The following is a 55,075-nucleotide window of genomic DNA, read 5'->3' on the forward strand; positions in this document are numbered from 1 at the left end:
CCGGAACCGCACGCCTTCAAAGCTCGTGTCGTGCTGGGCGGGGACGCAGCCGAGATCGTGTTCGAGGAGAACAACTACGGTCACATGGACCTCGGCGACGAGGAGGACGCGCATGCGCGCGCCCACGCCGCCGATATCCGCAGGCGTTTCGCGGGACAGACGGTAAATACGCCCCAGATCATCCTCTTCGGCTTGACCGGCGGGCTGATCCCGTGTCCGGCGGCAATCACCGTGCTGTTGCTCTGCATCCAGTTGAAGCAGTTCAGCCTCGGCTTTGTGCTGGTGCTATGCTTCGGCATCGGTCTCGCGATCACCATGGTGTCGGCCGGCGTCGCCGCCGCCCTCAGCATTCGGCACGTCGAGCGGCACTGGAGCGGCTTCAGTCGCTTCGCTCATCGCGCACCCTATCTCTCGGCCGCGCTGATCGTTCTGGTCGGGCTCTATACCGGCTGGTCAGGCTGGCATGAACTGATGATCTGACAGGCCCGGAGCAGGCCGGCGACCGCGTCGACTTGTCGTACCGGCCGGCCTGTCCTGAGCATAGCCGGAAATGATGGCAAGCTTTATCCCCTCCAGGGGGATAGGATTTTAAAACATGAGCAAGACGCACGTCCACGAAAGTCCCCCGACATCGTCAAGCGCCTGAAGCGCGCCGACGGTCACCTGCAGAAGGTCATCGCGATGTTCGCCGAGGGGCGCCCATGCCTCGACCTCGCGCAGCAGCTTCACGCCGTCGAGAAGGCGGTCTCGGAGGCGAAGAAGGCTCTCATCCACGACCACGTCGACAACTGCCTGGACGCCGCCGCCAACGGCGGATCCGGCAAGTCGGCCAAGAACGTGCTCGCCGAGTTCAAGGCGATCTCGCGCTACCTGTGATGACGAAGTTCGCGATGATACCGAACCGCCTCGCGGTCCTGAGCGTCGTGCTCGCAGCGTCGACCATCGTGGCCGCGGCCGGGCCCGCACGGGTCCAATCCGACGCCAAGAAGCCGGCGGTCATCGCGATGGACGATGCGCAGATCAAGCGCGCCGGCATCGAACTGCGGCAGGCCGGCCCGTCTCCGATCGCGCGACCGGTGACCGTCCCGAGCACGATCGTGCCCGACGCGGGGCGGGTCGCGTACGTGTCCATCAAGGTCTTCCGTTCCTTGAGATCAAGATCGACAAGGGCGAGATCGCACGACGCGGCCTGAGCTTAGCGTCGGTGCAGGATCTGATCGCGACTGCGATCGGCGGGACCGACGCAGGCCTCGTCTTCGAAGGCGACCGCCGTTTCAAGATCGTCGTGCGGCTCCCGGACGCGCTGCGCGACGACATCCCCTCGCTTGAGGAACTGCCGGTCCCACTCCCGCAGGCGAATCCGAACGTACCCGCGTCGTCCATCCCGCTACGGGTCATTGCTTTCCCGAGCAGACGGTAGGCTACAACCAGATCAGTCGTGAGAACGGTAAGCGCCGCGTAGTGTTGACGGCCGAGGTTCGGGGCCGAGACATCGGTTCGCTGGTCACCGAGGCGCAGGCGAAGGTCGCCGAACAGGTGAAGCTGCCTCCGGGCAGCTATCTCGCCTGGGGCGGTCAGTTCGAAAACTTCGCCGTTGCGCGCCAGCGTCTCGCGTTCGTCGTGCCCGGCGTTTTCGCGCTGATTTCCATGCTGCTGTTCGGGGCGCTCGGTTCGGCTCGGGACGCGGCTCTCGTCTTTAGCGCGGTTCCGCTCGCCCTAACCGGCGGCATCGCCGCTCTCTAGCTGCGCGGAATGCCGTTCTCTATCTCGGCGGCCGTCGGATTCATCGCGCTATCGGGCGTCGCCGTGCAGAATGGCCTGGTCATGCTGACGCAGATCCGGAGGCTGATAGCCGATGGGGTGCATTTCAGGGCCGCGATCCGGGAGGGGCGCTCTGACCCGCTTTCGGCCAGTCGCTATGACCGCACTCGGCACGCGCTTCGGCCCGTGATGGCTCCATCGGCACCGGTTTCACTTAGACGTGAATATGTAACCGATCTCAATCGGTCTTCGAAGTCATGAATACCGGGACATTCGTATTTCTCCCGACATGGAAGGAAGAATCAATGCGCGAGAGCGCTCTTTTATGGCCTCGTGCCGGTCCAGCCGTTCGAATATCGCGTGTCGCTTGGCGAACCATGATGACGGGTACAAACCCGATCGGCTCGTCTGTACCCATCAGCGCGGATCAAAAGCAGGTACTTGGGCGGGCTCCGACAACTCGGCCGGACAGGCCTGGCACGTTATTTGAGCGGCTTGAGCTTGGTTGACTTCTCGCACTTGCACCTCCGCTGGGCTGCCACCACTTGGCGCGACCGTGCATCACGCTGCACCTCCGAGACAATTTCGTCCCAATCGGCCCCCGCTCGCAAACCGCAAGAAGAAAATCGCGATGAAGCCCGCTGAAGTGCAGAGCACACCACTCGATTGCCTGATAATCGGAGGTGGGCCAGCAGGTCTTGCCGCCGCAATTTATTTGGCTCGTTTCCGTCGGAATTGCCGGCTCGTCGACGATGGCGCAAGTCGCGCGGCACTGATTCCAACCTCACATAATCTAGCTGGTTTCCCGGATGGTATTGGCGGTATCGCGCTTTTGGAACGCATGAGAGCTCACGCGCTCAAATATGACGCCTTTTTCCTTTCGAGCACGGTTTCCAGCCTGGAGCGCCAAGAAGGAGGCGTGTTCGTCGCCACGCTCGTCACCGAACGCCTGGCGGCCCGAACGATACTGCTGGCGACCGGCGTGGTCGACAGGGAGCCACGTCTGCCCGACCTGGAAGGGGCAATCCGACGAAGACTGATCCGCCACTGTGGAATTTGCGATGGCTACGAAGCGATTGGCCAGAAGGTCGGGGTGCTTGGTCAGGGGTCGAGCGGCCTGAACGAGGCCTTCTTCTTGAAGACTTACACGTCCGATATCACTCTCCTCTCGCTAGGGGCGAAGCTCGGGCTTTCAGAGGAGGAGCAACGCAACGCTGCGGCTTCGGGAATCAAGGTCGTCGAAGAGCCGATCGGCGCCGTTGCCATCGAAGAAGGTCGTGTCCGTGCCTTGGTTCTACAAGGCGGCGCGCGTCACTCTTTCGATACGCTATACTCCGCTCTCGGGAGCGATGCGCGCTCCGGGCTCGCCCGCAACGCCGGGGCAAAGATCGATCACGACGGTTGTGTCGTTACGGATGAACACCAACACACGTCCGTCGAGGGACTGTTCGCTGCTGGCGATGTTGTTTGCGGCCTGGATCAAATCAGCGTCGCCGTCGGACAGGGGGCAATTGCCGCCACCGCCATCCACAATTACCTACGCGGAGCGCAGCCGCGATCCACAATGTGGCGGAGATCGATAGAAGTGCCGTCCTAGTCTTTGACAGGCACTTCTCTCGCTGGCAGCGGCGCCATCGTCCGGATGCCCTTGCGCATCCTGACGACTTCAAGCTGTATATTCCTGGGCCGGAGATGCGCCGGACCCAGCGACGACCGTTTGAAATCGACGGCGACAGCACCGCAAGCCAGCATGCAGCGACCCAGCACGTGCTGAAAACAAGTGAGCGAGGGATTTCCGGATGGTTGCTCTTGCTGACCTCAAGGCCGACCTTCCGGATTGGCCAGATGACGTCTTGGATCAGTGGCTGCTGAATCTGGCGAAGCAAGAGGGCATGGGGTGGCCTCCACCCGTGCCCTTCAACGGCCATCGATGGCAGTACATCATCGTCAAGCCGATCCTCTGGTGGCAGAAGGTTACTTGGTCACTGGAACAGCGTGACTGCAGCTTCGACGAACTCTCGGTGAATTCCCGAAAGATCATGAACTCAATGTTCATGGCCCTCGTTCTCGGCGTCGAGAATGGATACGGCGGCGACAACAGCAAGGAGCGATTTGAGTCGTGCCTAAATTATCTGGCTCTCAACGGCCGATTTCCTCGGTCTCCGGTCACGATGCCCATCGCGACGGGCCTCAGTATTCTCGATGGGAACCACCGCGTGTATTCGCTCACGTTTATGCAGAACGTGCCTGAGGCCGAATTGAAAAAGCAGGGGGTCGACCGGCCCACAGTCATCCAAGACGTCTGGCTCGCAAAGCACCAAGACGGCGAGGTTCTCGATAGCTGAGAACATCTAGATCCGCCCGGCCGCCGACAGGCCGTCCGTCTTCCCAGCGCCGAAAAAACGTCGGCGTCTCTCGCCGCCCACCGCAAGCGAGGTTCTCGTCAAGAAAACGCTCGTGGACTAGCGCGGTTTCGGACCGTTTTGGTAGCGCGACCGGGCCGCCGGATTGGTGGGCAAGAGGTGCTCTCCCGTCCGATCGTGCGCGAATGCAGAATATGGGCCTAACTGCAACATCGCCATCCCGTCGTGCGCGAACTGCTTGACTTCGTTCGGCCATAGCGCTTGTCCGATATGGTCGTTTCGGCCTGGCTTGATCGTAGAGAGCATCGCCAGGAATGAGATCGCGATAACGGCTCTGGAAAACATGTCGATTCCATCGTTGTTCGAATGAAACGCTCCTTGCGCTCCAACAACGAATTTGAAACGCCCGCCCCGGCTGCAACTGACTTCACCTCAAGGTGAATTGCCGGACTCGTCCTCTCACCAGCGCAGCAATCGCGGCCCCAGGATCGCGCCTGTCAGCGTGCACAGCACGATCGTGCCGCCATACCAGATCGCGACGAACGGCAGGGAATCGTCGGTACAGTGAAGCGCATATGCGATCGAGCTCACCCCACCCGCAACAAGGCCGCTCAAGGCGCCGGCACGGACCAGATTGGTCGGTGCCGCTCTTCGCACCGCCCAAATGGCAAGCGCGAAGGGCACAATCGCGATAATCGGGATGGATAGGACGCATTCGAGCCATTCGCTTCCCAAGACCATCCTATCCCAGTGTGAGCTGGGCGCTTGACCGAGGCTGACGGCAGCGAGCAGCATCATCGTCACAAAGGGGATTGCCGCCAGACCAAACGAGACTTTCCTCTCGCCACCGGGTCGTACCGCTCGCGCCAGATAAACGGAAGCCACACCTGCGGTGGAAAGAGCAAATGCCAATTTCATTGCAAGGAAGACGGCAGCGCGCGGCGTCGTGACATCGTCGCGAACACCGAGCCCGACAAGCACTCCGACAACCGCCACAAGCGTCCCGACCACAAGGGCGACACCGACGGCACGGTCGACCCGCCGGCGATCGACCGGCTCGACGACCAGGCTGAGCGCAGCGATCAGTTCGTCGGTATTCATGTTTTCGTCCCTTGAGCGATCAATTTCGCCAACGCCTTGAGGCCACGATGCACGCCGACCTTCACCCCCGATTCCGAAATCCCACACTTCAGTGCCGCTTCGGCTACGCTCAATCCATCAATCTTAACAGCTTGGATGGCGCATTGCATTTTTTCGGGCAACCGGCTCAGCAACTTTCCGACATCGAAACTGCTTTCGACGCCAAGGTGGTCGTCGTGCGCCGTGACCTCGTTGGCCTCGTCGATCGGCACATCGGCCACGGATGCCCGCGTCCGCCGCAGGAAGTCGATCAGTTTGTAGCGTGCGATCGCATGCACCCAGGGAGTCAACGGCTCCTCAGGATCATAGGTGTGTCGTTGGATATGGATCGCCAATACCGCTTCCTGAACCAGATCTTCGGCCTCCTGCGCGCCCCGCCCCACCCTACCCAGCTTGCCCTTGTAGTAGGCGCGTAAATGACGGCTCAGCCGCTTGAGCAATCTTTGGTGAGCGGCGGCATTTCCGTCCTGACTGGAAAGCATCAGAGCCTTGAGTTCCGCTTCAATGGCGGAGGGGCCTATCTTATGCTGATATTCATTCACGCGGTCGATCCGGTTACGGCCGGTGCTGCGATACGATCTGAAGCGCACGTTCGGCCGCAGTGTAGCTCGTCGTGTCGTACGCGACCGCCATTTGCGGCGCACGCAAACGATCGCGCTAGGTCGAAGTATTCCATCTCTGACATTCCTCGCATGTTTCCGATCTGCCGCTCAAACGGCAGGTGTCGACCCGCGCGCGCATCGGCCGACGCGACATCCGAGCCGCGCTCGGGGAACGCCGACCAAGTCAAGTGCGAGGAGGATGCTCCGGCGGTCGTTCGGGCAGACCGTCGACCCCTGAGATGTTGGACCCGCTTCGACCAGGATCCGCAATTCGGATCCTTGTGAACGAGTAGCGCGGGCACCTCGTTTGCGAACGCTGTCGATGAAATGAGAGCCGCGTACAGCATGCCCACCACGTTCCGTCCGGTGGATGCGCTCAAGATCGTTTGCCTATGTTGTTGCGACCTGCGCCGCGCAGGCCATCGAAATCTCCCGTGGTGCAGAATCGGATGTCGAGGCATCGTAGCTCCGCACCCATTTTGCCGACTCCGGAAATATGCGCGACGACGCGCAGGAATTGCCGGTGCGACGCGTCCGCCATGAACGGGAGCGCGAAGAGAAAGACGACGAACGTCGCGATGATCTTCGGGACATATGTCAAGGTCATTTCCTGGATCTGCGTGAGGGCCTGGAACAACGAGACCGCGACTCCCACGATCGTGCCCGCGATCAGTAGGGGCGCGGAAATCAGGACCACCGTGAGAATGGCGTCCCTGGCGGCTTCGATGACCTCGGTACCCGTCATTAGCCGCGCTCCGGACTGACTAGCTGTCTCGCCGATGGGCTTCGAGGCTCGGCAGCGGAGGAAGGAGCCGCGCTGCCAGGTACGAACGGTCGGGTGATGGCCGAGCGGCCTTGAGCCTCTCGGCGAAGCGCGCGATGGATTGCCGCTGTCCGCCAAGCTCGACGCCAGCCCCGGCGGAGCGTTGGAACCTCGACGATCGCCGTATCGAAAAGCGGCACCCGCGAGGCGTGGAGGAAGCGCAAAAGGTCGGTCGCAGCGGGGCCGACCCCCTCGACCCCGACGCGATCGAGAGCGCGAACGGCGCCGAGCATGAGCGCCTTGCCATCGCAGCTCGGACAGGTATCGAGAAAGCGGGCGAAAGGGGTCTGGTTCGTTCGGTTGTCGTAGATGTCCGCCATCCGGAGTCTCGGCTTTCACATGAACGCATGGTCCGCGCCTGCGAGGACCTGCCGCTGCTCGGCGATGGAATCCAAGACGGTTTCCGGGACGATCCTCGTACGCAGGCGTTGCCGAACGTGTCCGTCCCGATTTCGGCGATGACATGCTGCAAGCGGCGCCAAATGGTCATTTGTTCAGCCTGTCCGCCCAAAGGAGCCACGCCGGATACGTCCCGCCCGGATCGGCCTTCCAGTGTCGTGCGAGATCGCCTATCCAAGCTTCCCCGGACATCGCCACCCCGCCGTTGTTCGCTGCGCTTCCGCCCTCGGGCGCCGGGCCCCGTCATTCGTTGCGGTCCTGAAAGCGCACGCCAATCCGCTTTTCCCTTCGCCAGATGACGCGGCATGGCCGCCTAGAGTTGTCCATGACGAGGTCGAACGCCTCCGGAATTCCGATCGGGGAATCGACCTCCAACGATGCCCCTGTCCGCGAAACGTTCCGCAGGGCGCAGCTTATGGCGCCGCCGCCAAAGGAGATCGTGGCCGGTTTTAGGACCCGCTGGCGCGAGAAGGTTCTCCGCTCATCGATCATGCCGGCCTCCGCATCGAGGTGAAGTGCTCATGTTCATCCGGTCGCGGCCTGGCGGGTACGTCGAGCGGAAGTCCAAATGGCCCCATGGAGAGCGGGATGAGTGTGGCACCCACATCATCACGGTCGGTCCTGGACTTCCGGCGAACTGATCTAACTCGACGTAGCCGGACGATGCCGCCGCGAGCACGAGCCAGACGGTCAGGAAGGAGTCGTACGGAAAAGCGATCATTTGCTTCCCGCATTGGACATCATTTTGTGATTGCGTTCGACCGCGATCCGCAGGTCCTCGAGCTCGATGAAATCGTCGGCTTGGCGGCGCAGCTCGTCCGCGATCATTCCCGGATTGCTGCGGATGGTCGACAGGACGGTGACGCGGACGCCACGACGCTGGACCGCTTCTACCAGCGAACGGAAGTCGGCATCCCCGGAGAACAGGATCATCTCGTCGAGATGCTCGGCGAGCTCCATCGCACCGACCGCAAGTTCGACATCCATGTCGCCCTTGATCCTGCGGCGCCCGTAGGAATCGGTGAATTCCTTGGCGGGCTTTGTCATCACGGTGTAGCCATTGTAGTCCAGCCAATCGACGAGCGGTCGGATCGAGTGATCCGGATCTTCGACGATAGCGGTGTAGTAAAAAGCCTTCAGTACGGTGCCGCGCCGTCCGAATTCCGCCAGCAGGCGCCTGTAATCGACCTCGAGACCAAGAGTCCTGGATGTCGCATGGAAATTCGGGCCATCGATGAAAAGTGCAATTCGCCTTGAAGCTGGCGTCATATTGTCGACCTCTGGATATCGCATCTGCAGTCACGACTCTTTTGATGGTGCTTGCGACAACGCCGGTAACCGTCGTCATCCCGGCATCGGCGAAGACGGAGCGCAGCCGGACGGCAGAGCAAACTTGCTTCCCCTCAAACGGACGATGGTTCGCGCGCGCTCATAGCGGGCGCCGCACTGCGTCGCTACGCGCAGCTCAAACGTTCGGAGGGCGGTAGAGCGCGGGGGGAGCGTCGTCCGCGATGCGCGGATGCCTCGCGGGTTCACAACGGGACGTCAACGCGGACGGACCGGTCAGTTCAGCGAATGTCGCCGGTAGCGCTGTCACGCAAACCATTCCACAGCACCGCCCGCCAGACGATTTAGGATGGTCGCCCGGCGCAACCGGATCGCCGCCGGACTCGGTCGACCAAACGCCGCTCTCGTCGACCTGCGCGAACGCCGAACGATCGTGAGCGTGTCCGTCGGCATGAACATGCACAGCGGAATGGCCGGCGTGGTCGTGGACGATTCCCATCGCATGCTCGTCCTCGATCAGACACGGTGCGGCACGAGATCCATCCGAGAAGGCAAATGCGAGCGACGGCGCAAGCACGCAAAGCATATAGATCAAGGCAAGGAGCCTGCCTGCCCTCGATCTCTTGGCCTTGGTCAGGCGCGTCAGCAAGCTTCAACGTCTCCCGGCGGCGGCTTTCGCGAATCAGAAGCTTAGGCCCAAACTCTCCTCAAACCAAGCCACCCGAGCAACTTCGCATTTGCTCGCAATCGCCGATGAATACGGGCACGCCGATAAATTGATTGCAGCGGGTAGGCTGACGTTAGTTCGAGCGCACAGTCGAATAGGTTACACGTCGGCGAAAAAACATTCGGCGTGACGCCTTCGGCGCCTTTGATAAAAAACTGATGGCGAAAGGGGAATCGTCACCTCGGATCGCGAACCGGCTCATCGTCGGTATCGCACAGAGCGGCAGACCGCCCGAGCACTCGCAGGACAACGATATGGGCGAGACCACATTAATTCACCTGTCGCGCCTGATCGGACTTCAACGAAAACTGGACGTGACCGCCCAGAACGTTGCAAACGTCGACACGAACGGCTTCAGAGCGCGCGAGCTTTCTTTTCGGGAGTACCTCAAGCCGGGACACGGTGTCGACGAATCCGGCAAGCAGGAGCGCCCACTGTCGCTTCCAGATCCCCGTTTCGTGTTCACGCATGGCGCGCAAGGTCCAGTTCAGGCGACCGGCAATCCGCTCGACCTCGCGATCGATGGCGACGCCTATTTTGTCGTTATGACGGAGCAAGGTGAACGCTACACGCGCAACGGCGCCTTCGTAACAGATGCCCGCGGCAGACTTGTCACCGAGGACGGGCACCCGGTGCTCGGCAGGGATGGCGCCCTGCAACCATCCGACAAGAACGATCCGATCAGCATCGGTCCGGACGGCGTGGTCGGCACCAAACAACGGGTTCTAGGCCGCCTGCGGCTGGTACGCTTCGAGCGCCCGCAGTTCTTGCAGCCTGTAGGCGCGAGCCTGCTGCGATCCGAGGAAAAGCCCGCGCCTGCTTCGACTAGCAAGATCGTCAGCGGAGCGATCGAAAAATCCAACGTGCAGAGCGCGCGCGAAATGATGCGCCTGACCGAGATCACGCGCGCCTACGAAATGGTGGGGAGCCTTCTCAAGAATTCGCAGGACGCCGACGATATCAACAAATTGGCCAACGTACCCGACTGAATGGGAGCGACGTTCGCCAGCCTTTCGCGGCGGAGCGTTTCGCAAGATCCTCGGAGGAAGTTGCCATTGAGATCGTCTAGTCCCGCGAGGACGCTGCCTCCCCGAGGCCGACGGAGGTTAACGCATGTTCCGTCGCTCGCCGCCGGGGGCGATGGTGAGAGTCAAGATGCAGACCGTCACGATCGTCCTCGCTCGAACTCGTGGTGCGGCTCAGCGACCAAATCCGGAGTTCTATTGCTCCGCAAGGGTCCGCTTTTCGGCGTACTTTGCAGCGACCTCCGGCGCCACCTCCCAAGCGGGGGCGTCACCTCGTTCAGTGCCTTGAGAGCGCCATCGATGCTTTCCGCAAGACTTGCTTTGTCCTCAGCCGAGACGTGCGGAAAACGGCGAGACACTTCCTCGTCGACGCTGTTCGACCCGTTCGATCGCTGCCTCAACAGCGACCGAGTCGCCCTCTCGATGCCCTGGCGCTCGCCCAACTCCGCCGAACGCGGCTGCCTGCCCACAGCAACAGCCGCAGCGTAGGACGGAGCAGCGGCGACATAGCCATCCGCAACGACCTCGGCGAGCAGGCTGAGGTCACCTGTGTCATAGAACAGGATCAGGCTGGCCAAGTCGTCCGCCTTGTCCAGCGAAGCACGCTCTGCGCGCAATCCTTCAAACCCGGCGCTCTCCGATCGTGGAGCGGGAGGGCCGGGTCGAGCGGCCCCGACCCCATCGCACCGTTCGATCCGAACCAAACTTGGCGCGCTGTCCGCGCGTTTGGCTGCGAAACAAACTTCCCACCGCACCATTTCTTGTCCGAACACGGTCAATGATGGCAACTCGCTCCGCTCAAGGTCGTGCAACGAATGAGAAATTTCGGTTTCCACATTTAGTCATTTTGACGAAATTGGTTTCTCTTCCATTGGCGCCGAACGTCGACGCATATTGATCGTCGAACAGATCGAGCTTCGGAGTAGCAGCGTGCAAAGCGGCCAGACGAACAAGCAAGGACAGCCCTTCAGGCTGTTCGTCGGATTTCGTGAGACTTCTTGGGAGGTCGAATATCGCAGGTCCGTCGTCCAGATCGCAACCCAGACCGCCGCCGAAAATGACAGCGCGCTCGATCGGGAGACACTGCTCCATGTCGTGAGCCGCTCCATCGATCACGCAAGGGCGCAGCTCGCGATCGCCACCGATTACGCCCAGGAAATTCGCGCTTTCTTGAACGAAACCTTCGGCCTCGATCTCACGATCACCGTGGGGGGCTACCGCCAGAGCGGCCTCTACGGTCGCTTGAACCATCCCCGAACCGACGAAGAGCTGGTCGCCTTCGTGGAACGGCAGATGGCGGAACGCTGCGGATTCATCCCGGACTACGCCACGCCGTTGGAAGGCATCGATCCGCTCGAATGGCTGCTCTGGTGTGCCGAAACCCTGCGGCATCCCGACCCGGATTACGTTCCTGGCGACGAAGTCTACGACTGCCTGGCGCGGCGCTACCGACAGACGGGGGCCGTCCTTCGGCACGTTCGCGCGGCTCTCGACCCAGACAAGCTCAAGGCCCTGCTGTCGCGACCGGTCGACGCCATTCTGGAGCGCGTGCTGCGCGGATGATGGCACCTCGACCCGAATCGGTTCGCAGCGAGGAAGGCTGCATTGCAGCCCGTACGATGGAGATTTTGGACATGAAGACCAAGCACCCGTGCGATGGCATGACGAGGGCCGAAGTGAACGCCTTCGAAGCAATCGCCGTCAACCAAAAGACCAGGTGCTCCAAAAGGACCCTGGACCGCCTGCTCGCGCGGGGCCTGATAGAGAAGCTGGAAGAGAATATCTCCTTCCGCGACGGGTTGCCGCCGGCGATCACGACCGATTTCTACGTTCCGTTCCCGATCCATTACCAGTGGTGCGAGTGGGCGGCCGGACGGTACGGCTGAAGCCGATAGCGCTCGATAGAGCTCGCCCGGTGGCGTCCCATTTTGGCGTGGACCAGGTCGCGGCGCTTCGAGTCGGCCGGCAATGAGTTCAGACAAATGAACCTGTCCGATGAAAAGGCCGGATGCTGCGATGGCTGCGATCTCGGCTGTCGCTGACGCTGTCCGGTGGAATCACGGCCATGATCCGGACCTCGCCCAATGGACGCGACCGCGTCTCGATACTCCGCACCTGCGCCGGCGTCGGCGAGAATCCACCGATGCACCGGAAATCCTGCCATCGGTCTTCAGCCCGACGCTTCAAGCAGAGGTTGTCTAGCCGACGGGCACGGCGGCGTCCTGAACGCCCCCGCGGGTGGACGACGCACCAGCGTCCCAGCGTCGTTTTTCCCGCGCAGGCATGTGACTTTCACGACTTCATCCGGCTCGAGCCACGGGACGCCGGCACGGTCCGAAATCCGCGTCCTGCGTCTGAGAATGCCGGCTTGTAACCGTTCGATCGTCGAATGCGCGGCAAATCGGCCGGCCCGGAAGTCCCTAAAGCTCATTGCGGATCTCGTTTATGGAGCCAAGAAGGGATGAAACACCTCACCAAATGTGGAAAAAGAGCTCTGTTAACCATATTTTGGCATTTTTGGTGCCAATTCCATCAAAGCGTGAGAATGTCGTTCCAAGGCGTGCTGCCGCGGCAGATGCGCGAAGAGATGCGGCAATTCAATCATTCGATGCACACCGCCGACAACATGAAGCGATGGTCAGGACAACGAAGATGAAAGCACTGTCCGCCACGGACGTCCTCCCGGATCACGAAGCCATGGCGGACGCGCTGCAGGCGACCGGCCGATACCGGATCCTGCGGCGCCTTGCGCCGCGTTGCGAGCTCTCGATGGACGACGGATCGCCGAAGCGGAACGGGCTTCTGGTCGACGTCGAGACCACCGGGCTCGACCCTTCGCACGACGAGATCATCGAACTGGCCATGGTGCCTTTCACGTACGGGCTCGACGGTCGGATATTCCGTATCGGGGAGGCATTCGACCGGCTCCGTCAACCCGCCGGCCCGATCCCGGCCGCGGTCACGGCGTTGACCGGGATCAACGACGAAGCCGTCGCCGGCAAGCACATCGAACCGGCCGAGGTCGCGGCCTTCGCCGACGGCGCGACGGCCGCAGACCTGGTCATCGCCCACAACGCCGCCTTCGATCGCCGCTTTCTCGAGCGCTTCAGCGACGTGTTCGCGCACAAGGCCTGGGCCTGCTCGATGAGCCAGGTCGATTGGGCGGGCGAGGGCTTCGAAGGGACCAAGCTCGGCTACCTCGCGATGGGTGCGGGATTCTTCTACGACCGACACCGCGCGGTGTCCGACTGCCTGGCGGCGATCGAGCTTCTCGCCGCGCCCCTGCCGAAGTCGGGCCGGACCGGATTGAATATTCTGCTGCAGGAAGCGCGGCGGCCGACGTGCCGCATCTGGGCGGAAAATTCTCCGTTCGCGGTCAAGGACCATCTCAAGCGGCGCGGCTACCGTTGGAACGGCGACGGCGGAGCAGGTCCGAAGGCATGGTACATCGACGTCGACGACGGCGCGGTGGAGCAGGAGCTCGCGCATCTGCGGAACGAGATCTATCGGCGCGACGTCGATCTGCCGATGCGGCGGATCACGGCCTACGACCGCTTCTCCGACCGCATCTAGGAGGGCGCCGAAAAAATCGGGACGGACTTACCGAACCGCCTTCGAACGGGGGCGCCGACCGAGCACGCGGGCCTGCTGCAGGACGCTCAGCAGCCAGACGAACGGCACGGTGCAGTGATGTTCGTCCGTCAGCCGAACGTGGAATTGCGCCGGGGTCTGGCCGCGCGGCCGCGCCAGGTACATCGCGGGCGCTTCCTCGCGCCAGCGGGCCTCTTCGGCGAGCCGCTGCGGCGTCTTCTCCGCGGCCGCCTTCGCCCAGATCCAGCCGTTCACGGTGCGCGGCGCGCAACTGAACAGGTAGGCCATCTCGCCGAGGCGGATCCGCCCGGCGCGACGCAGGCCGTCGACGTGATCGAAATGGTGGCGCTTGAGCTCCATCCGCAGCGTCTTCTTGCCCCGTCGCGGCCAGGAGACGGCGGCGAGCGCGATGCAGACCGGATCGGTCGTCATCGCCGGGGACTTCTTGAGCGGGACCCGGTCCTGCGACACGAAGATCGTCCGCGTCCCGGCCGCGTACTCGATGCCACGGGCGCCGAGAAAGCGCCCTGCGGGGCCGGCCAGTTCGTGGTTGTCCTCCAGCACCGCGCGCAGGCGGTCGGCATCGCGGGCCGCCTCGTCGACGTCGGCGCGCGCGACCTCGGAGTCGATCGTTCGGTCGCGCCAGCCCGACAGGGCGACCACGGCGGCGCGGTCCTCGTCCTCTCCGTCGAAGGACCGATCGAAGAACTGAAGACACCTGGTCGGCAGCCGCGTGCCGGGTATGCCGCACTTGCGCCCCAACGCGGCGAACGTCCGGTCGATGTCGTTGTGATGAAGTTGATTGCCCTCACCGTTGACGAACAACCAAGGTCCCGCGTTCTCGGGTCGCTGCTCGAGGTAGCGGGCGACGACCTCGCGGGCGAGCGGCAACAGGATCGGGACTCGCCGCCCGGTCCGCGTCGGCACCGTCAAGGTCCCGGCGATCCAGTCCTCCAGCAGGATGTCCCTGGCGGCCTTCGGACCGATCCGCGCGGTCGCCGCCAGGACCGCGATCGCCGCCGCCATGGCGCCGTTCCGCGCGCCGATGCCGACCGCCGCCCAGGTTTCGCACAGGAGCAGAACAACGATGTCGCCGACGGTCAGTCGGGGATCGATGCGCCGGCGCGCCGGACGCGGCTCCGAATGGGCGCGGCGGAGACGATTTCGCTTTCTTGGCATGACTACTCCTTGGTGGCTGGTGATGGCGGTAAGGAAATTACCGGCGCGCCCGGCAGGCGCGGCGGGCGCCGGCCTTCACCGCCAGCAGGTCGATGACGGCCTCCGGCTGCGGCGCGCTGCGCGGAACCGGGCCGAGCCGGCGGTGGGGATCGAGCAACTGCGACAGCGTGATCCTGGCGGGATCCGGCGGCGCCGGCCGGATCCCGAAAGTCGCCTCGGCCTGCTTGAGCTTCCGGTATCGCGTGTCGAGCACCCGCTCGGTCGTGCCGAACCAGAAGGAGATCTGGGCGAGACTGAATCCGGCGTCGTGGTAGGTGGTGACGCCGCCGCCCTTCAGCTTGTGACCGGTCGCGTCGATGCCGACTTTCGCGAACACCTCGGTGATGAGCTCCTGCATCCGCTTCAGCGGCACCGGGTTGCCGGAGCCGTCGTGCACGACGAAGAATCCCTTCTCCTCGACGTCCTCGGTCCCGCGCGCCCGCTTGCGGCGCCGGGACGGGCGGATCGCCCACTTGTCGGCAATCCGCGATCTCTCGTCGTGCGCGAACCAATTCGCGAACAGCATCCTCACCACGGGCAGCAGCTGCGACTGCTCCTTCGGCTTGGCGGCGTGCCGCTTGCTCTTGCGGCCGTTCCGGTAGATCCAGCCGCGGTCGAGATCGATCCAGCCGCGGAAGTTGAGCGGCACCCAGCCGAGCTTGAGGATGGCCTTGAACCTGGTGCCGGTCAGAAAATAGATCAGCAGGAACCGGACCACCGGCAGATACATCTCGTATTCGGCGAGCGGCCGCCGCACCAGCACCACCTGCCACTTGCCGTCGCGGAACACGCTTTCGGTGGCGTATCCGGCGCCGTCCCAGACGTAGCCGAGGCAGAACATGATCGCCCGCCGCACCTCCTCCCAGGTCAGGCAGATCGGATCGCCGCGTTCGACGACCGGCTTGTCGAACTCGACCCGCACGGCCGCGCGGTACTCGCGCACGAACCAGCCGAGCGCCACGTTGAGGAGCGAGAGGTGGGCGTCGACCGTCGAGTCCTTGGGCAACTCGATGGTCCGGCCCTCCTCGTCCGTGCCGCCCCGCATCCGGGGCTTGCCCTGCAGGTGGTCCTTGTAGTTCTGACCCAGGGTGGCGGTGATCTGACCCACCGTCATGTTCTTGAGAAAACCGATCAGCTGGGTCCCGAAGTTCGTGGCGTTGACGAAGCCGGTCCAGGGGCTGGTCTCGCCGTGGCGGCGGGCTTCGTACTCGCGCAGCTCCTTGGCGCCGGGACTCATATTCGCCGGATCGCGCAGCTTCAGGTACTTGAGGACGACCGTGGAGATGCGGATGTCGCGCGGCGCGTCCATCACCTGACGCCGGAAGCGCCGGTCCTCGGCATACTCCTCCAGCTCCAGGTTCGCGGCGGGCGGCCGCTTTTCCGGGTCCTTGAGGTCCTCGGTGGTGAGGTCGCCGGCGTCGAGCTCGGTGCTCTCCTCGACGCGGGCGTGCGCGAGGTTGTGCCGCACGACGATGACGCGCCGACAGGAACCGTCCTCGGCCGCGTCTTCGCGCACCGCCAGATAGGGCAGCGGCTCGTCCGCCAACTTGAACCGGTTCAGCCTGTCCAGCACCTGCATCGCGGACCGGCCCTCGTCCTCGGCGACCGCGAAGATGGCGCGCGCGAGCTCGATCTTGCCGGCCTCGATCTCGCGATAGCCGATCAGCGGAAGGTGGGCGTCCTTCGGCGCAGTTCGCGTCCGGGTCATGACCGCTCCTTCCGGGCCTGCGCGGCCGCCAGCGACGGCGCCGCGCCGAAGATGCCGCCGAGGCCGGCGATCGACGACGACGAGAACAGCGACCCGCCGACGTTCGGCAGGCGGACGAAATCCCAGTCGCCGTCGGGCGGCGCCGGCAGCCGGACATCCGAGTAGAGCCGCTTGCCGCCGCCGGCGCCCGACAGGTCGATCGTTGCGAACAGCGCCGCGCCGCCTTCGCTCCACATCACCGCGACCAGAGGCGCGGCGTCCGGCAGGAGAGGCTTGGTGCCGGCATGCGCCCGGCGCAGCAGATCGGCGAGCGCGAGGCCGAAGGTCGCGGACGGCGCCGACTGCCCGGCGGCGGGCCGAGGGCCGACGTCGAACTGCAGCTTCAGCGCGCAGATACGCGTCGTCGTCCGTACGACCGATGCCGGGCGGCGCTGCCGTCCGGCGATCGCGGCGAGAAGGCTCGCCGCGTCGGCCCAGACGGCCGCCTCCTCCGGCATGGCCGGGTCCGGCGTCGGAATGCGACCGGCGGCGAGGAGCGCATCGGTGCAGATGGCGACGTCGCTCGGATCCTGGCCGACATGCTCGAAGACGCGCCGCCGGAAATCCGCGGACCTGTAGACGTCCGATTGCCGCGCGATCGCGGTGTCGATGATGCTGCTCATGGGCTTATTCTCCGCAGGCAGTGGCGACGGCTTCGGCGCCGAGCACGCACTCGGCCGTGACGTCGCCGAACCGGACGAGGGAGGAGGACGCGAACCGCAGCTTCATTGCGGCCGGCGGGGCGTGCGACGAGAGGTCGGCGACCGGCGGCCACCTGTCGCAGTAGCGTCGCTTCGGGCCGCCGAACTCCGCGAAGTCGATCCTGCCCCCGAGCGCCTCCGCGCCACGGCTCCACGCCACCGAAACCACGGGGAAGCCGCCCTCGGCGACGACCGCGCGGCGGTGCCGCAGCAGGCTCGCGAGGTCGGCGCCGAACGTGCGCAGGGGCTCGGCGGGGCCGCGCGGAGCGAACGACCGGTGCGGCATGGCGCAGATGCGCTCGGCGATCGGCACGACCGATGCCGGCGCCGCCTGTGCCGCCGCGAGCGCGGCGACGATGCGCGCGGCGTCGGCCCAGACGGCGACGTCCGGGGCGATGCCGCCGCCGAACGGAATGCGGCGGGCCTGCACCAGGCCCTCGACGGCGAGCGCGACCTGCTCGGCGTCGTGGCCGAGCGCGTCTGCAACGCGCCGCCTGAAGTCGGCCGAACGATAGATCGCGGCGGCATCGGGCATGATCGTCTCCTTGCTCATCGCGCGTCTCCGGTGCGGAAGTGGCGCATCAGCGCCGCAACCTCGTCCGGCGTGAGGGAGCTGACGGGGCGGTTCGCCCGGACCGCACGGCGAAGGCGGTGCGGCACGATCGGCTTCGCCGGCCCGTTCGCATCGGGCGAGGCGTCGCCGGGCCCGCCGGTGGCGACATCGCCCCGGCTCGCGCCCGCCACCGCGTCGCGGGGGCGCCGGCCGAAGAGCTTCAGCGGGTGCGACGTGCGGGACACGCGGGGGAAAGAGAGCGCCAGCGTCGGGCGCGACGGAAACGACGCCAGGATGGCGGACTGCACGGCCACGAGCCGGGCGATCCGGGACGCTTCGAGGGCCTCGCCCGCCGGCAATTCTGCGGGTTCGCCGCCGGCGGCCGGGGATGCGAGGCCGCGTCCGGCCCCCAAAGCGTCGGTGGGCGCGGTCGCGGCGTTTGACGTTTGCGGGTTATGCTGATTCACTTGGTCACCTTCTGATTTAGAGGTATCATGACGTTAACTTCTGAATTAGCAGATTACATTTTTGAACTTCTACGAGTCAACAGGAGCGGGGCGTGACCGAGCCAGCAGCGTTAACGTCCGGTAAAGACTTCCAAGATCTGCGCCGCGAGATGTCGTCGGCGCGGGACGGCGGCCAACCGTGGTTCGTGCTGGGCGACATCTTCTCGCGGGCGCTCGCGACGGCGTCCGACGCCGACCTGCCCGCGCTCCGGACGGCGGCCGCCGAGGCCACCCGGCTGTCCCCCGGCGTGCTGCGGCGCTACGTCGTGCTGCTCGACCGGCTCCGCGCCATCGCCGCCTCGGAGGGCCTGGCCCGCGACGCGCTGATCTCCCGGGTCTTCAACGCGGCCGAGGTCGCGGCAAGGATCCACGATCTCGATCCGCAGCGGGGCATGACGGCGCTTCTGGAGCTGAAGGCCGGCGCGGTCACCCTCGACCAGCTCCGCAAGCGGCTGACCGAGCTTCCGGCGCCCGAGCTCGAGCCGTTCGAGGAGCCGCCGAAGGAGGAGCGGCCTTCGAAAAGAAGCGTCGCGCGCGGCCTCGCCGCGATCCGCAGCCGCGAGCTCAAGGCCGCCTTCATGCTGAAGGCGCTGGAGCCGTGGGCCGGCGAGCGCTGGGGAGAGGGGGCGTCGCTGCGCCGGCGTCCCGCGACGCGCTTCTACACCGCCCACCAAGGATTCGAGATCCTTGGCAAGGCAGGACCCGACCGACGGCTCGCCGGCGTCGAGCTGTTCATCCTGGACGGACGCGAGGAGTCCGAACTGCGGTACTTCGAGGGGGTGTTTCCGGCCTATCTGGTGCTGGCGACGTTCTATCCGCGCTTCTTCTTCGCGTTCTCGCCCTCGACGCCGGACGCCTCCGTCGCGCGTGCCGCGGCGCTGCTCGGCGCGTTCGGCGCGGCCTCCGTCGGGGTGGCGCGGGTGACGGCGCAGGGCGCCGTCGAGACGGTGGTCGAGCCGTCCGGGCCGCCGGCCCCCGACCGCACCGGCCGCTTCGACGCCCTCACGCAATAATCATCCCCGTCTGCCGGGAGCCGGAGGCGGCGCGGTGGCGGCCGCCCGCGGCCGCGCGACCGCAGCCGACGAGCCTTGCCACATTCCTGCCTCATTTAAACGCGGTTTCGGCAAAAAGCCAAAAATCGGGGTATCTGCGTGAAGAAATCGGAAGCGAAATAATGCGTTTTGGCGGGTTCAGACGGGTTCAAACAGGCCCGGAACGGCCGAAAAAGGTATCATGGTGTAGAAAAAACGCCAAAACCATTGCTGAGACCGGAACTCCGGTTTCGTTAATTTTAGTAGCAAAATCAGTAGCTTATTAGGAACGCCGGCTCCTGGAGTGAAGCGAGCTCGCCGGAGCTGGCCGGGCCTCGATGCAACAGGACGCGTCCAGCCGACATCGGCTCGAGAGATCGGCGCGCCGACGGTGGTGTCGGCCTCGGTGGAGATCCCGCGACGAAGCGCTGCCGAACTACCGCTACCGCGGAAGCATCAGGTCCGACATCGGCTTCGACGAAGAGCACGGCACGGCGTTCGGCGGTGGGGCAGCGGCGCCGACGACCGTCGGATCGGGGCCGACGCCGACGGCAGCGCGGTCGTCAAAGTGTGAGGCAAGGAGTTCGCCGCCGGGCGGTCCGGAGCGCGATCGCGGCGATCCCGCCGGCCGACGCCAAGGCCAAGGCGGCCGCCGTCCCTCGCCGGCTTCGACAGCGCGTCCGCCTCTCCGGCAACGCGCAGTCCGGTCTCGGCCGCCGCGTGGACGGCCACGGTGCCGGAAGGCCTTCCCTTCTCCCGCCATGGCGGGCCCCGCACCGCTCCCGGCCGGCTGCTTCGTCATCGGCGACGGCTCGCGGTGAGCCCCCTCCCGGCGCGGATCCACGTCCTTCCCGCGCAACGCCACTCCGAGGCACCCTAACGCCGGCTACGCCCGCCACCACGCGTCGCTGTTCGGGGCGCGTCCTTTCGGGCGCTTCGCGAAATAGCGAACCGCCAGATATTGCGGTCAACGCACCGAGGCGCCCTCTTTCGAACGGCGCCGCATCTCGCTCACTTGCGCAAGATCCGCCAAGTATCCCTGGTCACCCGTTGCGGCTACCGGCGCCGGCGAACGATGCGCCTCGCCAAGAGGTTTACAGACGGTCAGACATCGCAGCGCCGCCTTGGTCACAAAGAACTTTCCGGCGATCTGCGAAATGGGCAGCCGACCGTCGCGTGCCGCAGTCCGCAGCGTCGTCTCGGTCAAGGGGCCGTCCGGCCAATAAAGCGCGGCCGCCTCGCCCAGCGTCAGCAGCTCGTCCTCATGCCATTGCGCGGGATCGGGCCTCGTCCGGACGCGGTCGGGTCGTGTGTGCTTGGTCATGAAAACATACTCCGTTCTGAAACCGCCACGCCGGGCCGCGCCTCCACTTCGCGCGCGGTGATCGGCAACGTGGTGAGGACGATGGCCATGATCACATCGTCAATTCGCGCGCCGCGGGTCGTCGCGGGCGTCCAGGACCGCCTCGACGACGCGCGCCAGCCGGCGGATCGACCCGCCCGGCCAGAGATCGGCGATGAGCTCGAGCTCGACCGCATCGAACGGCGCGAGCCACTGGGGCGACAGACCGCGACGTTCGCCGACGGCCGACGTCACGCCGGGCAGCACGGCAAGCAGGTCCTCGGCCCGCGGATCGGGCATCTCAAGGATCCGAAAGCGGTCCAGCAGGGCCGGATGCAACGCCGCCGCGTCGTTCGCGGTCGCCAGCCACAACACCCGATGCAGGTCGACCTCGCCTTCCAAGTAGATGTCGAAGACGTTCGACGAATTAAGCGGCTCGAGCATCGTCAGCAGGCCGTCGACCAAGTTGCCGTTCTGCCGGCCGACGCCGACCTTTTCGATCTCGTCGAGGATGATCGCCGGATTCGCGACGCGGTGCTGCCGGACCAGCTGCAGCGGAACGCTGGCGCGGCCGGTCGACCACTGGCGCGAGGTGCCGTTGAACGAGGAGTCGCTGACGCCGCCGCACCCGAAGACCCTGTGGGGGATGTTCAGCTCCTGGCAGATGCGCAAGCACAGCCGGGTCTTGCCCGAGCCCGGCTTGCCGACGAGCACCGTCGGTCGCCAGGCGGTGGTCCGCGAACCGGCGGTGTCGCGCAGGATGACGTCGATGATCGCGCGCGCGTGCGGGGCCTCCGCGACCAGCCTGCGGTAGGCTTGCTGGACGTTCCTGGTGAACACCAGGGGCACCGGCGCGCCTACCATTCCCTTGAACTCCGCCTGCATCTCCCGCGCGGCATTGTTCTTGCCGTCAGCGATCGAGCGCACCACCACGATCGCGTCGCTGCCAGCGGCGTTCCGGGCCCCGGCCACGGCGTCGGCGCGCGCCACCATGACGCGCCGCGTTTCCGGCGGCGTCGCGACCGACCGGCGCCAAAGACCGGCGAAGCCGTGCGCGTCGCCCTCGGGGCCGTCCTCGCGCACCACCGCAACCGTTCCGAGGGCGTGGGCGAGGCCGGCGGCGACGTCGTCCAGGCGGGACGCCACGGTTTCGGCCAGCACGTCGTCGACGTCGGGGAGCCGCAGCGCCGGTCCGGGGGACAGCGCGATCGGATGCACGATGGAGGAACGCTCGGCCCAGGCCAGCGAAGCCACCATCATCGACCAGAACGCGATGCGGCCGATCCGGGCAACCGCGAAGCCGGCGGCCCAGGAGGCGATCCTGGCGGCGGCCGTCGCATCACCCAGATGGGCCGCATAAAGATTCAGCCGCAGCCTGACGGCGCGAACGACGTCCGACACGCCCGGCGTCATCGGGTCGTCGGGGTCGTCCGGCGGCGACAGCGCCTCCAACTCATCGATGGTCTCGGTCAGGCCCGGCGCGGAGAAGCGCCGTCCGGCCGCCATGTCTTCGATCAAGGGCATCAACCCGTCGACGAGCGGGAGCGCCTCGGCGTGCGTCACGAGGACGTCGGCAGCCCAGGCCGCGTAGTCCCGGCGCTGCTCCTCCCGTCGCGCCGCCTCGGACGAATAACCGGCGGCACGGCCCGGACACATCAGGGATGCGAACGTCGCGAAGCCCGCGGTGCCGGTGTCGACGAAGGGCAGCCGGCCGGGTACCGCCCGCAGCGGGTCGCCAGCATCGCGCGCCAGGACCGCGGCGTGGCCGGAAGGGTTCGTCGCCGAGCCCGCCGTCGCCGAAGCGTCGCCGATCACGTGGCGGCCGGCGAACACGCGCAGAACCGCCCGGGTCGTCGCGACGAGGCCGGCGACGACGTCGTCCTTGATCAGGCCGGAGGTCGTCCCCCAGCGTCCGTACGCGGGAAATCCGTGGAGGTTGGCGCCGGCCGCTGCGTACGCGAGCGCGGCCGCGGCCGCCAGCAGCCGCTCGTCGGAACCGGGACTGCGCCGCGAATGGCAGGCTGAAAGTCCGGCGAGCCCCACGCCGCCGGCCCCGCCGACGGTCCACGCCAACGCCGTGTCGAGCTCCACGACGGCATTGCCGATCGGTGCCCGAGCCTCCCGCGGCGCCAGCGCGAAATCGCGCTTCAGCACGTCGCGAAGCCCGACCAAATCCGGCTCGTCGGCGGAGACGTCGTCGAGGGCTCCGCGCGCGTCGTAGGAGTGCACCAGGGGCTGCGTCGGCCAGCGTCGCGACAGCCGCCCGACGGCACCGACACCGTCGCCGAACGGCGGGCCCAGCATGCACAGCGCATCGGCGACCGACGGCAACGCGCCTTCGAGCAGCACGGCGCGGCCGCGCGCCAGAAGCGCATCGGACAAAGCCACCGTATGGGCCGGCGCGTGCCCGGAGCCGGAGGCGGCGACGAAGCTCGCCGCGCCGCGCAAGCCGTGCGGGGTCGCGATCCTACTCACCATGGCCTCCATGGCATCCGGTGGGTTCGTCGAGCGGACGGCGGTCGGCGGAAATCCCGAGCCGGTAGTAGCGCGTGAGGGTCCGCACCCAGCGCCCGCCGGCGTCGGCGGCCCAGAGCTGCGAGGTCCGCGCCGAGCGTGTGCCGAGCAGGGGGTGGCCGGCGACGAAACCCGCCAGACCGAGGCCGGTGGGCGTCAGGGCGCAGCGCCAATCGACGATCAGCGGCGCGCCCGCGAGTTCGCGGGCGGTGGGGGCGGTGCCGGCGTGGACACGGTCCAGGTCGTCGGCCAGGCGGCGCAGCGTCGCCGGAAGGTTTCCGACGTTGCCGGGAAGCAGGAAGGGGAAGTTTTCGGTCAGCATGGAGAGTTCTCGGTTGCGGTCGCGACGACGATGAAGGTGCCGAGGGGGATCGGCGCCGACGCTGGTGGCGGCTGCGCCCGTTCGTGCAACGGCGGCTTGCGCGCGCAGCCGGGGGGAATGCCCTGAAAAGCCGTCATGCGCCGACCTCGACGATCAGCATCGGATCGAACGCCGGGGCGTTTTTCGCACCTTCCGCAATGTCGCCAGCGGCCACCACCACCTCGACGTCGTTCCCGATAACGATCGGTTTCGTCGGTGCGACGTCGCAGTGCAGGTCGGAGAAGATCTGGATCTTCACGACGCACACTCCGATCGGCCGAGGGATGCCGCAGCGGCGGGCCGGCTTGCGGCGGCGCGGCGGCGCGGCCGCGCGATGCTGGGGCACGCCAGTCCGAGGTTGCGGACCAGCCACGAGGTCGCGAGGCGGTGCTTGAGCGGCGCGTCGATCGGCATCCGGCGCAGCAGGTGGGCAAGCACGAGCCCGGCTGCCGCACTGCCGTCGAGCGCGCTGTACATCAGCAGCGTCATCGTAGCATCGACCGGAAACGTGATCTCGTCCGGCACCTCCATGCGGAGCGCGATGCGGATCGCGCACGTCGCATCTCCCGCGATCGCCCGCCGCCACTCGACGTCGCCGGTCGCGCACTCGGCGACATAGGCAGCCACGGCCAACCTGCGGAACAGGTCGTAATCCGCCGCCGGGATCGTCCGCCACAGGCGAAACGGGTAAACGGTGGGCGCGGCGGCGATGATGGCGGCGGTCTCGTCGAGGATCTGCCGCCCGGTCGTTGTGATCTTAACCATGGACATGCCTTCTCCGTTCGCGCTCGAGGGCGCGTTGGCGCCCCTTCCGGACGCCGGTTCGGTTGGATCGAATGGAGGTCGACGCGCTCGCTAGGTCATGCGCGCCCGCCACGGTCCGGGACCGGTGGGGCGAGCGTTCAGCACGCGGCCGAGGGTGTTTTCGCGGAGCTCAGCGTGCAAGGTCTCCGCCGCAGGGCCGGGAACGACGATGTCCGAAATGACCTGTTCCGCTTCGTGGGGCAAGTTGACCATCGCCGGCACCAGCAGATTCCTCATTTCGGAGTGCAGCGCACGCTGCAGCTCGACCGTCATCGAGTCGACGGTGGCCACCACCGGCACCCCGAAGTGACCGTCGAGTTCGTCCCTCGTCAGCTTCAGCTCCTTGCTGAAACCGGAAGCGCCATAATAGTCGATCACGGCGGTCGTCACCGAGCGGATGCCTTCGTACCCGCATTTCGCAAGGAACGACGCCAGAACGAGACGCGCGGCGAGCAAGCCGTGCTCGATGGGATGTCTTTTGCCGGACCGGGTCGCCGCGTTCCCGCGCTTGACGTCGTAGGCGCCGGCCCAACCGCTTTCCGTATCGACAACGATCAGATCGATCTTCACCATGCGGCTGATTTTCGAATCGGCCTGCAAACGGATTTTGGCCAAATCGCGGGCGGAGTTCTTCGAGGTCAGCAGGTCGTTCGCCGCTTCCGTAACCGGCAGCGGCACCTCGGTCAGAACCTCGAACCGGCCGCTCGCCGCGAGCGAGTCTGCGAGGGTACGTTGGAGCAACAGACCATGACGCGTTACGACGCTGTTGATGATCGAGAAGGTCTTGGACCAATCCGGCCCGATTACCGGATCTACGGGGAAGTCGCCGGCCATGGCGTTGGCGACGACCGCGCGCGAGGCGCGGGCGATCGCCACCCGCGAGACGAGAGGCGTAGCGTCGAGAGAGGTCGGTGTCATCAGGTGCTCCTTCGGTTGAACGTGGAAGTACCTTCTCACATCCCATTCACATTGTCACCAAAAGTGCCAAAACATGGTTAATATCTTCCAAATTCGAGCGGCCCGCGCTTGGGTTGGCCTATCCCAAGAGCAGCTGGCCAAGGAGGCCGGGGTCGCAAAGCGGACGGTGATCCGTCTGGAGAATTCGGAAGAACCGCGCACGGATCGCATCGTCGAGAAGCTGCGCAGCGCGCTCGAAAGGCACGGCATCGAATTTCTGTTCGAAGGCCATCAGGGCGTCGGCCTGCGCTACCGCGAGCCCAAGCAATAACCCGAAACTGTTGCGGCGCGGATGTCGGGCGACAGCCGGGTCGCGGACATCATGCGCACCGCGGCAGAGCAGCGCGCGCGAAAGGCTCGCGGTGAGAAGACGTTCGAAGCGCACAGCGCCTGTCCACCGCCGACGCGGTCGTTCCTCCGACCTACCGCGACGTTCTCGGAGTTCTCAGTGGAGCGAAGCGACGGCCGTTCCATACAAAGGCTCTGACACCAGCGGCGTCGACCACGTCGATGCCAGCGATCCCGCCCTCGTTCGTCAACGTCACGTCGCGTGCGTAGATGGCGAATACGAGCCGCTGGTGTCTTCCATCCTCCACGAACACCTCGTGGAGGCAGCCGTGCGGGCGACACACCAAAGAGCGCCGTGCGCAGGAAAAGTCCTCAAAATGCTGCGCCCGAAAGCGCAGTCCGGAGGCCTCGATCGATACGGAGAAATAGTGGGTCGCGGCGGCCGGATTGCCGCATGCCTTGGCATGTCCTAGGACGTGGCGGCGAATGTCGCCGGGCAGCCCTTCGATGTGCTCGGATGCCCATGGTCTTTCCGAGGCCATGGTGCCGCGGGCCGACGCCAGTCCACATGCCGATAGCGACCCGAACAGCAGAAGCACACCTGTCATCGAAATGCATCGAGGCCATTTCATCAGGCGCACCCTCCTATTTGCCCCGGTGCGGCCTCGCCCGTTCGATCGAAGCGGACCCCGATACGTCGTTCGGAGGCCCAGATCAACCGACACGATCGCGAGACGCCTTCCGACGAAATGACCAGGACGAAACGATGTGGAATGCCGACCGGACTCTCCACTTCAAGCAGCGCGCCAGAGGCCGTCAGATTGCGGACGATGCAATCGATGGCGGCTCCGCCGAAGGCGATTGTTCCGGCCTTTAGCACCCTCACCCGGCGGTCCGACCTTTTCTCCGACACGACGACCGCCTCCAATATCTCAACGCGTTTTCGCCGAAACTTGCCCTACTGCATCGATGGTTTCGTGACGTTCACGTTCGCCTGCGCTCGATCGAATGCCGGAAGTCGCCGACGCGACAGACGGTCGGACGGTGAATCGGATTATTTCCAGCAATCGGCGGCCGTTTCGTATGAAGAGGACAGAAGCAAGCGCCAGATAGATCCATGCCAGGCCGGTCAGAGTGGCGATCGTGCGCGGTTCATCGTCCTTGAAGTGGTAGGCCAAGCCCACCTGGACCAAGAAAAGCAACGCCAGTGCGGCCGCTGACAGCAAAGTTAAGCGCAATCGCATCAGCAGCGCGACGCCGAACAGCGACTGCGAAGCGGTCAGAAAAAACTCCTCAAGCTGTCGGGCATCCAACGGCAGCGACGTCACGCCGCCGGCGCCGACGCTGACTGCCAGCGGCAGCATGCCGACAAGGAGCGTCCACTGATTGACCTTGTCGCTGATCATGGTGACCAGTCCGCCTGACGCCCGACCGTTCAGAACGAACAAGATGGCTACAGACACGGCCGGTGCTTCGCTCGCGAGCGGCGCCAACCATTGGATCAGGAGGAATTCGTTGATACCAAGGGCGCGACCCGCATTGATCATTGCTTCCGCGAAAGGCTCGGCGCTCAAGAGAATAATTCCGCACGCGGCGAGGCCAAGCCCTGCCATAATCATCCACTGAATCCGAGGCAGCAGTTCGCCGAGGGCGGCGGCTGGTCCTGGCTCTTCCTCTTCGTCTGCCGTTTCGCTCTTCACCACGTTGCGGACACGCCAGACATATCCTCCATAGATTGCCACCAACATGATGGAATCGATAAGGGTGATGCTGCCCTTCAACAAAATGACGAACGCGTAAAGGCTGGCGAGCAAAAGGAAAGAGACCTCGATCGCATTGTCCTTTGTCAGTTCGATGGAGCGATGCCGGTCCTTCATCCAGTGCAGCAGCGCCAAAAGCGGCCATGCGACACCGACAAGCAGCCGGTTCGCTCCGGTCATGTTGGCAGCGGCGTAATGGACGTACGGCGACCCCGGGCCGGCCTGGCCCGCCTGAAAAGCGTAGTACATGTCCACCGCATATTCCGGAAGGACCGTGATCAAGGCGACGGCGGCGAGGATCAGACCCTGAGCAATGTGCCTTTCAGCCGCTTCCGCTCCCCACGACAAGAGAAATCCGGCCGCGAGGATCGCGACGCCGAAGGTCGCGGTTTCAACGACCGGGTCAGGTTGCCATTGAAGCATCCTCAAGGTCAGGGCCGGAAGCGCGGCAGACGCTGCTATCGCAATGAGGATCGAGAAGCGCTTCAAGGACGTTCGCTCCGCTCAGGCAGGGAGTACCGGCTCCGCTCAGAATTCATGACCGTTGACTTTCTGATCGGCTTCCTTCGGCCGCCAGCGCCGCGCGTCGAGGCGCCCGATCACGGGCAGGAACTGCAATTCAAGGATCAGGACGACCAAGAGCGTCACCAGCGCGGCTATAAGGAGTTCGCCGATACCAGCGAGCATCCCGACCGCCGACGCTGCCCAAATGGCCGCCGCCGTGGTCAATCCTCGCACGTTGCCGCCGTCCTTGAGGATCATTCCGCCGCCGAGAAAGCCGACGCCGGTGACGACACCGGCCATGATCTTCTCCGCGGTCGCCGGAAAGTTCTCGACACCAACGGCGGTAAACGCGGCTGCTCCCAAGCTGACCAGCATGAACGTGCGGTCGCCGGCCTCGGAGCCGCGAAATTCGCGTTCCCATCCGATCGGGAAAGCCAGCGCGACGGCGACCACGATTCGGACCAATAATGTGAGGTCGAAACGCGTAGCCCCGCCGGCGTCCCCGGTAGCTGCCAACGCAACCGTTGCCGGCCCCAAGGCAACTGAGACGATCGCCACGTGCAACAACGCTCGACGCAAGCGGCTCCTGATGACCCTTCGGCTCGAGGAAGAAAGCATGGGTGTCCTTTTCGTCTGCTAGACAAGCGAGGAAAGAGCGGCTCGACTTGCCCCTGATCCGGATGGCGCGGTCGTAGACGGGCGGAGCAATCGCAACGCGTTCATCGTCACCAGAACAGTCGCACCGGTGTCGGCGAGAATCGCAGGCCATAAGCCGGTCAGACCGACGACCGTGCTGACCAGAAAAACGGCCTTCAGCCCGAGCGCGACCGCGATGTTTTGCCGTATGTTGGACATGGTTCTTCTCGACAGATCGACCATGGCGGCGACATCGGCGACCCGACCGTGCAGTACGGCAGCGTCGGCCGTCTCCAGCGCGACGTCGGTGCCCCCTCCCATCGCTATGCCGACGTCCGCCGCTGCCAATGCGGGTGCGTCGTTGATGCCGTCACCGACTTTGGCTACAGACCAGCCAGCCTGCTGGAAACGCCCGACGATCCGCTGCTTGTCCTCGGGCAGCAGCTCGGCTTCGACATCGATACCCAATTCCTGACCGATCGCGTTCGCGGTGCGCCGATTGTCCCCCGTCAGCATCACGGTCCGGATGCCCGCATCGGTTAGAAGCTTGAGCCCGCTCCTCGCATCCGGACGCGGCTCGTCACGCATCGCGATTGCGCCGGCAATCCTGTCGCCCACGACGACGATTGAAACCGTCTTGCCTTCGTCGTTGAGGCTCGCGATCAGCGCGTTCTGTTCGGGCGTCAAGGGTGCCAATTGCGCAGCGGCTTGCGGCGATCCGAGAAAGACCGCAGTTTCCTCAACCGTAGCCGACACGCCCTTCCCCCCGACCGCTTTCGAGACCGATACCGGAGGTAGAGAAATGCGGTGCTCGGTCGCCTTCGCCAAGATGGCCGTCGCCAAGGGATGGTTCGATCCGGCTTCCAGCGCGGCGGCGAACCGCAGGACTTCCGCCTCGCTGCAGCCGAAGCCGAAGATGTCCGTCACCTGCGGCTTGCCGGCGGTCAGGGTGCCGGTCTTGTCGAAACATGCCACCGTGATCCGGCCGATCTGCTCAAGAACCGCGCCGCCTTTCAGCAGCAGACCTCGTCGAGCGCCTGCGGAAAGGCTCGCTGCGACCGCGGCCGGCGTCGAGATGACGAGAGCGCACGGACAGCCGATGAGCAAAATAGCGAGCCCCTTGTATATCCAGCCGATCCATTCCCCGCCGAGCATGAGCGGAGGAACGATCGCGACCAAAGCGGCCATCGCGACCACGCCTGGAGTGTAGTAGCGCGAGAACCGGTCGATGAGGCGCTCCGTCGGCGCCTTCGATTCCTGCGCCTCTTCCACCAGGCGCACCACGCGCGCAATCGTGTTGTCGGCGGCTGCGGCGGTCACCCGCACCCTCAGCAGGCCGTCGCCATTGACCGAGCCGGCGAACAAGCTTGCTTCCGGACCCTTCCGGACCGGCGTGCTCTCGCCGGTGACCGGCGCTTCGTCGACCGCGCTTTCTCCCGACAGGATGGTGCCGTCGGCGGGAACGCGGTCGCCAGGCCTGACCTGGATCGTCGCTCCGATTTGGAGGCTGTCGGCAGGCACGTCTTTTGTTTGCCCGTCCAATTCCAGGCGGGCCGTCTTCGGAACGAGTTGCGCCAAGCTCCGGATGCTGGCACGGGCGCGTCCGGAGGCAACGCCTTCCAAGAGCTCCCCGATCAGGAACAGAAATACCACGGTCGCCGCCTCCTCGGTCGCCCCGATGATCACCGCGCCCACCGCTGCGATCGACATCAGCATTTCGATCGAAAAAGGAGTTCCGGCCTGCGCGGCGGCTATGGCGCGGCGCGCGATCGGAACAAGGCCGACCAGCATCGCGACCAGGAAAGCCCAGTGCTCGGTGACGGGTAAGGCCTTGCCCAACGCGAATGCCGCGGCCAGAGCGGTGCCCGATCCGATGGCGAGCATTCCCTTTCCAGTGCGCCACCAGGCGGCGGCATCCTCGTCGCCCGAACGGGCAGCCGTCCCTTCCTCGCCTTGAAGGCCGTCGCCCTCGGCGCGGGCCACGCGGTAACCCAAGCCAGAGATCCGATTCCGGACCTCGTCGCGGTCGATGCCGTCTGCGTCGTGTCCCACCGTCACGGTGCCGCCGGCAACCGAAACGGATACGTCGGTGACGCCCGGCATCCGCCGCACGGCGTTCTCGATCTTGGTCGCGCAGGAGGAACAGTCCATCCCCTCCACTTGGAATCGCATTGTTGCGCCCGATCCGACTTCTTTCATCACCAATTCCTTCGCTGTGGCGATAGGGTCTTGAACTCCGACCGTTTCATGTCTTTCCCTCCTGGCGAAGCCGCTTGTAGAGGGCCGCCACGCCGTCCGAGAAATCGAGCGAGGCGTTCCGCGCGCAGTAGTCGCCGAGGAAGTCCAGTTGCCGCAGGACGGGGAACGTCGGCGGGGCGAGATCGAGTCCCTCGTCCACGCCCGGCGGTCTGCTCGACAGGATGCCGCTCATGAACCCTTGTGCCCAAGCCATGTAGTCTCTCCGGATCAGCGGGTTCGATCTGACGTCGTCGTTGAACTGCCGGCATGTCGCCGCGCCCAGGCCGACTATCGTCGCCTTCAGTGGCTCCGCCCGGACGTCGCGCGACATATCGGCCGCGAGGACCACCGCGGTCAGCAGCGCCACGACCGCCGGCGGACCGCCGGCGCGCCAGATCCTTCGATGTCCGTCCGACATCGGCCCTCGGTCCTCACTTCTTATATTTCGCCTGACCCGACTTTCCTTCGGCGGTCTTGATGGTGAGCGTGATCGTGGCGCCCGCCGCTATCGGGTTCTTCGCATCGCCCTTGAGCGAATTCTCGCCCTGGGGCGTCAGCGTCACGGTCTCCCGGCCCCCGCCGCCCGCGATGAGGACGGCGCCGGAGTAGCCCTTGGTGGAGACCGGCTTGGGCGTGTTCGGCACGTAGACGTTGAATGTGACCGTATTTCCGGAGGTCATCATTTCGGCGTCGACGCCGGCCACATCGAGCATCAGACCTCCGTTGGGGCCTTTTTCGTAATCTTCGGCCATAGCCGGGACAGCGAATGACAAGGCAGCGATCAACAGCAAAGCGCGTTTCATGATTGTGCTCCATTTTGATTCGGCGATTTGGTTTCACCATTCTCCGGGTCCTCCCGCCTGAACAGGACATAGAGAGCCGGCAACACCAGCAACGTGAGGATGGTCGATGAAATGATGCCCCCAATGACGACGGTCGCCAGCGGCCGCTGCACTTCCGCACCCGCGCCGGTGGCGATCGCCATCGGAATGAAGCCAAGAGAAGCGACCAGTGCAGTCATCAGGACCGGACGCAACCGTGTGAGAGCGCCGTCCCGGACGGCGTCGACGAGGGCATGTCCTTCCCTACGGAGCCGCTCTATGAAAGTGATGATGACCAGGCCGTTGAGCACGGCCACGCCCGAAAGCGCGATGAAGCCGATGCCCGCGCTGATCGACAAGGGGATCCCACGAAGCAGAAGCGCGGCGATTCCGCCGGTCAAGGCAAGCGGAACACCGCTGAATACCAACAACGCATCGGGCATCGAACCCAAGCTGATGAACAGCAGCAAAAAGATCAGAAGCAACGCGATCGGCACGACAATCGTAAGGCGTTGCGTGGCGGACACCAACTGCTCGAACTGGCCGCCCCATCCGATCCAATAACCTGCCGGCAGCTTCACCTTCTGCTCGACCTGTCTTTGGGCGTCGGCGACAAAAGATCCCAGATCGCGACCCCTCACGTTCGCCGTCACGACGATGCGCCGTTTGCCGTCTTCGCGGCTGATTTGATTGGGTCCGGGCGCCAGATCGATCTTGGCGAGTTCCGACAACGGCACGTAGCGGATTTGCGCGAGGGGCGAATTGCCCCACAGAGCGTGCGTTGCCTTTACCTGACTTTCGAGTGGCGGCAGCGGGATCGGCAACGATCTGATCGCCTCGATGTCCGACCGCAAATGCTCCGGAAGCCTGACGACGATGTTGAAGCGCCGGTCACCCTCGAACACCATCCCGGAACTCTTTCCTCCGACGGCTATCTCGACGAGGTTCTGGACGTCGCCAACATTGATCCCGTAGCGCGACAGCGCCTGGCGATTCAGATTTATCGTAAGGACGGGCAGCCCCGCAGCTTGTTCGGTCTTGACGTCGGCCGACCCCTGGACGTTTTGCAGCACCGCCTGCACACGCGCCGCGGACTGGACCAATATGTCGAGATCGTCTCCGAATATCTTGACGCCGACGTCGCTGCGGACGCCGGATATCAGTTCGTTCATGCGCTGCTGGATCGGCTGCGAAATTCCGTAGATGCTTCCCGGGACATCTGCGGACGCCTGCTGGATGTCGGAGACGACCGTCGCCTTCGGTTTCTCGGGATCTGGCCATTCCTTCCGCGGCTTCAACATCACATAGCAGTCCGACGTAGAAGGGGGCATCAGATCGGTCGCGACTTCCGCAGTGCCGGTGCGCGCGAATACTTCCTTGACTTCGGGCAGCTTCAGTAGTCGCCTCTCCAGCATGGCCTGCATCTCAACCGACTGCGTCAGGCTCGTTCCCGGGATGCGCACGACCTCCATGGAAGCATCGCCCTCGTCGAGGCTCGGAATAAATTCACCCCCCATTCTGGAAGCAGCGATCCCGCAGACAACGATCAGCAGAGCCGCGATCAAGGCGACGCCGAACCTGTTGCGGATGGAGGCGGCGAGCAGCGGCGTGTAAACGTGACGGGCGCCCCGCATGAAGAAATTCTCGTGCTCGGAAACCTTGCCGGTGACCAGGATGGCAACGGCCGCCGGCACAAACGTCAAGGACAGAATGCTGGCGCCCGTCAGCGCCATCAGCACGGTCAAGGCCATCGGCGTGAACATCTTCCCCTCGACGCCGGTAAGGGTCAGGATGGGAATGTAGACCACCCCGATAATCAGCGTTCCAAACAGACTTGGACCGATGACTTCCCGGGATGCCGTCAGGATCGTCTCAAATCGCTCCTGGCGGTCCAGGACCCGGCCCAATCGATGCTGCTCTACAGCCAAGAGGCGTAAGCAGTTCTCGACGATGATGACGGCACCGTCGATGATGATGCCGAAATCGATCGCACCCAAACTCATGAGATTGGCGCTGACCTTGTTTTCCACCATGCCCGTGACGGTGAACAGCATCGAAAGCGGAATGACGAACGCCGTTGCTATCGCCGCCCTGAAGTTGCCGAGGATCATGAACAGAATCACGATCACGAGAAGGGCGCCTTCGATCAGATTCTTCTCGACGGTCGCCACCGTTGCTTCGACGAGGCGGGTCCGGTCGTAGATGGCCCGGGCGACCACACCATCCGGCAACGAACGGCCGATCTGCTTGAGTTTGGCTGCGACGCGCTGGGCGACCGTCCGGCTATTCTCGCCGATCAACAGCATGGCAGTGCCAAGCACGACCTCCTTGCCGTTCACGGTGGCTGCGCCTGTGCGCAGATCCTTGCCTTCCTTGACGTCGGCAACGTCGGAAACCCGGACGGGAAACCCGTTCCTGGATCCGATCACGATCTCCCGGATCTCGTCGATGTTCGCAACCTGCCCCGGCGTACGGACGAGATATTGCTCGCCATTGCGCTCGATATAGCCGGCGCCGACATTTGCATTGTTCGACGAAAGCGCCGTCATGACGTCGCGGAAACTGAGCTTGTACGCCATCAACTGAGCCGGATCCGGCAGCACATGAAACTGCTTCTCGAAGCCTCCGACGGTGTTCACTTCGATGACGCCGGGCACGTTCCGCAATTGCGGCTTGATGATCCAGTCCTGGATCGTACGCAGATCGCTCGGAGTGTAAGGATCGCCGTTTGCATTGCGCGCCTCCGGCTTCGCTTCGACCGTGAACAGATAGATTTCACCCAGCCCCGTGGATACCGGCCCCATCGCCGTCTCTATGCCGGGAGGAAGCTGGTCCTTGACCTGCTGGATCCGTTCGTTGACCAGTTGTCTGGCGAAATAGATGTCGGTGCCATCCTTGAAGATGACGGTGACTTGGCTCAGACCGTAGCGGGACTGGGAGCGGGTGCTCTCCAGACGGGGTAGTCCTCCCATCGCGGTCTCGACCGGGAACGTGATGCGCTGTTCGACCTCGAGGGGCGAGTAGCCGGGTGCCCGGCTGTTTATCTGGATCTGGACGTTGGTAATGTCCGGAACAGCGTCTATCGGGAGTCGCGTGAAATTCCAGGCGCCGAAAGCGGCCATGATCAGAACGCCGATCATAACCAGCCAGCGCTGGCGGATTGCGAAGGAAAGAATCGCGTCAAGCATCGCGCTTCTCCGTACGTCGACCGACTTCCCTGATGCGACCAAATGCACGGACTGGCGTGGTGAATACGACACCGTCCCCCTTGCGGCCGGTCCAGGCGGCAGAAGCGATGCGGTCGCAAATCTCATCGGCCAATTCAGCCCGACAAACCAGCCGCAGCTCGAGGAACTGGTGGTACGTCAGATCCGTATCGGTCGAGACGTAAGCGCCTCCTTGTCCACGACCTCTTCCTTGTCCCCGCACCTCATCGAATGTGAAGCCCGGGAAATCCGGCAAGTCGTGTAGCGCTCGCACCACGTGGCCTTCCATGTGCGGCCTGATGAGAGCGGTGACCAACGTCATCGTAGCGTTATCAGTCATTGTCGCCCGATCCTTTCCCCAGCTCCGCCTTGATGATGAAACTGTTCCGAGCCGCATAAACGTCGCCTTCCAGCACGCCAAAGGTGATCTCGACGAGTTCCGGATCGCGGGCGCCGATTTCGACGTCCCGGGCGTCGAACTTCTCGCCATTGCGGACGAAGACGACGGTACGATTTTCCCAGATCTGCAGCGCCGACGATTTCACTGCTACGTTCACTGTCTTGGCAGATAAGGTCAGCCTGCCCGTGATGAACAACCCGGGACGCAGCCGCTGCTCCGAATTCGCTACCACCGCTCGAGCAATCGCACTCTGCGTATCGCTGCTGCCGACAGGCGAAAGGTATGAAACCTTGGCCTCGATAGGGGCTCCGCCGTCCGCAGGATCGATGAACACCTCGTCGCCGACGCTGACGCGCTTCAGATCCCGTCTATAGACGGAGAAGTCGACCCACACCGTCGACAGGTCGGCGATGACGAACGCCGGCTTCTGTTCGGAGGCATATTCTCCCAAAGTAGTCTGACGATCGATCACCGTACCCGCGAGCGAAGCTTTCAGTTCGTATTGCGTCAGGCTCTGATTGCTTTCGATCAGCGCAAGGACGTCGCCCTTCTGAACGCGATCGCCGATCCGCTTTCGCACGTCGCGCACGATGCCGGGAAAGCGTGGAGTGACCTGAACCAAAGATTCCTGATTCGGCTGCACGATGCCGTTCAGCAACAGACTGTCTCGCAGCACACCCGCCGAAGCTTTCGCGAGCTCGATTCCTGCGGTCTCGATCTTGGCGTCGCTCAACGTAACGCTGTCGGCGTGCTCCTCCTTTTCGACCTTTTCGGCCGTAGTCGGTTTCGTGGCCGCAGGAGTGAGCATCCGGTAGCCGGCGTAGGCCAGCGACAGAGCGACCAGAATGAACACTGAATAGCGAACGAATTTCTTCATTGTCTTGAACTCTCGCGTGTGAGCGAAAACGGGTTGCCGACCAGGCCTTCGATCGTCGCCACGGCGATATGGAAGTTCTGCAGGGCTTCCTGCTCGCGCAGCAGCGCCTGCAACAACGACCCCCGGACATCGAGCAGTTCGAGCAGCGTGAACCGACCCTGGGAATAGCCGCTGAGGATCGTCTCGCCGGCGCTGCGCGCGTTGGGAATAACGGAGGATCGCAGAAGCTTGAGCTCGGCCAGAGCGCCGGTAAGGGTGTCGTAGGCACGTCCGGCTATGCTGAGGAGCACCAGCTTGTTGATCGTCCGCTCGGCGTCGGTCTTCGCCAGACTCTCCTGGGCGGCGATGATGTTGCCGGTGTTCTGATCGAAGACCGGCAATGGGACGGAGACGCCGAGCCGCACGGCGTTGTCGTTGGTGTCCTGGAAGTGGCGCCATCCCGCCGAAAGGCGGAGGTCGGGAACGGCCTTCAAACGCGCGATGATCAGTTCGGCGTTCCGCTGTGCCGTGATTGCGGTCCAGCGCATCAACTGTGGATTGGCTTCGATCGCTTGAATCACGGCCTTGAAAGGCGGCGGCCGGCCGATGTCGGCCAAGCGTCCCACGGCTGGACCGAAGCGCGGGCTGGAGTCTCCCATCAGGATCGCCAGATCCCGTCGCGCAGTGGCGAGCTGTGTCTTCGCGCGCTCCCGTTCGACCCGAAACAGGTCGGCCGCGACCTGCGCCCGCAGAGTCTCGGCGGGAGACGATGCACCCTCCTGCACGCGTTTTTGGAGCAACGGGATCAGCGAGTCGAGACCGGCGATCTGCTCGTCGAACAGCTCGATGCGCCGCTGCGCGCTGACGACGGTTATGAACGCGATCGCGGTCTCGGAGAGTACCTCCAACCGCGTCGCCCGACGCTGCCAGACGGCCGTGCCGACACCAGCCTCGCCGGCCGCGATGCGGGCTTCCCGCTTGCCGCCAAGTTCGACGAGTTGGCTGAGCTGCAGATTGGTTTCGGCGGAGCGGAAGCCCTTGTACGGGCCTGATCCCAGCACATTGTCGAGCTCGAAGGAGGCTTCCGGATTGGGCAGAGCACCGGCCTGAACACGAAGCCCGCCGGCAATGCCGACATCGCGCTCGGCGGCCGTCAGGCGAGGGTTGGCGGCCAGGGCACGCTGGAGCGCCTGAACGAGCGAAATCGCACGCGAACCATGCTCCGCGGCGTGGGCCGGATAACTGAGGACAAGCACTGCGCACGCAAGGCGCAGCACCGCTTTATGCAAAAACATGAACGATCGACCTGAATCGAGAACGACTGCGGCGGCAATTCACCGCGCGCGGCTGCGATTATCAGGTGAGCGATTTGGGGGGCGGCGGATCGAGATGCCCGTGGCTTCCGAGATGGAAGCTGGGCGGCGCAAAGGCCAACCGGCTGACCGCCGAATCGGGCTGCAGCACGGATGCCGAAACGGGCGCTACCATCGGCGCACACATCGGACAGTGCTTCACCAAGACGGGAGCTTGCGACCCATCCCCGTCCTGCGTATCCGCCTTGTCCATGGCGGTCGCGATCGTGATATCGGCGAGAACCTCGTCCGCGCAGGAGATGGTCTGGCCGAAACAGACAAAGAGATAGGTGGCCGCCAGAAACATCAGAAAACCCCGGCGGATGCGCCGGGCCTTCCCTCTTGGCTTTTTCTGACCGATCTGGATGTCCATTCGACGGGATTAGCAAATCCCGATGGCACACGCCATGACAATGTTTGCAACGTCTACAGGGAGTTGGCGCGGCGCGTCTAGTTGGCAACAGGCCGTCGCTACCGCGCGGCGCCGTAATCCGTCGCGAGGGTCTCGAGGAACTCGCGCTTGCCCCGCTGCGGGACGATGGCCTCCTGCAGAGAGGCTCACCGGACGCATAGGCACGCCTCCCAAGCGTAGAACTCCTCAGGCCATCTGCGAGCCGACCGTAAACGTGAGACGGCTGAGTGGTCATGAAACCTTCACTGACTTGCGCTGCGGCCTCAGACGGACGGTCCCGTTCGCGCTCTGCGAACGGGTACTTAACGGCCCTTCGGCCCGCCCTGATAGCGCCAAGCATTGCCGGGCCTCATCGGCGCCGACGAATTTGGCACGTACACCCCCGAAGCAAAGGCCGCGCTCGGATTGGATCGCGTCGTGTCCACCTGCGGTTTCCTGGCCTCGTTCGGCCAGTAGCTCTTGTCGGTAATCGTCGAGCCCGCGTGTGCTGCGACCGCAGCGGCAACGAGCGGCAATATGAGCGACGTCGTCGCGATGAAATTCTTCATGGTCCGGCTCCATTCCTTGAAAAACGCACTCGACGTGCGCTTCACAATGGAGTTCGCGGGATTCGCAACCGCGGTTACAAGATCACGACGACGTGACGCTCACTATCACCACTTCAATAATCGGGGGCCCGACAGAGCGCCGGCAAGAGTACAGAGCGCGATCGTACCGCCGTACCAGACGGCGACGAACGGCAGCGAGTCGTCGGTGCAGTGCAGCGCGTACGCCATCGCACTGATGCTCCCGGCGACGAGGCCGGCGAATGCGCCGGCTCCGGCGAGATCGGTGGGGGCAGCCCTGCGGACGGCCCAGATCACGGCCACGAACGGCACGATGGCTATCAGAGGGATGGAAAGCAGACATTCTACCCATTCGTCTCCCACAACCATCCGGTCCCAGTGGGAAGCAGGAGCGCCCGCCATCACCGCGGCCGCGATTGCAACGACAACAGCGAAGGGCGCCGCCATCACGACGAGGGATATCCTGCTCTCGCCTCCCGGCCGTGCGATCCGCATTAGATAGAACGCCGCAAGCGAGAAGATCGCCGCGCCGAACCCAACCTTGACGGCGACGAACCCCGCCGTTCGCGCCGTCATAGCTAGGTCGGGGCGCGTTCCGAGCAGAGCGATTGCGACGCAGACGGCGAACGCGCCGCCGATCAGCAAGGCCATGGCGAACCTGCGGCGGACGAGCGTCCGGTCGACGGGGTGGGTGCTGCGTCCGAGGACGTCGATCAGGTCTTCGGTTCTCATGCGCCCGTTCCCCTCCCGACAAGAGCGGCCAATGCCTTCAACCCGCGGTGGATGGTGACTTTCACGTTCGATTCCGACATATGGTAGCGCACGGCAGTTTCGGCCACGCTTTTGCCTTCGAGCTTGACGGCCTCGATCGTTTGGCGGGTCTTTTCCGGCAGGCTGCCTAGCAGCCGTTCCAGGTCGCGCGTACTCTCGATGGCGGCGTCGTCGTCCGTCGCCAGCAGATCCCGATGGTCGTCGATCGGGACGCTTGTCCGCGAAATCCGGTTGCGCCGCATGTGATCGATGAGCTTGTAGCGCGCGACCGCGTGTACCCAGGGCGTGAACAGCGATTCGACGTCGAAGGTATGCCTCTTCAGGTGGATCGCAAGCAGAGCTTCCTGCACCAGATCCTCCCCTTCCTCAGCACTGCGCCCGCTCCGCGCCAGGTGCCGCTTGTAGTATCCGCGCAGATGACGGCTGAGCCTGTCGAGCAGCGCGCGATGCGCGGCCGCGTCTCCGCCGAGGCTCGCCAACATCAGCGCCTTCAACTCCAGTTCGGGACTTTTCATCTCTGGTCTCTAGTAGTTCGACAGAATCGATCCCCGGGTTACAGCGCCTAGCTCGATTTGGCGGCCTCCATCGGATCCCAAGGAGGCGCTTTGCGATGAACCTACGAACCCACCGGGATCACCTCATTCTGCTGGCTCCGCAACGTGGCGCGGTCTCCTCTCGACGGCTCTGACCCTTGCTGACGGGGATTCATCCGAGCCGTCGCCTTCGGGGAGACCGAAACCCTTGACCAAGCCGAAGATCGCCGGGATCACGATCAGCGTCAGCAGCGTCGAGGAGACCATGCCGCCGATCATCGGCACCGCGATGCGCTGCATGATCTCGGAGCCCGCACCGGTGCTCCACATGATCGGCAGCAGACCCGCCATGATTGCGACCACCGTCATCATCTTGGGACGGACGCGCTCCACCGCACCCTCCATGATGGCGTCGTAGAGATCGCTGCGCGTCAGCGCGCGCCCCTCGGCTTCGCGCCGGCACTTGATCTCCGCAAAGGCCTGGTTGAGGTAGATCAGCATCACGACGCCGGTCTCGGCGGCGACGCCGGCGAGCCCGATGAAGCCGACGGCGACGGCGACCGACAGATTGAAACCGAGCCACCACATCAGCCAGAGCCCGCCCACCAGTGCGAACGGCAAGGACAGCATCACGATCATGGTCTCGGTGACCGAGCGGAAGTTCAGATACAGCAGCAGGAAGATGATCATCAACGTCAGCGGGATGACGATCTTCAGCCGCGCCGTGGCCCGCTCCAGATATTCGTACTGGCCGCTCCACATCACGTAATAGCCCGGCGGGAACTGGATGCTGGCCTGCACGGTCCGCTGCGCCTCGGTGACGTAGCCGCCGAGATCGCGGTCGCGGATGTCGACGTAGATGTAGGTCGCCAGCTGGCCGTTCTCGGTCCGGATCGAGGTCGGCCCCCGCGCCGGGGTCACCTTGGCGACTTCGCCGAGCGGCACGGCCCCGCCGGCGGGCATCGGCACCAATACGTCGTTGGCGATCGCATGCGGATTGTCCCGCAGATCGCGTGGGTAACGCATGTTGACGGTGAAACGCTGCCTACCCTCCACCGTCGTGGTCACCGTTTGGCCGCCGAGCGCGGCCGCGATCGTATCCTGGACGTCCTGGACCATGATGCCGTAGCGCGCCAGTGCCGCCCGGTCCGGCGTCACCTCAAGATAGTAGCCGCCGATCCCGCGCTCCGCGTAGGCCGAGGAGGTACCGGGTACAGCCTTCAGTACCTGCTCGATCCGCTTTGCGAGCATGTCGATCACCACCAGATCGGTGCCGATCACCTTGACGCCGATTGGCGTGCGGATGCCCGTCGACAACATGTCGATGCGTGCCTTGATCGGCATGGTCCAGGCATTAGAGACGCCAGGGAACTGTAGCGCCTTGTCCATCTCCGCGATCAGGCTGTCGATCGTCACGCCGGCCCGCCACTCCTGCTTCGGCTTGAGGTTGACGACGGTTTCGTACATTTCCGACGGCGCAGGATCGGTCGCGGTCGCGGCGCGGCCCGCCTTGCCGTAGACCGACGCCACCTCCGGAAACGACCGGATGATCCGGTCCTGGGTTTGCATCAGTTCGGCGGACTTGGTGACGGAGATGCCGGGCAATGTCGTCGGCATATAGAGCAGCGTGCCCTCGTTCAGGTTCGGCATGAACTCGGTGCCGAGTTGGCGGGCCGGCCAAACGCTTGCGGCCAGCACGGCGAGAGCGAGGATCACGACCAGCGTCTTGGCGCGCATGACGCCCTTGATGAAAGGCCGATAGATCCAGATCAGGAAGCGGTTGATCGGATTCCTGTGCTCCGGGATGATCCGTCCGCGGACGAAGACCACCATCAGCGCCGGCACCAGCGTCACTGACAACAGAGCGGCGGCGGCCATGGCGAAGGTCTTTGTGAAGGCCAGTGGACTGAACAGCCGTCCTTCCTGGGACTCCAGCGTGAAGATTGGCATGAATGACACGGTGATGATCAGCAGGCTGAAGAACAGCGCCGGCCCGACCTGCGCCGCCGCCTCGATCAGGATATCTATCCGCGACTTGCCGGGCTCCGCTCGTTCGAGGTGCTTGTGGGCGTTCTCGATCATCACGATTGCCGCATCCACCATGGCGCCGATGGCGATTGCGATCCCGCCCAGGCTCATGATGTTTGAGCCGAGATTGAGTAGCTTCATGGCGCTGAACGCCATCAGCACGCCGACCGGCAGCATCAGGATCGCCACCAACGCGCTGCGGACGTGCAGCAGGAACACGATGCAGACCAGTGCGACGACGACGCTCTCCTCGAACAGCGTGTGCTTGAGCGTGTCGATGGCGGCGTAGATCAGGTTCGAGCGGTCGTAGACCGGCACGATCTCGACCGATTTCGGCAGGCTGGAGGCGATTTCCCTAAAGCGCTTCTTGACGTTCTCGATGACGTCGAGCGCGTTGACGCCGAAGCGCTGCAGCACGATGCCGCTCGCCACCTCGCCTTCCCCATTCAGTTCGGTGATGCCGCGGCGCTCGTCGGGACCGAGTTCGACCCGGGCTACATCCCGCAGCAGCACCGGGGTGCCGTTGTTCGTCTTGAGCACGATGTCGCCGAGGTCATTGATGGACTTGATGTAGCCTTTGCCTCGAATGACGTACTCGAATTCGGAAAGCTCCACGGTCCGTCCGCCGACGTCGGCGTTGCTGGCGCGGATCGCCTCGCGCATCTTCTGCATGGTAATGCCGAGGTCGCGCATCCGCTGCGCATCGAGGATGACGTTGTACTGCTTGACGAAGCCGCCGACGCTCGCCACTTCCGCGACGCCTTCGGCCTTGGCCAGCGCAAATTTCAGGTTCCAGTCCTGGATGGTGCGTGTGTCCGAAAGATTAAGCTCCTTCGACATCACGGCGTACTGATAGACCCAGCCGACGCCGGTAGCGTCCGGACCGATGGTGGGCGTCACCCCGGCGGGAATGCGCGAGGTGGCGGTGTTGAGGAATTCAAGCACGCGCGAGCGCGCCCAGTAGATGTCGGTACCGTCCTCGAAGATGACGTAGACGAACGAGACGCCGAAGAACGAAAAGCCGCGGACCACTTTCGACTTCGGCACCGTCAGCATCGCGGTCGTTAATGGATAGGTGACCTGGTCCTCGATGACCTGGGGCGCCTGGCCGGGGTATTCGGTGTAGACGATGACCTGGGTGTCTGAGAGGTCCGGAATGGCGTCCAGCGGCAGATGGACCAGCGCATAGATGCCGGCCGCTGCGGCAAATCCGGTGCCGAACAGCACCAGCAGCAGGTTGCGGGCCGACCAGGCGATGAGACGCGCGATCATTGCTTCGCTCCTTCGGCAAAGCCCTTGAGCGCCGCCTTCAGGTTGCTCTCGGCATCGATCAGGAAGTTTGCAGATGTCACGACGGTCTCGCCTTCCGCGACGCCGTCGGTAATCTCCGCGAGTCCCGAGCCGCGGCGGCCAAGCTTGACGTCGCGCGGCTCGAAACGACCGTCGCCCTTGTCGATCAGGACGGCCTTACGACTGCCGCTGTCGAGCACGGCACTTTCCGGCACCGCGAGCACGGGGCCGGGCGTGCCTGTTTCGATTTCGGCATCGACATACATCTCGGGCCGCAGCACCTCATCTGGATTGGGCACTTCGATGCGGATGCGGGCGGTGCGGGTTTGGGCGTTGAGGTGAGGGTAGATCAGCGACACATCACCGGCAAAAGTCCGGCCCGGAAGCGCGCGCGGCTTCACGATGACTTTTGTTCCGACCGCCACCTGCGCGAGATCGCGTTCGGCGATGTCGACGAGCACCCAGACTAACTGATGGTCGGCGATCCTGAACAGCACGTCGCCGGGTCCGGCCCGCATTCCGTTGACCGCGTTGCGCTCGAGGATTTCGCCATCCTGCGGGGCGAGCCAAGGAATGGAGAGGGAGATTTCGCGCGTGCGTTCAAGCTCCTTGATCGCCGGCTCCGGTGTGGAGAGGTTCTCCAGCCGGCGGCGGGCGCCTTTCAGCGCCGGGCCGGTCGCGCCTGAGTTGATGGCCGAGAGATATTCGGCGGCCGCGCTGGAAAGCGCGGGGCTGAACACGTTCATGAGGGGCTGCCCCTTGTGAACGTGCTGTCCGGTGGTGACGTTGGCCACGCTCTCCACGAAACCCTCGAACCGCAGCGACACGACGGAGATGCGACGCTCGTCCTCCTGCACCGTCCCCGGTGCCCGGATCAGCGACTTGATCGGCTGCCGGACGACCGGTTCGGATTTCACTCCGGTCCGTTGAAGCTTGCCGGGCGACAACTTGACGGAGCCGTCGTCGGTATCCTCGCCTTCGTAAACAGGGATGTAGTCCATGCCCATGGAGTCCTTCTTCGGCGTCGGCGACGTGTCGGGCAGGCCCATGGGATTGCGGTAGTATTTGATCCGGCGCTCTCCGGAGCCGGTCACCGCCGCCGACGGCATCGTCGCCGGAGCGTCCTCGTCGAAACCGACATCGGCGCCGGCAGGAACGGCGCGGTAGTCGCGGCCGTCCGGCGTCTTCCGCGGCGTCAGCGAGTACGACGGCTTGCCGTCCGGATCCTGGAAATAGATCGGCGCGCGGTTTTCCTCCGCCGCAGCGTGGGTAACCACGGGCAACGCAGACACCGGCCGCCGCTGCGCGCCGGCGACGAGCCCCGCGCCAGCTGCCGCGATCAACGCGGCGGCGGCGCTTGCGAGAACGGCGCGGTTCATTTCTGCGCCGTGATGACGAGCTTGTTCTCGACTGTGCCGGTCTCGCCCTGGACCTTGGCACCAAGCGAAAGCTGCCAGCGGCCGGCCATGCCGAACGTCGCCTTGAATTTGTATGTGCCGGGCTCGGTGCCCGGCACCGGCACGACCTTGGTCGCCATCTCCTGCATGCCGTCCGGAGCCATGTCCAGGCGCATCGCGAAGATGACGGCGTCCGGCACCGGCTTGCCGGTCTTCGTGTTCAGCAGCCGGACCGTGATGACCTTGTCCGGTCCCGTCTGGACGGATTGGTCGACGAGCTCGAACTTGTAGTCCTTGATATCGGCCAGTGCGGCTGAGCTTGTGCCGCCCACGACGGCAGCGATCAGCGCCGCCTGGACGGCGCGCGTCAGAGTGAACGTCTTCATTTCTTCAAATCCTCGTTTGTCCTGGATCCCGTCGCAAGACGGCATGCGTCGTCTGCACGCCTGGAGGCGCGCAGCAGCAACCGGCGACTAAGCGCCGGTCAGGCCAGGTTTCGAGGGGGATGATCGGGTGGCGGACGGTTGAGCCCGTCGGCGAGAACATCGTCCCGAACCGCGTGGGTCGTCCGGATCGCGTGCGGCAGCGGCAAGGCCTCGGTCGAGGCTGGGCCAGCCTGAACCGTCTTCAGCACGCACATTGCGATGAGCGGACAGTCTTGGCAGTCCTTGCTCTTCTGTTCATCCGGACAGCAGGGCATGTCCGCCGACATCAACATCTCGGTCGCGCTGCCGCGAAGCGGTTGCGCGGCCTTCGCCCGAGCGGCAAGGGGCGCCACCGCCAGACCGACGGTCACAAACAGAGCGAGGGCCAGATTCATGAGCCGACGAAAGTCCATGCTCGATCATCCCATGTCTACGAACTGATGAAAAGCCCGGCTCATTCACGAATGCCGGATGGCACTCTCTTCGACAGCGGGAAGTCGCGAGCAGAATCGTGCAGCTCGGTAGCGGGTCGAGGCTCGGCCCGTCGAGCCAAAGCTCCCAAACGGGACCGCGCAGCGGACTGCAAGGCCGCCTTAGCCGGCGGTTCCAGCCCCGCTGATGAGCATTTGGCCGCTAAGGCGTGCCTTGGCCCGGGGGCCCGGTCCGGTGCGGTGCGGGCGGAAAGGGAGGGCATCCTGAACATGACGAGGTCCCGTTTGACAAATATAGGGTACCCCCCTACATTATTAGCATGCACACGATCAAACAGAAGTCGAAGCTGCTCGCGCGCGTCAAGCGCATCAAGGGCCAATTGGAGGCGGTCGAACGCGCGCTTGAGGCCGAACTCGGCTGCACGGACGTGCTGATGCTCGTCGCCTCGGTGCGCGGCGCCGTCGGCGGGCTCACGACGGAACTGCTCGAGGACCACATCCGGCACCACGTGGTTGACCCGGCTTCCGAGAAGGATCCGGAAAAGGCCAAGGGCGCCGCCGACCTGATCGACGTCGTCCGAACCTATCTGAAGTGAATGACATGAGCGACCTGGCCTCTTTGCTCCAACAGAGCAGTGCGCACGCGTGGCTGTTCGTTCCCAGCGCTATACTGCTCGGCGCGCTCCACGGACTCGAACCTGGCCATTCCAAGACCATGATGGCGGCGTTCATCGTCGCCATCCGCGGCACGGTCCTCCAAGCCGTGCTTCTCGGCTTGTCGGCTACCGTCTCGCACACCGCCGTCGTTTGGGCGGTCGCGCTCCTCGGACTTTACTTCGGCCAGGACCTATCCGGCGAGCGCAGCGAAGCGTATCTGCAACTGGCATCCGCCGTCGTCATCATCGGCGTCGCCGCATGGATGATCTGGCGCACCTGGCGAGAGCAGACCGAGGAGCACCATCACCACGTCGGGCCGCAGGTCGTCACGCTGGCCGGCCGCACTCTGTCGATCGAGGTCTTCGAGGACGGGGTCCCGCCGCGCTGGCGGATCCGGAGCGAGGCCGGTGATCTGCCCTCCGCCGGCATGATCCGGCTCACGACGGCACGCCCCGACGGAGCCGAGCAGACGTTCGCCTTCGCCGAGCGCGACGGGCGTCTGGAGAGCGTCGACGAGATTCCGGAACCGCACGCATTCAAGGCGCGCGTTATGCTCGCCGGCGACACTGCCGAAATGCTGTTCGAGGAGCACGCTCACGACCACATGGATCTCGACGAGCAAAACGACGCCCACGCGCGGGCCCATGCCGCCGACATCCGCAAGCGCTTCGCCGGGCGAACCGTGACAACACCGCAGATCGTGCTGTTCGGTCTGACCGGCGGCCTGATCCCGTGTCCGGCCGCGATCACGGTGCTGCTGCTCTGCATCCAGTTGAAGCAGTTCTCGCTCGGTTTCGTCCTGGTGCTCTGCTTCGGAATCGGTCTAGCCATCACCATGGTGTCGGCCGGGGTCGCCGCCGCCCTGAGCATTCGCCACGTCGAGCGGCACTGGAGCGGGTTCAGCCGCTTCGCTCACCGCGCGCCCTATGTCTCCGCCGTCCTGATCGTGCTGGTCGGCCTCTACACCGGTTGGTCGGGGTGGCACGGCCTCACGTTGTGACGATCGCCGACAGTTGGAAGCCGCAACGAGTTGCAATTATTGTCGATCGACTGCTGCAACAGCAGGGCAACCAACGCCGAGAGGCTGAGGCCTGCCGAAACCAGCACCACGCCGCGGCCCAAGGGTTCCAGCAGCAGTCCGAACGCGAGGGGCGCCAGCGGCTGGGCGATCCGGGACGGCGCTCCGATCAACCCGAGCCGGTAGGCGTAGTTGTCGGGTCCGATGATCGTGAGCGGCAGTGTGCCGCGCGCGATGGTGAGGATGCCGTTGCCGGCACCCTGCAGCAGGACATGCGGTCGGTGATCGCGTTCCTGGTCAACGACTGTTGCGACGGGCATCCGGAGCTCTGCAACCTGGTCGCCGACGACACCGTGGCGTGCTGCGCGCCGGCGTCGGCAAAGAAGGCGGTCAAGCGGAAGCGCTAAGGGCGCCATGCGAGCTGATGCTCGATGGGCGTGCGAAGATCTGAACGCCAACGCGTTCAGACAAGCCTTTCCATGATCGGCCGAGTTGTTCGTTCACCTAGCCTGGCCGGGTCCCCTACGTCGCCGATCCGTGGACCCGGACGCCACGACGTCGTATCGCGGATGCTTGACGATTTCGGAGTACATGACCTCGGGTTCGACCTCACCGTAGTCGTCGCCGACCGCCTTGATGGCGTGCCCCTGGATGACATGAACGATGAAGCGGTCCATCTTGGCGCGCCGGGCAACCGTCTTGAAGCGGTGACGCCACCCATGATTCGGCGCGACACGGGGATCCGTGATCCCCAGATTGCGAACCCACTCGGCCAGTTTGTTGCCCACGCTGGCATATGTCGGGTTCTTACGGTCGCTCCCCCGCTGCCTCTCAAGCGAATAGAACAACGGCGCCGACTTCGGTCTGGAACGGGCGAACTTGACGAAGCCCATGTCTATCAGATGCGGATGCAGCGGAACGATGCGCTCCTTGGCGTCCTTGACGGTGCCGGCCTCCGGTGTGATGCGGACGCAGTCGAGGCCGTCGACGACCATCACGTCCCTCGATCGCATCTGCGTGATTTCGTTGACCCGCGCTCCGGTGTAGGCACACAACCACGGGACCCACCTGCGCGCCGCGACGTTCTCCTTCGCCATCAACTCGCTGAAGGGCGCGAGCGATGCCGAAAGTATCATGCGCGCCTCGGCATTCGTGAAGCCGCGCTTCTTCGGCGGATCCTGTGCCGGCATCTCAACGTAGAGATCGGCGGCCGGATTGGCCGGAAGCTTCTTGTTGCGCATGGCCCATCCGAAGAACGACTTTAGCGCGGCGACGTAGCCCTCCTTGAGCGTCTTGCGGGCCAGCTTACCCTTCAATTCGTCGACCCATTCGGACAGATGACCTTCGGTGACCGCGGCCATGTTGTCCGTCTTGATGCGCAGCGTCAGAGCGTCGAGATAGGCCCTGTATTTCTTCTGGGTCGCCTTGGATATCCTGCGGTCCTTGACGAACTCTTCCCACAGCTCCCCGACGGGCTTGGTCGCGAAAGGACCCGACCGTTTCGGAAATCTGTCCTTGTTGGGATCGGGGCTGAAGTTGCCGGCGGCGTTTCTCGCCAGGGCCTGCTCGGCCTGACAATTCGCCTCGGCAAATTCCTTGAGGAACGCATCGTGAGTGGCGAGGTCGAGAGTGATGCCCTTGCGGGAAAGAAACGCGTCGGCCTCCTTTCCGTACAGCCACTGGCGGTACTGGGCGGGCGTGAGCGGAAACGACCTCCTCCGCCTGAGCTCACGATCGCGCGCGATGGAGGCCTCCCATTCCTCAGCCTTGCCCGGATTTCTGTCGTGGCCGGCGATCTTCTCTTCGTAGAACTCGCCCGCGAGCGCCACCACGTCCTTGTAGTCGAGACGGATGCCGAAGGGACGCGGCTTGACCTGTTCGCGCCACATCCGCTCGAGCTTCAGGTTCTCCTCCGCGCAGCGCAATCGCGCCTCGTCAGGGTCGCGCGTTCCCAACGAGAACTTGATCTCGCGGCGGCCCATCATCTCCACGAACTGCTTCGGGATGCGTCGCCTGAACCATAGAATTTCGCTTCTGGGATGCTTCCAAGGCTCGATCATCCGACGTCCCATGTGAGTACCACTTTTGTGTACCACCGGGCATTTTCGGAAAGCCTTATTTCATAGATACAATTTGAATTTGCGGCGTTTTCAGCGGATTTTGGCGGGCCGCGACCGATAGTGATGATCACTACGTTTGCGCTATCTCCACCCAAGGTACTCTTTAGGTCATCAACCCATAAAACTGTAGCGCCGACGCGGCGTTGGCTGATTCAAGGTAGCCGGAGGTGCTGCCATGAAGCCACGTCGCTACGAGATCACGGACTTCGAGTGGTCGATCATCGCGCCGCTGTTGCCGAACAAGCCGCGGGGTGTGGCGCGTGTCGATGACCGCAGGGTGCTCAATGGGATTTTCTGGCGGCTGCGCACCGGCTCTCCCTGGGCCGACATCCCTGAGCGCTACGGGCCGTGTACGACCTGCTACAACCGCTTTGTGCGCTGGCGGAAGGCCGGTGTCTGGGATCGGCTGTTCGCGGCTGTCTCGCGGGCCTATGATGGCGACCTGCAGATGATCGACAGTTCGTCGATCCGCGTTCATCAGCACGCGGCCAACGTCAAAAAGGGGGTGCGGCGGAAGCCGTCGCTGGGGACGTCACTCCTGCCCGATGCATGGGGCGCTCGCGCGGCGGACTGACCACCAAGATCCACGCCGTGGTGGACGCCAACGGCAACCCCATCGCGCTCAAGCTGACTGAAGGCCAGGCGCATGATGGTCGCAGTGCTGCTGATCTGCTGGACAGCCTCGGCGCAAACCAGATCCTGCTCGCCGACCGAGGCTATGACAGTGACGCCCTGCGAGTGGAAATGGCCGAGCGCGGCGCCTGGGCCAACATCAAACCCATGCCGAACCGGGTAAACATCCCGGCCTTCAGCCCCTGGCTCTACCGCTACCGCAACCTGGTCGAACGCTTCTTCAACAAGCTCAAGCATTTCAGGGCCGTCGCCACACGCTTCGAAAAGCACGACGACAACTACCTCGCTCTCGTCAAACTCGCCTCAATCCGCATCTGGTTGCGACATAATGAGTCGGTGACCTAGCGCGCCCCAGGTACCCAGCCCCCCATCTGGCGCGAGGTTCCCTGTCATGGAGATATCAACGATCATCATCTGGCGCAGGTGATCCGCCTGGTGGAGGCGGGATGATCGGCCCCGGCGGGGCGACCCAGTGTATTTGGCCTGTGGGACGGACCGACACTTTGGAAAATACCGCCGCTCCCGGCGCCACGAACGACGAGACTTCGTGCAAGGCATAAGGCATATGTTCGGCTCTGCATCGCTGCGCCATGCGACCAAGCACTACTTTGGCAGTTTCATCGATGGCTCCCTCGAAACCTTATGCGGCAGTGCGGACATCGCTCTGGCGGCGGCTTTGGTAGGAGAGCCGCGATGACGGCGCGTCTGACGGCCGGCAGGCTCGGTTGAGGCGGTCCGCGATGGACTCTTTTTTCCCGCCTGGCTTGGGCCAGGCGCCGGTGCTGGAAGAAGGCATAGGCGATCATGGTCATCAGCGCATGTCGGTGGAGCCCTTGCCGCCCTCGATGTGGTCGAGACCGAGTTCCTCCTTCATTTGCTGATGTGCCTGCTCGCACACCCAACGCGCCTTGATGGAGGCCGCAAGCGTCTTCAGCTCGGTGTCGCCTGGCAGGTTGGACAGATAGTACTTGCGCTCGCCGGACGATCTCAACTCACCGATCAGCCACGCTTCCTCGCCGGGCATGTGCTGCTGCCCCTTGACGAGGATGCGCTGCGGCTCGCCGTCGGCGACCCGGATGCGCGTGGCGGCAAAGGCGGCCTCCAGCGGCCCCTTCGTCCCGATGCGCCAACTCAAGCTCGTCCAGGACGCATCGGCCAACATTGTCTCGGCTGGGATCGACAGCGTGTCGGGGATCGGGTTTTTGCGCGGGCGACCATGGCCGGCTACCGGAAAGATCAGAGAGACATCGATCGGATAGACCTTCTGGTGCCTGGGAATGCCGACGGTCCAGAGAAGTTTGCGTGCGCTGAGCCCCTGACGGAACGGCGCAGAGAGGCCATAGCCGGCATCGGCAAGCACGGTTCCAAACCGCACGCCCACTGCCGTCAGCCGATCGATCTCTTCGAGCGCCATCTCAGGCTTCGTGCGTGCCTTGCGCCAGATCTCCGGCACGCCGGCATGCTCCATAAACGGTGGAAATCGCACGATGAGCATCATTTCCGAAGTCGCTAAGGAACTGCTCGGGATGTTTCTCGCCGATGCCAGCCTGACCACGACGACTCTGGTGCTTGTCGCAATCGTAGCCGGCCTCTTCCTTACGCTGCGCGTCGAGCCATTGCTGGGTGAGGGCGTGCTTCTCCGTGGCTGCCTCGCGACCCTGGTCGAGGCAGTAGCGCGCGAGGCAAGACGTCGGCGTCACTCGTGACCTCACTCGTTCGATCAATACCGGCGCGGCTTCGCATCTGCGGTCGATGCGGCTGTTTCGACATCGGCCGCTGATCCACTGGCCCTGTCAGAAGCTCGGCGATGGAAGTAACCTCTGCAGGCTGCTATGATTGAGAACCGTTCACGGGTTCAGTCCGGCTTTATCGGCGCAGAGACGACATGGTGAACAGCGATTGCTTCGACGCATTGAACAGCACCTGTTGAAGAATTGGAGCCTCCTTTGGGGCTATGCCCTGCGCCTGACGGGCGACCGGGAATCCGCTTCAGATTTGGTGCAGACGTGTGCAGTGAAAGCGCTTGCAAGCGCCTCGCCCCCCTGCGACGAAATTGCCGCCCGTATATATCTGTTCAAGGTTATTCGAAACGCCTGGATTGATGATTTCCGCCGCGCCAAAGTGCGGTGTGACGATTCTGCAGTCAAACCATTGGACGGAACCGTTTGGAATTACGATGACAGGTTGATCGCTGAAATTACCGTGCGGCAGGCTGTTGCACAGATCGAGCCGGTCTATCGCGAAATCATCGAGATCGTTGATCTTGCCGGCTTCCGCTATGTGGAGGCCGCGGAAATACTCGATATTCCCCTCGGGACTGTGATGAGCCGCTTGAGCCGTGCGCGGGCGGCGCTGCTCGACCGGATTACGGCCGACAACATTCGCCCCATTGCGACAGACAGACGCCATGCCAGATGAAAAGCCGATATCCGAGAGTCTCCCAGACACCATGACCTGGGAGATTCTGAACGCTTATGTCGATCAGGAGCTTGATCCCCGACGAGCGGCCCTCGTCGCTGACGCTGTGGCCCGCGATCATGGCCTGGCGGCGCGCGTCGCCACATTGAGCAAGCTCAGGGCGACGGCGAGAGAAATGCCCCCTGCATCGCATGCGCCACCGCCGCTTGCGCTCCGGACATTTGCCGGATTTTGGTCCCTGCGCGTCATGGCTGTAGCAGCGTCTATTCTGCTCGCCGTCGTCCTTGGCAGCACTCTCCTTTGGCGTGGGCCTGCGGGGGAAAATGCATCCAGAGACGCGGCCGATGCTATCCATCTCGAATGGCTTTCCGATCAGTCCCTCCCTCCGAAAGACGCTCCTATCGAGTTCGCTTTGGCTTCGCGATTTATGGGAACATTGCCCGACTTGTCCGCCGCGAACCTCAGATTGGTGTTTTTGTCGGCGGAACCAGTGGTGGAGGGCCATGGGGTCTTTGGCGGTTACGTTGGCCCTCACGGATGCCGGCTCGGTCTATCGATCACGCCGTCGCGCGGGGGCGACACGACTATCCGGGAGGGCCGGGAGCCGGGCGGCATGCTCATTCGCGCCTGGCGGTCTGACGGGGCGGAGTACGCGATCATGAGCCACAGCATGGATCCGGACAGGCTCGACCGCCTGGCGCTGATTGTCGCTGAACTGGTGCGGCAGCGTGGTCCGACGACGGACGAGCAGGAGATTGCCTTGCGCGCGACGGAGACCGTCGGAAAGGCGTGCGCGGTTTAGGATGGTGTGTCGAGGCGAGGGAATAAAAGTCCGGGGCTGTCCGTCTCTACTGATGAAACAAGGAATGTCTCTTAGGGAGGAGCGCGATGTTGAACAGACGGCAGATGCTGAAATCTGCGGGCGGTACGGCCTTAGGAATCGGTGCGGGGCTTGCCGTGGGGGCACGACTCACGGCGTTCGCCGCGGAAACCGTGACTCTGCCCTTCGCCAACGGCGACCGTGAGCTCGTCGCCTATCCGGGCAAGCGGCCTCTGATCAGGCTGACGACCCGGCCGCCTCAGCTCGAGACGCCCTTCAGCGTCTACAATGACGGCTTGATCACGCCAAACGATGCCTTCTTCGTGCGCTACCATCTTGCGGATATCCCGACCGAAATCGATCCGGAGAGCTTCCGTGTCGAGGTCAAGGGCAAGGTCGATAAGCCGCTGTCCTTGTCGCTGATGGACCTCAAATCCCGCTTTGACGCGGTCGAGCTGGTCGCTGTCCACCAATGCTCGGGCAACAGCCGCGGGTTCTTCGAGCCCCGCGTTGGCGGCGGACAAGCCGGCAACGGGCTGATGGGAAATGCGCGATGGAAGGGGGTACCTCTCAAGGCCGTGCTGGACAAGGCCGGCGTGCAAGCGGGCGCGGTTCAGGTTTCGTTCGGCGGTCTCGATGGTCCCGTCGTGCCGGATACGCCGGATTTCGCGAAGGCGCTCGATATCGACCACGCGCGGGATGGCGAGGTCATGCTCGCCTATGAGATGAACGGCGCCGAATTGCCTTGGCTCAACGGCTATCCCCTGCGCCTCGTGGTGCCCGGTTTCTATGGCACCTACTGGGTGAAGCACCTCAACGAAATCACGGTGCTCGACAAGCCGTTCCAAAGCTTCTGGATGGACACCGCCTATCGCATCCCCGCGAATGCATGCGCCTGTACGGAGCCCGGCAAGGCACCCACTGCGACAGTCCCGATCAATCGCTTCGACGTGCGCAGCTTCATCACGAGCGTTCAGGACGGGGCGAAATTGAAGGCGGGCGAGCTTGCTTTGCGCGGAATCGCTTTCGATGGCGGCTACGGCGTCAGCGACGTCGAGGTCTCGGCAGACGGTGGAAAATCCTGGCAGGCCGCGTCGCTCGGCGAAGACCTCGGCAAGTACTCCTTCCGTGAGTGGAAAATGACGATACCTCTCCAAAAGGGCGCTCACACTCTGATGGTCCGCGCGGTCAACCGGATCGGCCAGTCGCAACCGATGGAGCCGCTATGGAATCCGGCAGGCTACATGCGCAACGTCGTCGAACACACACGCATCGTTGCAGCATAGGGAGGAAACCATGAGACACAAAGTTAAAATCGTTTCGGTGAGCTTCCTTGCAGTAGCCTTGGCCGGTGCGGCGCTGGCTGCGCCGAAGACCTATCAGCTCCCGGACGAGACAGCCACGTTCAGGCCCGGATCTGGCCCCGGTTTCGAGGCTGCCCAGAACAACTGCGCAGCCTGCCATTCGGCCGACTACATCAATTACCAGCCTCCGAAGAAGGGCAAAGCGTTTTGGGAAGCGGAGGTTCACAAGATGATCAAGGTCTACAAGGCTCCGATCGAAGAAAACGACGCCAAAGCCATTATAGAATATCTCTCAAATACATATTGAGAATGCTGTCCTGCGCGGCTTGCCGCGCAAGGCAACATCGAGGACGCTTAAATAAGGATGCTTTTGTGAAAACGATCTTGCTCGTGCTTGCTGTGGCCGGTGTCGCGTCCGATGCTTACGCCCAGGATGCGGCCTCAGGTGAGAAAGTCTTCGCGCAATGCCGCGCGTGTCATCAAGTTGGACCGAATGCCAAGAACGCCGTCGGTCCTGTGCTCAACGGCCTCATGGGTCGGAAGGCGGGGACTTACGAAGGGTACACCTACAGCCAGGCTATGAAGGATTCAGGGATCACCTGGACCGACGACAGCTTCTCTACCTACATCATGAACCCGAGGTCAAAAGTTCCTGGCACGAAGATGGCGTTTGCAGGCGTGAAGGATCCTGGCAAGGTGGCTGACCTGTTAGCCTACTTGAAGCGGTTCGACGCGAACG

General features: G+C 64.1%; 56 protein-coding genes and 6 pseudogenes (2 of these 62 cut by a window edge). 21 read left to right on the forward strand and 41 right to left on the reverse strand.

The window, feature by feature from the left end:
• From HMPREF9695_RS21935 to HMPREF9695_RS21970, 6 genes and pseudogenes are all read left to right on the forward strand, one after another.
• Positions 1 to 480, forward strand: partial view of a HoxN/HupN/NixA family nickel/cobalt transporter gene (locus tag HMPREF9695_RS21935; protein WP_006023100.1) — the end only. 582 nt of this gene lie to the left of the window's left edge; only the last 480 of its 1,062 coding nucleotides appear in the window; the start codon falls outside the window, past its left edge; the stop codon is at positions 478 to 480.
• Positions 481 to 595: 115 nt separating this feature from the next.
• Positions 596 to 876, forward strand: a pseudogene (locus HMPREF9695_RS21940) (metal-sensing transcriptional repressor).
• Positions 876 to 1,193, forward strand: a complete 318-nt coding sequence (locus tag HMPREF9695_RS21945; RefSeq protein ID WP_006023102.1) for a hypothetical protein — start codon at positions 876 to 878, stop codon at positions 1,191 to 1,193. Before HMPREF9695_RS21940 ends, HMPREF9695_RS21945 begins: the two are co-directional and overlap by 1 nt.
• Positions 1,109 to 1,945, forward strand: a pseudogene (locus tag HMPREF9695_RS26005) (efflux RND transporter permease subunit); the annotation flags it as partial. The gene HMPREF9695_RS21945 and the pseudogene HMPREF9695_RS26005, both read left to right, overlap by 85 nt.
• Positions 1,946 to 2,392: 447 nt before the next feature.
• Positions 2,393 to 3,358 carry an NAD(P)/FAD-dependent oxidoreductase gene (locus HMPREF9695_RS21965; protein ID WP_051055042.1) on the forward strand — a complete coding sequence of 322 codons (966 nt, stop codon included), beginning with the start codon at positions 2,393 to 2,395 and terminating at the stop codon, positions 3,356 to 3,358.
• Positions 3,359 to 3,560: 202 nt separating this feature from the next.
• Complete coding sequence (locus HMPREF9695_RS21970; RefSeq protein ID WP_006023106.1) at positions 3,561 to 4,106, forward strand: hypothetical protein; 546 nt, start codon at positions 3,561 to 3,563, stop codon at positions 4,104 to 4,106.
• A gap of 477 nt (positions 4,107 to 4,583) precedes the next feature.
• On the opposite strand, the gene HMPREF9695_RS21980 is transcribed toward HMPREF9695_RS21970, so the two are convergent.
• The 6 genes and pseudogenes from HMPREF9695_RS21980 to HMPREF9695_RS22010 form a co-directional block, all read right to left on the reverse strand.
• Positions 4,584 to 5,225 carry an NrsF family protein gene (locus tag HMPREF9695_RS21980; protein WP_006023108.1) on the reverse strand — a complete coding sequence of 214 codons (642 nt, stop codon included), beginning with the start codon at positions 5,223 to 5,225 and terminating at the stop codon, positions 4,584 to 4,586.
• Complete coding sequence (locus tag HMPREF9695_RS21985) at positions 5,222 to 5,806, reverse strand: sigma-70 family RNA polymerase sigma factor (protein ID WP_006023109.1); 585 nt, start codon at positions 5,804 to 5,806, stop codon at positions 5,222 to 5,224. Before HMPREF9695_RS21985 ends, HMPREF9695_RS21980 begins: the two co-directional genes overlap by 4 nt.
• Positions 5,807 to 6,353: 547 nt before the next feature.
• Positions 6,354 to 6,611 (reverse strand): annotated as a pseudogene (locus HMPREF9695_RS21990) (flagellar biosynthetic protein FliQ); the annotation flags it as partial.
• A 720-nt stretch (positions 6,612 to 7,331) separates the two neighbouring features.
• Positions 7,332 to 7,577 carry a PilZ domain-containing protein gene (locus HMPREF9695_RS22000; protein ID WP_041713346.1) on the reverse strand — a complete coding sequence of 82 codons (246 nt, stop codon included), beginning with the start codon at positions 7,575 to 7,577 and terminating at the stop codon, positions 7,332 to 7,334.
• Positions 7,578 to 7,805: 228 nt separating this feature from the next.
• Entirely contained in the window at positions 7,806 to 8,357 is a 552-nt protein-coding gene (locus tag HMPREF9695_RS22005; protein ID WP_006023114.1) for a LabA-like NYN domain-containing protein, read from the reverse strand.
• 196 nt (positions 8,358 to 8,553) lie between these two features.
• Positions 8,554 to 9,024: a hypothetical protein gene (locus tag HMPREF9695_RS22010; RefSeq protein WP_006023115.1), complete on the reverse strand. Its 471-nt coding sequence runs from the start codon at positions 9,022 to 9,024 to the stop codon at positions 8,554 to 8,556.
• A gap of 332 nt (positions 9,025 to 9,356) precedes the next feature.
• On the opposite strand from HMPREF9695_RS22010, the gene flgF reads away from it, so the two are divergent.
• Positions 9,357 to 10,091, forward strand: a complete 735-nt coding sequence (gene flgF, locus HMPREF9695_RS22015; RefSeq protein WP_006023116.1) for a flagellar basal-body rod protein FlgF — start codon at positions 9,357 to 9,359, stop codon at positions 10,089 to 10,091.
• A gap of 176 nt (positions 10,092 to 10,267) precedes the next feature.
• On the opposite strand, the gene HMPREF9695_RS22020 is transcribed toward flgF, so the two are convergent.
• Entirely contained in the window at positions 10,268 to 10,705 is a 438-nt protein-coding gene (locus tag HMPREF9695_RS22020) for a hypothetical protein (protein WP_157224010.1), read from the reverse strand.
• A 316-nt stretch (positions 10,706 to 11,021) separates the two neighbouring features.
• Here HMPREF9695_RS22020 and HMPREF9695_RS22025 point away from each other — a divergent pair, with 316 nt between their 5' ends.
• The 3 genes from HMPREF9695_RS22025 to HMPREF9695_RS22040 all read left to right on the forward strand — a co-directional run bounded on the left by HMPREF9695_RS22025 (position 11,022) and on the right by HMPREF9695_RS22040 (position 13,700).
• Positions 11,022 to 11,690, forward strand: coding sequence for a hypothetical protein (locus HMPREF9695_RS22025; protein WP_041713047.1), 669 nt, complete (start codon positions 11,022 to 11,024; stop codon positions 11,688 to 11,690).
• A gap of 71 nt (positions 11,691 to 11,761) precedes the next feature.
• On the forward strand, positions 11,762 to 12,013 hold the full coding sequence (locus HMPREF9695_RS22030) for a hypothetical protein (RefSeq protein ID WP_006023119.1): 252 nt from the start codon (positions 11,762 to 11,764) through the stop codon (positions 12,011 to 12,013).
• A 766-nt stretch (positions 12,014 to 12,779) separates the two neighbouring features.
• Positions 12,780 to 13,700 (forward strand): 3'-5' exonuclease, encoded by a 921-nt coding sequence (locus HMPREF9695_RS22040; protein WP_006023120.1) that lies wholly within the window; start codon positions 12,780 to 12,782, stop codon positions 13,698 to 13,700.
• 27 nt (positions 13,701 to 13,727) lie between these two features.
• On the opposite strand, the gene HMPREF9695_RS22045 is transcribed toward HMPREF9695_RS22040, so the two are convergent.
• Genes HMPREF9695_RS22045 through HMPREF9695_RS22065 form a run of 5 tightly spaced genes read right to left on the reverse strand, consistent with a single transcriptional unit; the run spans position 13,728 to position 18,404 of the window.
• Positions 13,728 to 14,897 carry a hypothetical protein gene (locus HMPREF9695_RS22045; protein ID WP_006023121.1) on the reverse strand — a complete coding sequence of 390 codons (1,170 nt, stop codon included), beginning with the start codon at positions 14,895 to 14,897 and terminating at the stop codon, positions 13,728 to 13,730.
• A 37-nt stretch (positions 14,898 to 14,934) separates the two neighbouring features.
• Positions 14,935 to 16,644, reverse strand: coding sequence for a hypothetical protein (locus HMPREF9695_RS22050; protein ID WP_006023122.1), 1,710 nt, complete (start codon positions 16,642 to 16,644; stop codon positions 14,935 to 14,937).
• Positions 16,641 to 17,306: a hypothetical protein gene (locus tag HMPREF9695_RS22055; protein ID WP_006023123.1), complete on the reverse strand. Its 666-nt coding sequence runs from the start codon at positions 17,304 to 17,306 to the stop codon at positions 16,641 to 16,643. The genes HMPREF9695_RS22050 and HMPREF9695_RS22055 overlap by 4 nt, the downstream gene beginning before the upstream one ends.
• A gap of 4 nt (positions 17,307 to 17,310) precedes the next feature.
• Positions 17,311 to 17,937, reverse strand: a complete 627-nt coding sequence (locus HMPREF9695_RS22060) for a hypothetical protein (RefSeq protein WP_006023124.1) — start codon at positions 17,935 to 17,937, stop codon at positions 17,311 to 17,313.
• On the reverse strand, positions 17,934 to 18,404 hold the full coding sequence (locus HMPREF9695_RS22065; RefSeq protein ID WP_006023125.1) for a hypothetical protein: 471 nt from the start codon (positions 18,402 to 18,404) through the stop codon (positions 17,934 to 17,936). Before HMPREF9695_RS22065 ends, HMPREF9695_RS22060 begins: the two co-directional genes overlap by 4 nt.
• Before the next feature lie 92 nt (positions 18,405 to 18,496).
• Here HMPREF9695_RS22065 and HMPREF9695_RS22070 point away from each other — a divergent pair, with 92 nt between their 5' ends.
• Complete coding sequence (locus HMPREF9695_RS22070) at positions 18,497 to 19,456, forward strand: hypothetical protein (protein WP_006023126.1); 960 nt, start codon at positions 18,497 to 18,499, stop codon at positions 19,454 to 19,456.
• A 985-nt stretch (positions 19,457 to 20,441) separates the two neighbouring features.
• Here the strand turns inward: HMPREF9695_RS22070 and HMPREF9695_RS22075 are convergent.
• The 7 genes from HMPREF9695_RS22075 to HMPREF9695_RS22095 form a co-directional block, all read right to left on the reverse strand.
• Positions 20,442 to 20,798: a hypothetical protein gene (locus HMPREF9695_RS22075; protein WP_006023127.1), complete on the reverse strand. Its 357-nt coding sequence runs from the start codon at positions 20,796 to 20,798 to the stop codon at positions 20,442 to 20,444.
• Between the two features lie 99 nt (positions 20,799 to 20,897).
• Complete coding sequence (locus tag HMPREF9695_RS25345; protein WP_006023128.1) at positions 20,898 to 23,291, reverse strand: AAA family ATPase; 2,394 nt, start codon at positions 23,289 to 23,291, stop codon at positions 20,898 to 20,900.
• On the reverse strand, positions 23,284 to 23,652 hold the full coding sequence (locus HMPREF9695_RS22085; RefSeq protein ID WP_006023129.1) for a DUF6634 family protein: 369 nt from the start codon (positions 23,650 to 23,652) through the stop codon (positions 23,284 to 23,286). The genes HMPREF9695_RS25345 and HMPREF9695_RS22085 overlap by 8 nt, the downstream gene beginning before the upstream one ends.
• Positions 23,646 to 23,789, reverse strand: coding sequence for a hypothetical protein (locus HMPREF9695_RS26485; RefSeq protein ID WP_006023130.1), 144 nt, complete (start codon positions 23,787 to 23,789; stop codon positions 23,646 to 23,648). Before HMPREF9695_RS26485 ends, HMPREF9695_RS22085 begins: the two co-directional genes overlap by 7 nt.
• Positions 23,786 to 23,950, reverse strand: a complete 165-nt coding sequence (locus HMPREF9695_RS26490) for a hypothetical protein (RefSeq protein WP_006023131.1) — start codon at positions 23,948 to 23,950, stop codon at positions 23,786 to 23,788. The genes HMPREF9695_RS26485 and HMPREF9695_RS26490 overlap by 4 nt, the downstream gene beginning before the upstream one ends.
• Positions 23,947 to 24,462 carry a hypothetical protein gene (locus HMPREF9695_RS22090; RefSeq protein WP_006023132.1) on the reverse strand — a complete coding sequence of 172 codons (516 nt, stop codon included), beginning with the start codon at positions 24,460 to 24,462 and terminating at the stop codon, positions 23,947 to 23,949. The genes HMPREF9695_RS26490 and HMPREF9695_RS22090 overlap by 4 nt, the downstream gene beginning before the upstream one ends.
• Positions 24,463 to 24,546: 84 nt before the next feature.
• Positions 24,547 to 25,371, reverse strand: coding sequence for a hypothetical protein (locus HMPREF9695_RS22095; RefSeq protein ID WP_167540063.1), 825 nt, complete (start codon positions 25,369 to 25,371; stop codon positions 24,547 to 24,549).
• A gap of 115 nt (positions 25,372 to 25,486) precedes the next feature.
• Between HMPREF9695_RS22095 and HMPREF9695_RS22100 the strand changes: the two genes are divergently transcribed.
• Positions 25,487 to 25,723, forward strand: a complete 237-nt coding sequence (locus tag HMPREF9695_RS22100; protein ID WP_006023134.1) for a helix-turn-helix transcriptional regulator — start codon at positions 25,487 to 25,489, stop codon at positions 25,721 to 25,723.
• Between the two features lie 151 nt (positions 25,724 to 25,874).
• Here the strand turns inward: HMPREF9695_RS22100 and HMPREF9695_RS22105 are convergent, their stop codons facing one another.
• The 19 genes from HMPREF9695_RS22105 to HMPREF9695_RS22190 form a co-directional block, all read right to left on the reverse strand.
• The gene (locus HMPREF9695_RS22105) at positions 25,875 to 26,372 is read right to left on the reverse strand and encodes a hypothetical protein (protein ID WP_006023135.1); all 498 of its coding nucleotides are present in this window, start codon (positions 26,370 to 26,372) and stop codon (positions 25,875 to 25,877) included.
• The gene (locus HMPREF9695_RS25350) at positions 26,372 to 26,653 is read right to left on the reverse strand and encodes a PilZ domain-containing protein (protein ID WP_006023136.1); all 282 of its coding nucleotides are present in this window, start codon (positions 26,651 to 26,653) and stop codon (positions 26,372 to 26,374) included. The genes HMPREF9695_RS22105 and HMPREF9695_RS25350 overlap by 1 nt, the downstream gene beginning before the upstream one ends.
• A 19-nt stretch (positions 26,654 to 26,672) precedes the next feature.
• Complete coding sequence (locus HMPREF9695_RS22110) at positions 26,673 to 27,989, reverse strand: hypothetical protein (protein WP_006023137.1); 1,317 nt, start codon at positions 27,987 to 27,989, stop codon at positions 26,673 to 26,675.
• Positions 27,990 to 28,028: 39 nt separating this feature from the next.
• Positions 28,029 to 28,520, reverse strand: coding sequence for an MgtC/SapB family protein (locus tag HMPREF9695_RS22115; protein ID WP_245258804.1), 492 nt, complete (start codon positions 28,518 to 28,520; stop codon positions 28,029 to 28,031).
• A 120-nt stretch (positions 28,521 to 28,640) separates the two neighbouring features.
• A complete protein-coding gene (locus HMPREF9695_RS22120; RefSeq protein WP_006023139.1) occupies positions 28,641 to 30,839 on the reverse strand; it encodes a heavy metal translocating P-type ATPase in 2,199 nt (732 codons plus the stop codon).
• A gap of 46 nt (positions 30,840 to 30,885) precedes the next feature.
• Positions 30,886 to 31,296 (reverse strand): hypothetical protein, encoded by a 411-nt coding sequence (locus HMPREF9695_RS22125; RefSeq protein ID WP_006023140.1) that lies wholly within the window; start codon positions 31,294 to 31,296, stop codon positions 30,886 to 30,888.
• 13 nt (positions 31,297 to 31,309) lie between these two features.
• Positions 31,310 to 31,681 carry a hypothetical protein gene (locus HMPREF9695_RS22130; RefSeq protein WP_006023141.1) on the reverse strand — a complete coding sequence of 124 codons (372 nt, stop codon included), beginning with the start codon at positions 31,679 to 31,681 and terminating at the stop codon, positions 31,310 to 31,312.
• A complete protein-coding gene (locus HMPREF9695_RS22135) occupies positions 31,678 to 34,887 on the reverse strand; it encodes an efflux RND transporter permease subunit (RefSeq protein WP_006023142.1) in 3,210 nt (1,069 codons plus the stop codon). The genes HMPREF9695_RS22130 and HMPREF9695_RS22135 overlap by 4 nt, the downstream gene beginning before the upstream one ends.
• Positions 34,880 to 35,245: a P-II family nitrogen regulator gene (locus HMPREF9695_RS22140; RefSeq protein WP_006023143.1), complete on the reverse strand. Its 366-nt coding sequence runs from the start codon at positions 35,243 to 35,245 to the stop codon at positions 34,880 to 34,882. The genes HMPREF9695_RS22135 and HMPREF9695_RS22140 overlap by 8 nt, the downstream gene beginning before the upstream one ends.
• On the reverse strand, positions 35,238 to 36,182 hold the full coding sequence (gene ihpB, locus HMPREF9695_RS22145) for a divalent metal ion exporter adaptor subunit IhpB (protein WP_006023144.1): 945 nt from the start codon (positions 36,180 to 36,182) through the stop codon (positions 35,238 to 35,240). The genes HMPREF9695_RS22140 and ihpB overlap by 8 nt, the downstream gene beginning before the upstream one ends.
• A complete protein-coding gene (gene ihpA / locus HMPREF9695_RS22150) occupies positions 36,179 to 37,456 on the reverse strand; it encodes a divalent metal ion exporter subunit IhpA (RefSeq protein WP_006023145.1) in 1,278 nt (425 codons plus the stop codon). The genes ihpB and ihpA overlap by 4 nt, the downstream gene beginning before the upstream one ends.
• 61 nt (positions 37,457 to 37,517) lie before the next feature.
• On the reverse strand, positions 37,518 to 37,886 hold the full coding sequence (locus tag HMPREF9695_RS22155; RefSeq protein ID WP_006023146.1) for a hypothetical protein: 369 nt from the start codon (positions 37,884 to 37,886) through the stop codon (positions 37,518 to 37,520).
• 341 nt (positions 37,887 to 38,227) lie between these two features.
• Positions 38,228 to 38,473: a hypothetical protein gene (locus HMPREF9695_RS22160; protein WP_006023147.1), complete on the reverse strand. Its 246-nt coding sequence runs from the start codon at positions 38,471 to 38,473 to the stop codon at positions 38,228 to 38,230.
• 105 nt (positions 38,474 to 38,578) lie between these two features.
• Entirely contained in the window at positions 38,579 to 39,223 is a 645-nt protein-coding gene (locus HMPREF9695_RS22165) for an NrsF family protein (protein WP_006023148.1), read from the reverse strand.
• Positions 39,220 to 39,777 (reverse strand): sigma-70 family RNA polymerase sigma factor, encoded by a 558-nt coding sequence (locus HMPREF9695_RS22170; RefSeq protein ID WP_006023149.1) that lies wholly within the window; start codon positions 39,775 to 39,777, stop codon positions 39,220 to 39,222. Before HMPREF9695_RS22170 ends, HMPREF9695_RS22165 begins: the two co-directional genes overlap by 4 nt.
• A 123-nt stretch (positions 39,778 to 39,900) precedes the next feature.
• Positions 39,901 to 43,095 carry an efflux RND transporter permease subunit gene (locus HMPREF9695_RS22175; protein ID WP_006023150.1) on the reverse strand — a complete coding sequence of 1,065 codons (3,195 nt, stop codon included), beginning with the start codon at positions 43,093 to 43,095 and terminating at the stop codon, positions 39,901 to 39,903.
• Entirely contained in the window at positions 43,092 to 44,492 is a 1,401-nt protein-coding gene (locus HMPREF9695_RS22180) for an efflux RND transporter periplasmic adaptor subunit (protein ID WP_006023151.1), read from the reverse strand. The genes HMPREF9695_RS22175 and HMPREF9695_RS22180 overlap by 4 nt, the downstream gene beginning before the upstream one ends.
• Positions 44,489 to 44,896 (reverse strand): FixH family protein, encoded by a 408-nt coding sequence (locus tag HMPREF9695_RS22185; protein ID WP_006023152.1) that lies wholly within the window; start codon positions 44,894 to 44,896, stop codon positions 44,489 to 44,491. The genes HMPREF9695_RS22180 and HMPREF9695_RS22185 overlap by 4 nt, the downstream gene beginning before the upstream one ends.
• A 98-nt stretch (positions 44,897 to 44,994) precedes the next feature.
• Complete coding sequence (locus HMPREF9695_RS22190; protein WP_006023153.1) at positions 44,995 to 45,348, reverse strand: hypothetical protein; 354 nt, start codon at positions 45,346 to 45,348, stop codon at positions 44,995 to 44,997.
• Positions 45,349 to 45,686: 338 nt separating this feature from the next.
• On the opposite strand from HMPREF9695_RS22190, the gene HMPREF9695_RS22195 reads away from it, so the two are divergent.
• Both HMPREF9695_RS22195 and HMPREF9695_RS22200 read left to right on the forward strand, forming a co-directional pair.
• Entirely contained in the window at positions 45,687 to 45,962 is a 276-nt protein-coding gene (locus HMPREF9695_RS22195; RefSeq protein WP_006023154.1) for a metal/formaldehyde-sensitive transcriptional repressor, read from the forward strand.
• A gap of 5 nt (positions 45,963 to 45,967) precedes the next feature.
• Positions 45,968 to 47,023, forward strand: a complete 1,056-nt coding sequence (locus tag HMPREF9695_RS22200; RefSeq protein ID WP_006023155.1) for a nickel/cobalt efflux transporter — start codon at positions 45,968 to 45,970, stop codon at positions 47,021 to 47,023.
• Here the strand turns inward: HMPREF9695_RS22200 and HMPREF9695_RS26015 are convergent.
• Positions 46,984 to 47,310 (reverse strand): annotated as a pseudogene (locus tag HMPREF9695_RS26015) (hypothetical protein); the annotation flags it as partial. The gene HMPREF9695_RS22200 and the pseudogene HMPREF9695_RS26015 sit on opposite strands and share 40 nt — an antisense overlap.
• A gap of 231 nt (positions 47,311 to 47,541) precedes the next feature.
• Positions 47,542 to 49,101, reverse strand: a complete 1,560-nt coding sequence (locus HMPREF9695_RS22210) for a DUF6538 domain-containing protein (protein ID WP_006023157.1) — start codon at positions 49,099 to 49,101, stop codon at positions 47,542 to 47,544.
• A 235-nt stretch (positions 49,102 to 49,336) separates the two neighbouring features.
• Between HMPREF9695_RS22210 and HMPREF9695_RS26020 the strand changes: the two are divergent.
• Positions 49,337 to 50,139, forward strand: a pseudogene (locus HMPREF9695_RS26020) (IS5 family transposase).
• A 258-nt stretch (positions 50,140 to 50,397) separates the two neighbouring features.
• On the opposite strand, the pseudogene HMPREF9695_RS22225 reads toward HMPREF9695_RS26020, so the two are convergent.
• Positions 50,398 to 51,388 (reverse strand): annotated as a pseudogene (locus HMPREF9695_RS22225) (IS701 family transposase); the annotation flags it as partial.
• Here HMPREF9695_RS22225 and HMPREF9695_RS22230 point away from each other — a divergent pair.
• The 6 genes from HMPREF9695_RS22230 to HMPREF9695_RS22255 all read left to right on the forward strand — a co-directional run.
• Complete coding sequence (locus HMPREF9695_RS22230) at positions 51,282 to 51,500, forward strand: hypothetical protein (protein WP_006023163.1); 219 nt, start codon at positions 51,282 to 51,284, stop codon at positions 51,498 to 51,500. The pseudogene HMPREF9695_RS22225 and the gene HMPREF9695_RS22230 sit on opposite strands and share 107 nt — an antisense overlap.
• Positions 51,501 to 51,693: 193 nt before the next feature.
• On the forward strand, positions 51,694 to 52,212 hold the full coding sequence (locus tag HMPREF9695_RS22235; RefSeq protein ID WP_011995928.1) for an RNA polymerase sigma factor: 519 nt from the start codon (positions 51,694 to 51,696) through the stop codon (positions 52,210 to 52,212).
• A gap of 31 nt (positions 52,213 to 52,243) precedes the next feature.
• Entirely contained in the window at positions 52,244 to 53,014 is a 771-nt protein-coding gene (locus tag HMPREF9695_RS22240) for an anti-sigma factor family protein (protein ID WP_006023165.1), read from the forward strand.
• Between the two features lie 86 nt (positions 53,015 to 53,100).
• Positions 53,101 to 54,318, forward strand: a complete 1,218-nt coding sequence (gene sorA / locus HMPREF9695_RS22245) for a SorA family sulfite dehydrogenase catalytic subunit (protein WP_006023166.1) — start codon at positions 53,101 to 53,103, stop codon at positions 54,316 to 54,318.
• A 10-nt stretch (positions 54,319 to 54,328) separates the two neighbouring features.
• Entirely contained in the window at positions 54,329 to 54,643 is a 315-nt protein-coding gene (gene sorB / locus HMPREF9695_RS22250; protein WP_006023167.1) for a SorB family sulfite dehydrogenase c-type cytochrome subunit, read from the forward strand.
• Positions 54,644 to 54,708: 65 nt separating this feature from the next.
• On the forward strand, positions 54,709 to 55,075 hold the 5' portion of the coding sequence (locus HMPREF9695_RS22255) for a c-type cytochrome (protein ID WP_006023168.1). 17 nt of this gene lie beyond the right edge of the window; only the first 367 of its 384 coding nucleotides appear in the window; the start codon lies at positions 54,709 to 54,711; its stop codon lies off the right edge, out of view.

Origin of the sequence: Afipia broomeae ATCC 49717 (assembly GCF_000314675.2) — a bacterium.
GTDB lineage: Bacteria > Pseudomonadota > Alphaproteobacteria > Rhizobiales > Xanthobacteraceae > Afipia > Afipia broomeae.

What these genes read in the sequence shown, in the direction of transcription:
- HMPREF9695_RS22170 (WP_006023149.1), bottom strand. Translation starts at nt 39,777, where the DNA reads ATGAAAAGTCCCGAACTGGAGTTGAAGGCGCTGATGTTGGCGAGCCTC.
- HMPREF9695_RS22130 (WP_006023141.1), bottom strand. Translation starts at nt 31,681, where the DNA reads ATGAAACGCGCTTTGCTGTTGATCGCTGCCTTGTCATTCGCTGTCCCG.
- HMPREF9695_RS22075 (WP_006023127.1), bottom strand. Translation starts at nt 20,798, where the DNA reads ATGACCAAGCACACACGACCCGACCGCGTCCGGACGAGGCCCGATCCC.
- HMPREF9695_RS22125 (WP_006023140.1), bottom strand. Translation starts at nt 31,296, where the DNA reads ATGTCGGACGGACATCGAAGGATCTGGCGCGCCGGCGGTCCGCCGGCG.
- HMPREF9695_RS22160 (WP_006023147.1), bottom strand. Translation starts at nt 38,473, where the DNA reads ATGAAGAATTTCATCGCGACGACGTCGCTCATATTGCCGCTCGTTGCC.
- HMPREF9695_RS22055 (WP_006023123.1), bottom strand. Translation starts at nt 17,306, where the DNA reads ATGAGCAGCATCATCGACACCGCGATCGCGCGGCAATCGGACGTCTAC.
- HMPREF9695_RS22005 (WP_006023114.1), bottom strand. Translation starts at nt 8,357, where the DNA reads ATGACGCCAGCTTCAAGGCGAATTGCACTTTTCATCGATGGCCCGAAT.
- HMPREF9695_RS22175 (WP_006023150.1), bottom strand. Translation starts at nt 43,095, where the DNA reads ATGATCGCGCGTCTCATCGCCTGGTCGGCCCGCAACCTGCTGCTGGTG.
- HMPREF9695_RS22190 (WP_006023153.1), bottom strand. Translation starts at nt 45,348, where the DNA reads ATGGACTTTCGTCGGCTCATGAATCTGGCCCTCGCTCTGTTTGTGACC.
- HMPREF9695_RS22105 (WP_006023135.1), bottom strand. Translation starts at nt 26,372, where the DNA reads ATGAAATGGCCTCGATGCATTTCGATGACAGGTGTGCTTCTGCTGTTC.
- HMPREF9695_RS21970 (WP_006023106.1), top strand. Translation starts at nt 3,561, where the DNA reads ATGGTTGCTCTTGCTGACCTCAAGGCCGACCTTCCGGATTGGCCAGAT.
- HMPREF9695_RS22135 (WP_006023142.1), bottom strand. Translation starts at nt 34,887, where the DNA reads ATGCTTGACGCGATTCTTTCCTTCGCAATCCGCCAGCGCTGGCTGGTT.
- HMPREF9695_RS22195 (WP_006023154.1), top strand. Translation starts at nt 45,687, where the DNA reads ATGCACACGATCAAACAGAAGTCGAAGCTGCTCGCGCGCGTCAAGCGC.
- HMPREF9695_RS22210 (WP_006023157.1), bottom strand. Translation starts at nt 49,101, where the DNA reads ATGATCGAGCCTTGGAAGCATCCCAGAAGCGAAATTCTATGGTTCAGG.
- HMPREF9695_RS22045 (WP_006023121.1), bottom strand. Translation starts at nt 14,897, where the DNA reads ATGCCAAGAAAGCGAAATCGTCTCCGCCGCGCCCATTCGGAGCCGCGT.
- HMPREF9695_RS22140 (WP_006023143.1), bottom strand. Translation starts at nt 35,245, where the DNA reads ATGACTGATAACGCTACGATGACGTTGGTCACCGCTCTCATCAGGCCG.
- HMPREF9695_RS22060 (WP_006023124.1), bottom strand. Translation starts at nt 17,937, where the DNA reads ATGAGCAAGGAGACGATCATGCCCGATGCCGCCGCGATCTATCGTTCG.
- HMPREF9695_RS21965 (WP_051055042.1), top strand. Translation starts at nt 2,393, where the DNA reads ATGAAGCCCGCTGAAGTGCAGAGCACACCACTCGATTGCCTGATAATC.
- HMPREF9695_RS22230 (WP_006023163.1), top strand. Translation starts at nt 51,282, where the DNA reads ATGAGCATCATTTCCGAAGTCGCTAAGGAACTGCTCGGGATGTTTCTC.
- ihpA (WP_006023145.1), bottom strand. Translation starts at nt 37,456, where the DNA reads ATGTTTTTGCATAAAGCGGTGCTGCGCCTTGCGTGCGCAGTGCTTGTC.
- HMPREF9695_RS21980 (WP_006023108.1), bottom strand. Translation starts at nt 5,225, where the DNA reads ATGAATACCGACGAACTGATCGCTGCGCTCAGCCTGGTCGTCGAGCCG.
- HMPREF9695_RS22200 (WP_006023155.1), top strand. Translation starts at nt 45,968, where the DNA reads ATGAGCGACCTGGCCTCTTTGCTCCAACAGAGCAGTGCGCACGCGTGG.
- HMPREF9695_RS22100 (WP_006023134.1), top strand. Translation starts at nt 25,487, where the DNA reads ATGGTTAATATCTTCCAAATTCGAGCGGCCCGCGCTTGGGTTGGCCTA.
- HMPREF9695_RS22085 (WP_006023129.1), bottom strand. Translation starts at nt 23,652, where the DNA reads ATGCTGACCGAAAACTTCCCCTTCCTGCTTCCCGGCAACGTCGGAAAC.
- sorB (WP_006023167.1), top strand. Translation starts at nt 54,329, where the DNA reads ATGAGACACAAAGTTAAAATCGTTTCGGTGAGCTTCCTTGCAGTAGCC.
- HMPREF9695_RS22120 (WP_006023139.1), bottom strand. Translation starts at nt 30,839, where the DNA reads ATGAAAGAAGTCGGATCGGGCGCAACAATGCGATTCCAAGTGGAGGGG.
- HMPREF9695_RS22155 (WP_006023146.1), bottom strand. Translation starts at nt 37,886, where the DNA reads ATGGACATCCAGATCGGTCAGAAAAAGCCAAGAGGGAAGGCCCGGCGC.
- flgF (WP_006023116.1), top strand. Translation starts at nt 9,357, where the DNA reads ATGGGCGAGACCACATTAATTCACCTGTCGCGCCTGATCGGACTTCAA.
- ihpB (WP_006023144.1), bottom strand. Translation starts at nt 36,182, where the DNA reads ATGAAGAAATTCGTTCGCTATTCAGTGTTCATTCTGGTCGCTCTGTCG.
- HMPREF9695_RS22090 (WP_006023132.1), bottom strand. Translation starts at nt 24,462, where the DNA reads ATGTCCATGGTTAAGATCACAACGACCGGGCGGCAGATCCTCGACGAG.
- HMPREF9695_RS22185 (WP_006023152.1), bottom strand. Translation starts at nt 44,896, where the DNA reads ATGAAGACGTTCACTCTGACGCGCGCCGTCCAGGCGGCGCTGATCGCT.
- HMPREF9695_RS22165 (WP_006023148.1), bottom strand. Translation starts at nt 39,223, where the DNA reads ATGAGAACCGAAGACCTGATCGACGTCCTCGGACGCAGCACCCACCCC.
- HMPREF9695_RS21945 (WP_006023102.1), top strand. Translation starts at nt 876, where the DNA reads ATGACGAAGTTCGCGATGATACCGAACCGCCTCGCGGTCCTGAGCGTC.
- HMPREF9695_RS22240 (WP_006023165.1), top strand. Translation starts at nt 52,244, where the DNA reads ATGACCTGGGAGATTCTGAACGCTTATGTCGATCAGGAGCTTGATCCC.
- HMPREF9695_RS22050 (WP_006023122.1), bottom strand. Translation starts at nt 16,644, where the DNA reads ATGACCCGGACGCGAACTGCGCCGAAGGACGCCCACCTTCCGCTGATC.
- HMPREF9695_RS26485 (WP_006023130.1), bottom strand. Translation starts at nt 23,789, where the DNA reads ATGACGGCTTTTCAGGGCATTCCCCCCGGCTGCGCGCGCAAGCCGCCG.
- HMPREF9695_RS22180 (WP_006023151.1), bottom strand. Translation starts at nt 44,492, where the DNA reads ATGAACCGCGCCGTTCTCGCAAGCGCCGCCGCCGCGTTGATCGCGGCA.
- sorA (WP_006023166.1), top strand. Translation starts at nt 53,101, where the DNA reads ATGTTGAACAGACGGCAGATGCTGAAATCTGCGGGCGGTACGGCCTTA.
- HMPREF9695_RS22040 (WP_006023120.1), top strand. Translation starts at nt 12,780, where the DNA reads ATGAAAGCACTGTCCGCCACGGACGTCCTCCCGGATCACGAAGCCATG.
- HMPREF9695_RS22030 (WP_006023119.1), top strand. Translation starts at nt 11,762, where the DNA reads ATGAAGACCAAGCACCCGTGCGATGGCATGACGAGGGCCGAAGTGAAC.